At 59.4% G+C, this 55,272-nt stretch carries 62 protein-coding genes (2 of these 62 running past the window's edge); 49 read left to right on the forward strand and 13 right to left on the reverse strand.

Going from position 1 to position 55,272, the window contains the following annotated elements; translation table 11 throughout:
- The 30 genes from fliG to ACA063_RS07835 all read left to right on the forward strand — a co-directional run.
- A protein-coding gene (gene fliG / locus ACA063_RS07690) for a flagellar motor switch protein FliG (protein ID WP_008021334.1) crosses the window boundary here: on the forward strand, positions 1-54 show its 3' end. 966 nt of this gene lie to the left of the window's left edge; only the last 54 of its 1,020 coding nucleotides appear in the window; its start codon lies beyond the left edge, outside the window; its stop codon occupies positions 52-54.
- Positions 55-61: 7 nt separating this feature from the next.
- The gene (gene fliH / locus ACA063_RS07695; RefSeq protein ID WP_497665382.1) at positions 62-862 is read left to right on the forward strand and encodes a flagellar assembly protein FliH; all 801 of its coding nucleotides are present in this window, start codon (positions 62-64) and stop codon (positions 860-862) included.
- On the forward strand, positions 852-2,210 hold the full coding sequence (gene fliI / locus ACA063_RS07700) for a flagellar protein export ATPase FliI (protein ID WP_497665383.1): 1,359 nt from the start codon (positions 852-854) through the stop codon (positions 2,208-2,210). The genes fliH and fliI overlap by 11 nt, the downstream gene beginning before the upstream one ends.
- A 6-nt stretch (positions 2,211-2,216) precedes the next feature.
- Entirely contained in the window at positions 2,217-2,666 is a 450-nt protein-coding gene (gene fliJ / locus ACA063_RS07705; RefSeq protein ID WP_162435917.1) for a flagellar export protein FliJ, read from the forward strand.
- A gap of 70 nt (positions 2,667-2,736) precedes the next feature.
- Positions 2,737-3,042 carry an STAS domain-containing protein gene (locus ACA063_RS07710; protein WP_162435918.1) on the forward strand — a complete coding sequence of 102 codons (306 nt, stop codon included), beginning with the start codon at positions 2,737-2,739 and terminating at the stop codon, positions 3,040-3,042.
- A 5-nt stretch (positions 3,043-3,047) separates the two neighbouring features.
- The gene (locus tag ACA063_RS07715) at positions 3,048-4,754 is read left to right on the forward strand and encodes an ATP-binding SpoIIE family protein phosphatase (RefSeq protein WP_497666487.1); all 1,707 of its coding nucleotides are present in this window, start codon (positions 3,048-3,050) and stop codon (positions 4,752-4,754) included.
- A 31-nt stretch (positions 4,755-4,785) separates the two neighbouring features.
- Positions 4,786-5,154, forward strand: a complete 369-nt coding sequence (locus ACA063_RS07720; RefSeq protein ID WP_497665384.1) for an Hpt domain-containing protein — start codon at positions 4,786-4,788, stop codon at positions 5,152-5,154.
- 83 nt (positions 5,155-5,237) lie between these two features.
- On the forward strand, positions 5,238-6,548 hold the full coding sequence (locus tag ACA063_RS07725) for a flagellar hook-length control protein FliK (RefSeq protein WP_497665385.1): 1,311 nt from the start codon (positions 5,238-5,240) through the stop codon (positions 6,546-6,548).
- Positions 6,549-6,729: 181 nt separating this feature from the next.
- Positions 6,730-7,230 (forward strand): flagellar basal body-associated protein FliL, encoded by a 501-nt coding sequence (gene fliL / locus ACA063_RS07730; protein ID WP_162435922.1) that lies wholly within the window; start codon positions 6,730-6,732, stop codon positions 7,228-7,230.
- A gap of 9 nt (positions 7,231-7,239) precedes the next feature.
- Positions 7,240-8,208 carry a flagellar motor switch protein FliM gene (fliM, locus tag ACA063_RS07735; protein ID WP_162435923.1) on the forward strand — a complete coding sequence of 323 codons (969 nt, stop codon included), beginning with the start codon at positions 7,240-7,242 and terminating at the stop codon, positions 8,206-8,208.
- Between the two features lie 69 nt (positions 8,209-8,277).
- A complete protein-coding gene (gene fliN / locus ACA063_RS07740) occupies positions 8,278-8,733 on the forward strand; it encodes a flagellar motor switch protein FliN (protein ID WP_162435924.1) in 456 nt (151 codons plus the stop codon).
- Positions 8,734-9,177, forward strand: coding sequence for a flagellar biosynthetic protein FliO (fliO, locus tag ACA063_RS07745; RefSeq protein WP_497665386.1), 444 nt, complete (start codon positions 8,734-8,736; stop codon positions 9,175-9,177).
- Positions 9,177-9,935 (forward strand): flagellar type III secretion system pore protein FliP, encoded by a 759-nt coding sequence (gene fliP / locus ACA063_RS07750; protein WP_162435926.1) that lies wholly within the window; start codon positions 9,177-9,179, stop codon positions 9,933-9,935. Before fliO ends, fliP begins: the two co-directional genes overlap by 1 nt.
- Positions 9,932-10,201 carry a flagellar biosynthesis protein FliQ gene (gene fliQ / locus ACA063_RS07755; protein ID WP_007948918.1) on the forward strand — a complete coding sequence of 90 codons (270 nt, stop codon included), beginning with the start codon at positions 9,932-9,934 and terminating at the stop codon, positions 10,199-10,201. The genes fliP and fliQ overlap by 4 nt, the downstream gene beginning before the upstream one ends.
- Before the next feature lie 3 nt (positions 10,202-10,204).
- On the forward strand, positions 10,205-10,990 hold the full coding sequence (fliR, locus tag ACA063_RS07760; RefSeq protein WP_497665387.1) for a flagellar biosynthetic protein FliR: 786 nt from the start codon (positions 10,205-10,207) through the stop codon (positions 10,988-10,990).
- A gap of 3 nt (positions 10,991-10,993) precedes the next feature.
- Positions 10,994-12,133, forward strand: coding sequence for a flagellar biosynthesis protein FlhB (flhB, locus tag ACA063_RS07765; RefSeq protein ID WP_162435928.1), 1,140 nt, complete (start codon positions 10,994-10,996; stop codon positions 12,131-12,133).
- Between the two features lie 317 nt (positions 12,134-12,450).
- Positions 12,451-14,580, forward strand: a complete 2,130-nt coding sequence (gene flhA / locus ACA063_RS07770; RefSeq protein WP_497665388.1) for a flagellar biosynthesis protein FlhA — start codon at positions 12,451-12,453, stop codon at positions 14,578-14,580.
- Between the two features lie 11 nt (positions 14,581-14,591).
- Positions 14,592-15,917 (forward strand): flagellar biosynthesis GTPase FlhF, encoded by a 1,326-nt coding sequence (gene flhF, locus ACA063_RS07775; RefSeq protein WP_497665389.1) that lies wholly within the window; start codon positions 14,592-14,594, stop codon positions 15,915-15,917.
- Between the two features lie 116 nt (positions 15,918-16,033).
- Positions 16,034-16,864, forward strand: coding sequence for a flagellar synthesis regulator FleN (gene fleN, locus ACA063_RS07780; RefSeq protein WP_045058906.1), 831 nt, complete (start codon positions 16,034-16,036; stop codon positions 16,862-16,864).
- Positions 16,861-17,601: an RNA polymerase sigma factor FliA gene (fliA, locus tag ACA063_RS07785; RefSeq protein WP_007894214.1), complete on the forward strand. Its 741-nt coding sequence runs from the start codon at positions 16,861-16,863 to the stop codon at positions 17,599-17,601. The genes fleN and fliA overlap by 4 nt, the downstream gene beginning before the upstream one ends.
- A 165-nt stretch (positions 17,602-17,766) precedes the next feature.
- Positions 17,767-18,138 (forward strand): chemotaxis response regulator CheY, encoded by a 372-nt coding sequence (locus tag ACA063_RS07790; RefSeq protein WP_007975363.1) that lies wholly within the window; start codon positions 17,767-17,769, stop codon positions 18,136-18,138.
- A gap of 22 nt (positions 18,139-18,160) precedes the next feature.
- On the forward strand, positions 18,161-18,949 hold the full coding sequence (locus ACA063_RS07795; protein WP_162435931.1) for a protein phosphatase CheZ: 789 nt from the start codon (positions 18,161-18,163) through the stop codon (positions 18,947-18,949).
- Between the two features lie 21 nt (positions 18,950-18,970).
- Positions 18,971-21,205 carry a chemotaxis protein CheA gene (locus tag ACA063_RS07800; RefSeq protein WP_497665390.1) on the forward strand — a complete coding sequence of 745 codons (2,235 nt, stop codon included), beginning with the start codon at positions 18,971-18,973 and terminating at the stop codon, positions 21,203-21,205.
- A gap of 49 nt (positions 21,206-21,254) precedes the next feature.
- On the forward strand, positions 21,255-22,388 hold the full coding sequence (locus ACA063_RS07805; RefSeq protein WP_497665391.1) for a protein-glutamate methylesterase/protein-glutamine glutaminase: 1,134 nt from the start codon (positions 21,255-21,257) through the stop codon (positions 22,386-22,388).
- A complete protein-coding gene (locus ACA063_RS07810; protein ID WP_497665392.1) occupies positions 22,388-23,128 on the forward strand; it encodes a flagellar motor protein in 741 nt (246 codons plus the stop codon). Before ACA063_RS07805 ends, ACA063_RS07810 begins: the two co-directional genes overlap by 1 nt.
- Before the next feature lie 15 nt (positions 23,129-23,143).
- Entirely contained in the window at positions 23,144-24,037 is an 894-nt protein-coding gene (motD, locus tag ACA063_RS07815) for a flagellar motor protein MotD (RefSeq protein ID WP_497665393.1), read from the forward strand.
- A gap of 43 nt (positions 24,038-24,080) precedes the next feature.
- Entirely contained in the window at positions 24,081-24,869 is a 789-nt protein-coding gene (locus ACA063_RS07820; RefSeq protein WP_497665394.1) for a ParA family protein, read from the forward strand.
- 119 nt (positions 24,870-24,988) lie between these two features.
- A complete protein-coding gene (locus tag ACA063_RS07825) occupies positions 24,989-25,861 on the forward strand; it encodes a CheW domain-containing protein (RefSeq protein WP_497666488.1) in 873 nt (290 codons plus the stop codon).
- A 75-nt stretch (positions 25,862-25,936) separates the two neighbouring features.
- Positions 25,937-26,422 (forward strand): chemotaxis protein CheW, encoded by a 486-nt coding sequence (locus ACA063_RS07830; RefSeq protein WP_007946765.1) that lies wholly within the window; start codon positions 25,937-25,939, stop codon positions 26,420-26,422.
- Positions 26,423-26,815, forward strand: a complete 393-nt coding sequence (locus tag ACA063_RS07835; RefSeq protein ID WP_497665395.1) for a DUF2802 domain-containing protein — start codon at positions 26,423-26,425, stop codon at positions 26,813-26,815.
- Positions 26,816-26,929: 114 nt separating this feature from the next.
- Here ACA063_RS07835 and ACA063_RS07840 read toward each other — a convergent pair whose 3' ends face one another.
- On the reverse strand, positions 26,930-27,259 hold the full coding sequence (locus ACA063_RS07840) for an EscU/YscU/HrcU family type III secretion system export apparatus switch protein (protein WP_497665396.1): 330 nt from the start codon (positions 27,257-27,259) through the stop codon (positions 26,930-26,932).
- Entirely contained in the window at positions 27,256-28,830 is a 1,575-nt protein-coding gene (fliK, locus tag ACA063_RS07845; protein WP_497665397.1) for a flagellar hook-length control protein FliK, read from the reverse strand. Before fliK ends, ACA063_RS07840 begins: the two co-directional genes overlap by 4 nt.
- 198 nt (positions 28,831-29,028) lie before the next feature.
- Between fliK and ccmA the strand changes: the two genes are divergently transcribed.
- The 13 genes from ccmA to ACA063_RS07910 all read left to right on the forward strand — a co-directional run bounded on the left by ccmA (position 29,029) and on the right by ACA063_RS07910 (position 37,966).
- Positions 29,029-29,664 carry a cytochrome c biogenesis heme-transporting ATPase CcmA gene (gene ccmA, locus ACA063_RS07850; protein ID WP_497665398.1) on the forward strand — a complete coding sequence of 212 codons (636 nt, stop codon included), beginning with the start codon at positions 29,029-29,031 and terminating at the stop codon, positions 29,662-29,664.
- A complete protein-coding gene (gene ccmB, locus ACA063_RS07855) occupies positions 29,661-30,329 on the forward strand; it encodes a heme exporter protein CcmB (RefSeq protein ID WP_150582590.1) in 669 nt (222 codons plus the stop codon). Before ccmA ends, ccmB begins: the two co-directional genes overlap by 4 nt.
- Positions 30,330-30,407: 78 nt before the next feature.
- Positions 30,408-31,163, forward strand: coding sequence for a heme ABC transporter permease (locus tag ACA063_RS07860; RefSeq protein WP_497665399.1), 756 nt, complete (start codon positions 30,408-30,410; stop codon positions 31,161-31,163).
- Entirely contained in the window at positions 31,160-31,336 is a 177-nt protein-coding gene (gene ccmD, locus ACA063_RS07865; RefSeq protein WP_007980758.1) for a heme exporter protein CcmD, read from the forward strand. Before ACA063_RS07860 ends, ccmD begins: the two co-directional genes overlap by 4 nt.
- A complete protein-coding gene (gene ccmE / locus ACA063_RS07870; RefSeq protein ID WP_497665400.1) occupies positions 31,333-31,788 on the forward strand; it encodes a cytochrome c maturation protein CcmE in 456 nt (151 codons plus the stop codon). Before ccmD ends, ccmE begins: the two co-directional genes overlap by 4 nt.
- Before the next feature lie 3 nt (positions 31,789-31,791).
- Positions 31,792-33,780, forward strand: a complete 1,989-nt coding sequence (locus ACA063_RS07875; RefSeq protein ID WP_497665401.1) for a heme lyase CcmF/NrfE family subunit — start codon at positions 31,792-31,794, stop codon at positions 33,778-33,780.
- Positions 33,777-34,313, forward strand: a complete 537-nt coding sequence (locus ACA063_RS07880) for a DsbE family thiol:disulfide interchange protein (protein ID WP_162435944.1) — start codon at positions 33,777-33,779, stop codon at positions 34,311-34,313. The genes ACA063_RS07875 and ACA063_RS07880 overlap by 4 nt, the downstream gene beginning before the upstream one ends.
- Positions 34,310-34,780, forward strand: a complete 471-nt coding sequence (locus ACA063_RS07885; protein WP_497665402.1) for a cytochrome c-type biogenesis protein — start codon at positions 34,310-34,312, stop codon at positions 34,778-34,780. Before ACA063_RS07880 ends, ACA063_RS07885 begins: the two co-directional genes overlap by 4 nt.
- Complete coding sequence (gene ccmI / locus ACA063_RS07890) at positions 34,777-35,979, forward strand: c-type cytochrome biogenesis protein CcmI (protein ID WP_497665403.1); 1,203 nt, start codon at positions 34,777-34,779, stop codon at positions 35,977-35,979. Before ACA063_RS07885 ends, ccmI begins: the two co-directional genes overlap by 4 nt.
- Before the next feature lie 27 nt (positions 35,980-36,006).
- Positions 36,007-36,417 (forward strand): hypothetical protein, encoded by a 411-nt coding sequence (locus ACA063_RS07895; protein ID WP_497665404.1) that lies wholly within the window; start codon positions 36,007-36,009, stop codon positions 36,415-36,417.
- Positions 36,418-36,597: 180 nt separating this feature from the next.
- Positions 36,598-37,161 carry a phosphonate metabolism protein/1,5-bisphosphokinase (PRPP-forming) PhnN gene (gene phnN, locus ACA063_RS07900; RefSeq protein WP_497665405.1) on the forward strand — a complete coding sequence of 188 codons (564 nt, stop codon included), beginning with the start codon at positions 36,598-36,600 and terminating at the stop codon, positions 37,159-37,161.
- 188 nt (positions 37,162-37,349) lie between these two features.
- Positions 37,350-37,562, forward strand: a complete 213-nt coding sequence (locus tag ACA063_RS07905; RefSeq protein ID WP_497665406.1) for a type II toxin-antitoxin system HicA family toxin — start codon at positions 37,350-37,352, stop codon at positions 37,560-37,562.
- Positions 37,562-37,966, forward strand: a complete 405-nt coding sequence (locus ACA063_RS07910) for a type II toxin-antitoxin system HicB family antitoxin (protein ID WP_497665407.1) — start codon at positions 37,562-37,564, stop codon at positions 37,964-37,966. The genes ACA063_RS07905 and ACA063_RS07910 overlap by 1 nt, the downstream gene beginning before the upstream one ends.
- 86 nt (positions 37,967-38,052) lie before the next feature.
- Here the strand turns inward: ACA063_RS07910 and ACA063_RS07915 are convergent, their stop codons facing one another.
- Positions 38,053-39,258 (reverse strand): MFS transporter, encoded by a 1,206-nt coding sequence (locus tag ACA063_RS07915; RefSeq protein ID WP_497665408.1) that lies wholly within the window; start codon positions 39,256-39,258, stop codon positions 38,053-38,055.
- A gap of 214 nt (positions 39,259-39,472) precedes the next feature.
- Between ACA063_RS07915 and ACA063_RS07920 the strand changes: the two genes are divergently transcribed.
- From ACA063_RS07920 to ACA063_RS07930, 3 genes are all read left to right on the forward strand, one after another.
- A complete protein-coding gene (locus ACA063_RS07920) occupies positions 39,473-40,102 on the forward strand; it encodes a hypothetical protein (RefSeq protein WP_497665409.1) in 630 nt (209 codons plus the stop codon).
- Positions 40,103-40,655: 553 nt separating this feature from the next.
- Positions 40,656-41,015: a DUF6124 family protein gene (locus ACA063_RS07925; RefSeq protein ID WP_497665410.1), complete on the forward strand. Its 360-nt coding sequence runs from the start codon at positions 40,656-40,658 to the stop codon at positions 41,013-41,015.
- 160 nt (positions 41,016-41,175) lie between these two features.
- Positions 41,176-41,574 (forward strand): RidA family protein, encoded by a 399-nt coding sequence (locus ACA063_RS07930; RefSeq protein WP_497665411.1) that lies wholly within the window; start codon positions 41,176-41,178, stop codon positions 41,572-41,574.
- 270 nt (positions 41,575-41,844) lie between these two features.
- Here ACA063_RS07930 and ACA063_RS07935 read toward each other — a convergent pair whose 3' ends face one another.
- From ACA063_RS07935 to gcl, 8 genes are all read right to left on the reverse strand, one after another.
- The gene (locus tag ACA063_RS07935; RefSeq protein ID WP_497665412.1) at positions 41,845-42,843 is read right to left on the reverse strand and encodes a sulfate ABC transporter substrate-binding protein; all 999 of its coding nucleotides are present in this window, start codon (positions 42,841-42,843) and stop codon (positions 41,845-41,847) included.
- Between the two features lie 223 nt (positions 42,844-43,066).
- A complete protein-coding gene (locus ACA063_RS07940; protein ID WP_162435953.1) occupies positions 43,067-43,891 on the reverse strand; it encodes an ion transporter in 825 nt (274 codons plus the stop codon).
- Between the two features lie 21 nt (positions 43,892-43,912).
- Positions 43,913-44,827, reverse strand: a complete 915-nt coding sequence (locus ACA063_RS07945; protein ID WP_497665413.1) for an urea transporter — start codon at positions 44,825-44,827, stop codon at positions 43,913-43,915.
- Between the two features lie 144 nt (positions 44,828-44,971).
- Positions 44,972-46,387 (reverse strand): pyruvate kinase, encoded by a 1,416-nt coding sequence (gene pyk / locus ACA063_RS07950; protein WP_497665414.1) that lies wholly within the window; start codon positions 46,385-46,387, stop codon positions 44,972-44,974.
- Positions 46,377-47,657 carry a glycerate kinase type-2 family protein gene (locus ACA063_RS07955; RefSeq protein WP_497665415.1) on the reverse strand — a complete coding sequence of 427 codons (1,281 nt, stop codon included), beginning with the start codon at positions 47,655-47,657 and terminating at the stop codon, positions 46,377-46,379. The genes pyk and ACA063_RS07955 overlap by 11 nt, the downstream gene beginning before the upstream one ends.
- A 150-nt stretch (positions 47,658-47,807) precedes the next feature.
- A complete protein-coding gene (locus ACA063_RS07960) occupies positions 47,808-48,698 on the reverse strand; it encodes a 2-hydroxy-3-oxopropionate reductase (protein WP_162435957.1) in 891 nt (296 codons plus the stop codon).
- Positions 48,699-48,889: 191 nt separating this feature from the next.
- Positions 48,890-49,672, reverse strand: coding sequence for a hydroxypyruvate isomerase (hyi, locus tag ACA063_RS07965; protein WP_194690637.1), 783 nt, complete (start codon positions 49,670-49,672; stop codon positions 48,890-48,892).
- 144 nt (positions 49,673-49,816) lie between these two features.
- Positions 49,817-51,592, reverse strand: coding sequence for a glyoxylate carboligase (gene gcl / locus ACA063_RS07970; RefSeq protein ID WP_194690636.1), 1,776 nt, complete (start codon positions 51,590-51,592; stop codon positions 49,817-49,819).
- 267 nt (positions 51,593-51,859) lie between these two features.
- On the opposite strand from gcl, the gene ACA063_RS07975 reads away from it, so the two are divergent.
- Together ACA063_RS07975 and ACA063_RS07980 are read left to right on the forward strand one after the other, a co-directional pair.
- Positions 51,860-52,300, forward strand: coding sequence for a GlcG/HbpS family heme-binding protein (locus tag ACA063_RS07975; RefSeq protein WP_497665416.1), 441 nt, complete (start codon positions 51,860-51,862; stop codon positions 52,298-52,300).
- A gap of 198 nt (positions 52,301-52,498) precedes the next feature.
- Positions 52,499-52,957 carry an REP-associated tyrosine transposase gene (locus ACA063_RS07980; RefSeq protein WP_497665417.1) on the forward strand — a complete coding sequence of 153 codons (459 nt, stop codon included), beginning with the start codon at positions 52,499-52,501 and terminating at the stop codon, positions 52,955-52,957.
- Positions 52,958-53,067: 110 nt separating this feature from the next.
- Here ACA063_RS07980 and ACA063_RS07985 read toward each other — a convergent pair whose 3' ends face one another.
- Complete coding sequence (locus ACA063_RS07985) at positions 53,068-53,676, reverse strand: TetR/AcrR family transcriptional regulator (RefSeq protein WP_497665418.1); 609 nt, start codon at positions 53,674-53,676, stop codon at positions 53,068-53,070.
- Between the two features lie 134 nt (positions 53,677-53,810).
- Between ACA063_RS07985 and ACA063_RS07990 the strand changes: the two genes are divergently transcribed.
- The gene (locus ACA063_RS07990; protein ID WP_497665419.1) at positions 53,811-54,725 is read left to right on the forward strand and encodes a DUF808 domain-containing protein; all 915 of its coding nucleotides are present in this window, start codon (positions 53,811-53,813) and stop codon (positions 54,723-54,725) included.
- Between the two features lie 171 nt (positions 54,726-54,896).
- Here the strand turns inward: ACA063_RS07990 and ACA063_RS07995 are convergent, their stop codons facing one another.
- On the reverse strand, positions 54,897-55,272 hold the end of the coding sequence (locus tag ACA063_RS07995; protein ID WP_497665420.1) for an MlaA family lipoprotein. 413 nt of this gene lie beyond the right edge of the window; 376 of the gene's 789 nt are visible here — the last part of the coding sequence; its start codon lies off the right edge, out of view — the gene reads right to left on this strand; the stop codon is at positions 54,897-54,899.

Raw genomic sequence — 55,272 nt, forward strand, 5'->3', positions numbered from 1 at the left:
GCCGAAGCCGGAGAAATCGTTCTCGGCGGGAAGGGCGGCGAAGAGATGATCTAAGGTCACTATGTCGACCAAACATGATGAGTCCCAGACCGACCTGATCCGTGCCAAGGACGTCAGCGGTGTTGATATCTGGTCGTTACCCAGTTTCGACCCGTACGTCCCTGAACCCGAGCCGGAGCCTGAACCCGAGCCGCCGGAAATGGAGGAAGTGCCGCTGGATGAAGTCCAGCCGCTGACCCTCGAAGAGCTCGAGAGCATTCGCCAGGAGGCCTACAACGAAGGCTTCGCCACAGGCGAGCGGGAAGGCTTTCACAGCACGACGCTCAAGGTCCGTCAGGAAGCCGATGCAGCCCTGACGGCGAAAATCGGTGCGCTGGAAAAACTCATGGGCAATCTGTTCGAGCCCATCGCCGAACAGGACACTCAGATCGAGAAGTCCCTGGTCGATCTCGTTAAACACATCACCAAACAAGTAATTCAGCGCGAGCTGGCCATCGACTCGACGCAGCTGGAACACGTTATGCGGGAGGCGCTCAAGCTGTTGCCGCTGGGCGTGGGCAATGTGCGTCTGTACATCAATCCCCAGGATTTCGAACAGGTCAAAGCCCTGCGCGAGCGTCATGAAGAGACCTGGCGCATCGTCGAGGACGAGGCGTTGTTGCCTGGCGGTTGCCGGGTCGAGACAGAGCACAGTCGCATCGATGCCACCGTCGAAACCCGTCTCGCACGGGTCATGGACAAGCTGTTCGATCAGTTGCACGAGCAGGCCTTGCACCCCGCGGCGCCGGACCTGAAAGTGGAACTGTCGGGTGCCAGCCAGCCAGCGGTTGCATCGGCAGCGGACGAACCTGATGCGCCTTGATCGCACCAGCTTCGCCAAACGCCTGGGCAGTTATGCCGAGGTCACCGAACTGTCTGGCGGACCGATCCTTGAAGGCCGCTTGCTGCGCATGGTCGGCCTGACCCTTGAAGCCGAAGGCTTGCGCGCCGCCATGGGCAGCCGCTGCATGGTCATCAACGACGACAGTTATCAGCCGGTGCAGGTCGAAGCCGAAGTCATGGGCTTTTCCGGCAGCAAGGTCTTTCTGATGCCGGTGGGCAGCGTTGCCGGCATTGCCCCGGGTGCCCGAGTGGTGCCGTTGGCGGATGCCGGGCGTTTGCCGATGGGCATGAGCATGCTGGGTCGGGTGCTCGACGGCGCCGGTCGTGCGCTGGACGGCAAAGGCGGAATGAAGGCTGAAGACTGGGTGCCGATGGACGGCCCGACCATCAACCCGCTCAAACGTGAACCCATCAGCGAACCGCTGGACGTGGGCATTCGTTCCATCAACGGTTTGTTGACGGTTGGTCGCGGCCAGCGGCTCGGCCTTTTTGCCGGTACCGGCGTAGGCAAGAGTGTGCTGTTGGGCATGATGACCCGCTTCACCGAGGCCGACATTGTCGTCGTTGGCCTGATCGGTGAGCGGGGACGTGAAGTTAAAGAGTTCATCGAACACATCCTCGGTGAAGAAGGCCTCAAGCGCTCCGTCGTCGTTGCCTCCCCGGCGGACGACGCGCCGCTGATGCGCTTGCGGGCTGCCATGTACTGCACGCGTATCGCCGAATATTTTCGCGACAAGGGCAAGAACGTCCTGTTGCTGATGGACTCCCTGACCCGTTTCGCCCAGGCCCAGCGTGAAATCGCACTGGCCATCGGCGAGCCGCCCGCGACCAAGGGTTATCCGCCCTCGGTGTTCGCCAAACTGCCGAAACTGGTGGAGCGCGCCGGTAATGCCGAGAAGGGCGGTGGTTCGATTACGGCGTTCTACACCGTGCTGTCCGAAGGCGATGACCAGCAGGACCCGATTGCCGACTCCGCGCGGGGCGTGCTCGATGGTCACATCGTTTTGTCCAGGCGACTGGCCGAAGAAGGCCATTACCCGGCCATCGATATCGAAGCGTCCATCAGCCGGGTCATGCCCTCGGTGGTTTCGCCGGAGCACATGACGCGCGCCCAGTACTTCAAGCAGCTGTGGTCGCGCTATCAACAGAGCCGCGATTTGATCAGTGTCGGCGCCTACGTGGCCGGCGGCGACCGGGAGACCGATCTAGCGATTGCCTTGCAGCCGCAACTGGTCAAATACCTGCGCCAGGGCCTGAACGACAACATCAACCTCGGCGAAAGCGAAGCCTACCTCGGCTCGATCTTCGCCCCCGCGGCCGGCGGTTAACCGGTCATGGCCCAGAGCCGAGCGTCACGCCTGGCACCCGTGGTTGAGATGGCCGAAAAGGTCGAGAAAGCCGCGGTGCAGCGTTTGGGGCACTTTCAAGGACAGGTCCGTCTGGCAGAAAGCAAACTCGCCGACCTCGAAGCTTTTCGCCTCGACTACCAGGAACAATGGATCGTGCGCGGCAGCAGTGGCGTTTCAGGCCAGTGGCTGCTGGGCTATCAAGGCTTCCTGGCGCAACTGGGCACCGCCATCGACCAGCAGCGCCAGAGTCTGGCCTGGCACCAGAACAATCTGAACAAGGCACGGGATACCTGGCAGCAGGCCTACGCCCGGGTTGAAGGGTTGCGCAAGCTGGTGCTGCGCTACATGGATGAGGCGCGGCGCCTGGAAGACAAGCGCGAGCAAAAGCTGCTGGATGAACTGTCCCAGCGATTGCCGCGCGAGAGTCCGTATTAATCGGATCTTGCCCTGGTCCCCACCAGGTGCTAAACCTCTTAAACAATCGCCATGACAAGGAAGCCGTTCAATGTCAGTCGTTACCGAAGTCTCCCAGGATGGACAGAAACTGACGATATCGATCAAGGGACGATTCGATTTCGCCAAACATCAGGAATTTCGTGAATCCTACGAAAACCTCACTCCGAAGCCCGAATCCTTCGAAGTCAATTTGAAGGACGCTACCTACCTCGACAGTTCTGCCCTCGGCATGTTGCTGCTGTTGCGGGATCACGCAGGCGGCGAGAATGCCGAAATCACCCTGTCTAACGCCAATGCCGATGTGCGAAAAATTCTCGCCATCTCCAACTTCGAACAAATCTTCGACGTGGCGTGAGCGCCGTGCAATCGCCGTTCGAGTCGCTTACGGTATTGATCGCTGAAGACAGCGCGGCCGATCGCCTGCTGCTGTCGACGATTGTCCGTCGTCAGGGCCATGAAGTGTTGACTGCCGCCAACGGTGCCGAGGCGGTCGAAGTGTTTCGCCTGCAACGGCCGCAATTGGTGTTGATGGACGCGATGATGCCCGTGATGGACGGTTTCGAAGCTGCGCAGCAGATCAAGGCGCTGGCGGGCGAGACCCTGGTGCCAATCATCTTCCTCACGTCATTGACTGAAAGCGAAGGGCTGGCCCGATGCCTTGAGGCGGGGGGCGATGATTTCCTGGCAAAGCCTTACAACCAGGTGATTCTGGCCGCCAAGATCAAGGCAATGGACCGTTTGCGTAGATTGCAGGCCACCGTCCTCCAGCAGCGTGACCAGATCGCCAGGCACCATAACTATTTGCTCAACGAACAACGCGTTGCCAAGGCCGTGTTCGATAAAGTGGCCCATTCCGGCTGCCTGAATGCCCCCAATATCCGCTATCTGCAATCGCCCTATGCATTGTTCAACGGCGATTTGCTGCTGGCCGCGTTTACTCCGGCTGGCGACATGCATGTGCTGTTGGGGGATTTCACCGGCCATGGTTTGCCGGCCGCAGTGGGCGCCATGCCGCTGGCCGAAGTTTTTTACGGCATGACCGCCAAGGGTTATGGACTGTCGGAAACCCTGCGCGAGATGAACGCCAAGCTCAAGCGCATCCTGCCCGTCGATATGTTCTGCTGCGCGACGCTGTTGTGCCTGAGTTTCCAGCGACGCTCGGTGGAGGTCTGGAATGGCGGTATGCCCGATGGGTATCTGCACAACATCGCCAGCGATGAACGCACGCCGTTGACTGCCCGGCATCTGCCGCTGGGCGTATTGAGCCCGGAAACCTTTGATGATCGAACCGAAGTGTTCCCCATGGCGGTCGGGGATCGGGTGTTCCTGTTGTCTGACGGCGTGATTGATACCTGCGATGCCAACGAACAATTATTTGGTGTAGAGCGGTTGCATCAGGTGTTCGCTGCCAATCGGCAGCCGGAGGAGCTGTTCGAACAGATCGAGCAAGCACTGCGGGATTTTCGCGGCGAAGCCCGGGACGATGTCAGCATGGTCGAGGTGAGTCTGCTGGACGCCACACAAATGCGTCCGCCGACCCTGGTCTATTCCGACAGCGGGCAATCCTGTCCTCTGGACTGGTCGGTCAGTTTCGAGTTCCGGGCGGCCTCGCTTAAACGCTTCAATCCGTTGCCGTATCTGTTGCAGTTGTTGCTTGAGGTCCACGGCCTGCGTGCGCAAAGCGGTGCGCTCTATAGCGTATTGGCCGAACTGTATTCCAATGCCCTGGAGCATGGCGTGCTGGGGCTGGATTCCAGTCTCAAGCGCGATGCTTCGGGTTTCGCCCGTTATTACCAGGAGCGCAATGCGCGTCTCGATGCTTTGCACAGTGGTTACGTGCGAGTCCATTTGGAGGTTGTGCCGACGGGTGAGGGCGGGTGCCTGTCGATTCGCGTCGAAGACAGCGGGAAGGGTTTCGATATCGCGCGGGTGATGGAACGACCCGCCGAAAATGTCCGTTTGTCGGGGCGTGGCGTCAATCTGGTCCAGCAATTGGGGCGTAACGCCAGTTGGTCCGACAATGGTCGAAGTGCTCGCGTAGAGTTTTTCTGGGACGCTCTGGCATAATCCCGCCCATTCTTGATCAAGGAGTGAACAAGTGGATGACCCACATCTGAATCGCGACGTATTGGTCGCCTTGCAGGAAGTCATGGAGGACGAGTATCCAATGTTGCTGGATACGTTTCTCGCCGATTCCGAAGAGCGGTTGAATCTTTTGCGTCAGCAGAAAGATGCCGAGCAACTGATGGAAACTGCCCATAGTTTCAAAGGCAGTAGCAGCAACATGGGCGCCTTCCGGCTGGCTGATTTATGCCATGAACTGGAACATCGCGCCAAGGACCATACCCCTTCAGATCTCGCAAAACTCATCGGTGAAATCGACCGGGAGTTTGCTGTTGTGCGTCCTCTTTATGAGGCTGAGCGTCAACGTTCCCTCTGCGAAAAAGCCACCGTTCGGCGCTTGTAAAGGGTTGCACTCGAAACTGGCGCGACCCTTGCAGTATCTGCCACTACTTGTACCTACCTTCCCAGTGCGGCGGAGACAGCGTTATGCCCGTTAGTCAAAATTTGCTACTTCAGGCCGCCGCAAAGGCCAAGACCCAACCCGTCACCGCCAATCCTCTGGCGTCCCCTGCCGAGCCCGCCGACAAGGCCTCCAGCTTCTCTCAGGTGTATGCCTCACAAGGCCGCAACAAGTCCTCTGCCGTCGTCGACGGACTGAACCGGCAGTTGCGCGATAAAGTCCCTGACGGTCCCGGAAAAAAAGACTTCGGCAATGACAAGCCTGCCGCCGCAAAGCCTGCGGTTGCCGATAGCGGCAAATCCTTGCCTGCCGACAAACCCAAGCAGGCCGATGACAAGGTCGCCAGCGACGACACAACAGACGCCGGTCCTCCAGTCGCAACCGCAGTTGACCCGGTAGTCGATCCAGCCTCGGCGCAAGCCGCTCAGGCTCCGGCAGCGGAAACGGCGGCAAGCCCCGAGCCAGCGCAGGATGCAACTGTCGCCGCGGCGTTGGCGGCGAGTCTGGTACCTGCGGAGTCGGATTTCGATCCTGAAGCCGATCCCCTGGATGCACTGCCCGCCGTGCGCATGGCCATGGAACAGAGCGGGCATGTTTCCGCCTCCAGTCAGGCTCAGCCCAAAGCGTCTTCAGCGCAGGCGTTGGCTGACGGCGAGCAGACCTCGGCGCAAAACTTCGCGGCGGGTCTGGCCAATATGCTGGACGTGCAAGGCGACAAGGACAGCACCAGCCGTGAAGGTGAAAAGTCATTCAACGGCCTGATCGATGACGGTCTCAAAGACCTCAAGTCCGCGACCAGCGACACACGTGTGGACGATTTTGCCACCCGCCTGGCAGCGTTGACGCAGGCCGCTACACCGAAGACCGCCAATGCGCTGCCGGTGAATCAACCGATCGCGATGCATCAGAGCGGCTGGACAGAGGAAGTGGTCAACCGGGTCATGTACCTGTCCAGCGCCAACTTGAAGGCGGCTGATATTCAGTTGCAACCCGCCGAACTGGGGCGTCTCGACATTCGGGTGAACATGGTGCCGGATCAGCAGACCCAGGTAACGTTCATGAGCGCGCATCCCGGTGTTCGTGAAGCGCTGGACGGCCAGATGCACCGCTTGCGAGAGATGTTTGTGCAGCAGGGGATGGGGCAGGTTGACGTCAACGTTTCCGACCAGTCTCGCGGCCAGGGGCAGGATCAGCCGCAACAGAGTCAAAGTGGCCGCACATCCGCCAGCGGTGGTCGCCTCGATTCAATGGACGACGAACACTCGCCGGCAGTGGCGGAAGTCGCCGCGGCCACCACCAGCGTCATCGGCTCCAGCGCCGTCGACTACTACGCCTGATAAAAAAATCGCAGCCTTCGGCAGCTCCTGCGGGTATACACGATCCCAATGTAGGAGCTGCCGAAGGCTGCGATCTTTTGATCTTCAACTCCACCCGTTTCCCCATCCCCACTTCTGGCATAACACTTGCTCTTCCCTTGCCGTGCAACTGTGAAACCCCGAATAGTGACGGATTATTGGCATGGCGAAGAGCGACGCAGCAGTAAAAGACCCTGCAACCAAAGGCAAACTCAAGATGATCATCTTGATCGTGGTGGCGCTGCTGCTGGCGATCGGTTTGTCCGTGGGCGCGACCTGGTTCTTCATGCACAGCGCCGAGAGCAAGCCTGCTGCCGCTGCTGAAACCGCCGTTGTCGGAAAGCAGGCCGCCATCTTCGAGCCGCTGCTTCCCGCATTCGTGGCCAACTACAACCAGAACGGCCGCCAACGCTACATGCAGGTGAGCATCACCATGATGGGCCGCAATCAAGCGGATATCGACGCACTTAAAGTACACATGCCGGTCATCCGCAATAACCTGGTCATGCTGTTCTCCGGTCAGGACTTCGCCACGCTGGCGTCGCCGGTCGGTCAGGAAATGCTGCGGCAGAAGGCCACCGCCAGCGTCCAGGAAGTGGCGCAGAAAGAACTCGGCAAGGTCGCCATCGAACAGTTGCTTTTCACTAATTTCGTACTGCAGTAGGAACACGACATGGCCGTGCAGGACCTGCTGTCCCAGGATGAGATCGATGCGCTGTTGCATGGCGTCGACGATGGTCTGGTAGAGACCGATAACGCTGCCGAACCCGGCGCCGTCAAAAGCTATGACCTGACCAGTCAGGATCGCATCGTCCGCGGACGCATGCCGACCCTGGAGATGATCAACGAGCGTTTCGCCCGTTACACCCGCATCAGCATGTTCAACCTGTTGCGCCGCTCAGCTGACGTTGCCGTCGGCGGTGTGCAGGTCATGAAGTTCGGCGAATACGTGCACTCGCTGTACGTCCCGACCAGTCTCAATCTGGTCAAGATCAAACCGTTGCGCGGCACTGCGCTGTTCATCCTCGACGCCAAGCTGGTGTTCAAGCTGGTGGACAACTTCTTCGGCGGCGATGGCCGTCACGCGAAGATTGAAGGGCGTGAATTTACCCCGACTGAATTGCGCGTGGTGCGCATGGTGCTGGAGCAGGCCTTCATCGATTTGAAGGAAGCCTGGCAAGCCATCATGGAAGTGAATTTCGAGTACATCAACTCGGAAGTAAACCCGGCCATGGCCAACATCGTCGGGCCGAGTGAGGCCATCGTCGTGTCGACCTTCCACATCGAGCTCGATGGCGGTGGCGGCGACCTGCACATCACCATGCCGTATTCGATGATCGAGCCGGTGCGCGAAATGCTCGACGCGGGCTTCCAGTCGGATCTCGACGATCAGGACGAACGCTGGGTCAACGCCCTGCGTCAGGACGTGCTGGACGTCGACGTGCCGATCGGTGCCACCGTTGCCCGCCGCCAGCTGCGCCTGCGGGACATCCTGCACATGCAGCCGGGGGACATCATCCCGGTCGAGATGCCGGAAGAAATGATCATGCGCGCCAATGGCGTGCCTGCGTTCAAGGTCAAGATGGGCTCGCACAAAGGCAATCTCGCGTTGCAGGTGATCGAGCCGATCGAGCGCCGCTGACCGGCGCGTTGCACATTCGCTTTTAACTGACGGCTTCCATTTGAAATGGGTGCCCGCCGAGGACACATGATGGCTAACGATATGAACACCCAGGACGACCAGGCGCTGGCTGATGAATGGGCTGCTGCCCTTGAAGAAGCGGGTGACGGGCAGGACGACATTGACGCCTTGCTGGCCGCCGACGCCGCCACTTCGCCGTCCAGCCGTTTGCCAATGGAAGAGTTCGGCAGCGTGCCAAAAAACAACGGGCCGGTGACGCTGGATGGTCCAAACCTGGACGTGATCCTCGACATCCCGGTATCGATTTCCATGGAAGTGGGCAGCACCGACATCAATATTCGTAACTTGCTGCAGCTCAACCAGGGTTCGGTGATCGAACTGGATCGCCTGGCCGGCGAGCCGCTGGACGTGCTGGTGAACGGCACGCTCATCGCTCACGGTGAAGTGGTGGTGGTCAACGAGAAGTTCGGCATCCGCCTGACCGACGTGATCAGCCCAAGCGAACGTATCAAGAAGCTGCGCTAAGTGAACAAGGTTCTGAGTGTTCTGCTGGCCTTGCCATTTGGCGCGCTGGCCGCCGAGCCGGTGGCCACGGTTGCTGCTGCGGCGCCTGCGGTGAGCAGCGGTGTGGCAGGGCAATTGACGCAACTGGTGTTCGGCTTGCTGCTGGTGCTGGGGCTGATCTTCTTCCTCGCCTGGCTGTTGCGCCGCGTGCAGCAGGCAGGACCGGCCGGCAAAGGGCAGGTCATCGAGCTGATTGGCTCCCGCGCGCTGGGGCCTCGCGACCGTCTGATGCTGGTACAGGTCGGCAACGAGCAGATTTTGCTCGGCCTCAGCCCGGGCACTATCACCGCGTTGCACGTCCTCAAGGAGCCCGTGCAGGTGCCCAGCGCTACTGAAAAAGCGACCCCGGAGTTTGCCCAGCGTTTGTTGGAGCTGATGGGCAAGGATCAGAAGGATAAGAAGTAATGGGTGCGTTACGCATCGTCTTGACGCTGGCCCTGATGCTGGCTGCGCCGCTGGCGTTTGCCGCGGATCCATTGTCGATCCCGGCGATCACCCTGGGCACCAACGCCGATGGCGCTCAGGAATATTCGGTCAGCCTGCAGATCCTGCTGATCATGACCGCGCTGAGTTTTATCCCGGCGTTCGTCATGCTCATGACCAGTTTCACCCGGATCATCATTGTCTTCTCGATCCTGCGCCAGGCCCTTGGCCTGCAACAGACGCCATCGAACCAGATTCTGACGGGCATGGCGTTGTTCCTGACGATGTTCATCATGGCGCCGGTTTTCGACCGGGTTAACCAGGATGCGTTGCAACCCTATCTGGCGGAAAAACTGACCGCCCAGGATGCCGTGGCCAAGGCTCAGGTGCCGATCAAGGATTTCATGCTGGCCCAGACACGCAGCAGTGATCTGGAGCTGTTCATGCGCTTGTCCAAACGTACGGACATCGCTTCGCCGGATCAGGCCCCGCTGACCATTCTGGTGCCGGCCTTCGTGACCTCTGAGCTGAAGACCGCGTTCCAGATCGGCTTCATGATCTTTATTCCGTTCCTGATCATCGACCTGGTCGTCGCCAGTGTGCTGATGGCCATGGGGATGATGATGTTGTCGCCGCTGATCATTTCCCTGCCGTTCAAGATCATGCTGTTCGTGCTGGTGGATGGCTGGGCGCTGATCATCGGCACGCTGGCCAGCAGCTTCGGCGGTGTTTCGCCATGACGCCGGAAGTCGCGGTAGACATCTTCAGGGAAGCGCTGTGGCTGACCACCATGATGGTGGCTGTACTGGTGATCCCGAGTCTGCTGGTGGGTTTGCTGGTGGCGATGTTCCAGGCCGCGACCCAGATCAACGAACAGACCTTGAGCTTTCTGCCGCGCCTGCTGGTGATGCTGGTGACCCTGATCGTGGCGGGCCCGTGGCTGGTGCAGACCTTCATGGAATACATCCTGCAGTTGTACGGCAGTATTCCCCAGGTTATCGGCTAAGCCATGCAATCGCTGCTGCAGCTGACCGATACCCAGATCAGCACGTGGGTAGCCACGTTCATGTTGCCGCTGTTCCGCGTGGGCGCACTGCTGATGGTCATGCCTATCGTTGGCACGACACTGGTGCCAAAGCGTGTGCGCCTGTATTTCGCGTTAGCCATCACCGTCGTGATTGCCCCTGGCCTGCCGCCCATGCCTCCGGTCAACGCGCTGGACCTGAGCGGGTGGCTGTTGATCGCCGAGCAGATCATCATCGGCGCGATATTCGGGTTTGCGTTGCAGCTGTTTTTTCAGGCGTTCGTGGTAGCCGGGCAGATCGTTTCCATTCAGATGGGCATGGGATTCGCGTCAATGGTCGACCCCACCAACGGCGTCTCGGTCGCGGTGATCGGACAGTTTTTCACCATGCTGGTGACGTTGCTGTTCCTGTCCATGAACGGCCATTTGGTGGTCTTCGAAATCCTCACTGAAAGCTTCACCACGTTGCCGGTTGGCAGCGGGTTGATGGTCAATCATTTCTGGGAGCTGGCCGGCAAGCTCGGTTGGGTGCTGGGGGCCGCGCTGTTACTGGTGTTGCCGGCGATAACGGCGCTGCTGGTGGTCAATATCGCGTTTGGCGTAATGACCCGGGCGGCGCCGCAGCTCAACATTTTCTCCATCGGTTTTCCGCTCACGCTTGTACTCGGCTTGCTCATCGTCTGGGTCGGGTTGGCGGACATCATCAATCAGTACCAACCGCTGGCCTCTGAGGCCTTGCAATGGTTACGCGAACTGGCACGGGCACGCTGAGATATGTCAGAGAGCGAAAGCGGTCAGGACAAAACAGAAGACCCCACGGAGAAAAAGAAAAAGGACGCCCGTGAGAAGGGCGAGATCGCGCGCTCCAAAGAGCTCAACACTTTGGCGATCATGCTCGCCGGTTCCGGTGCGCTACTGATCTTCGGTGGGGCGCTGGCTCAGGACCTGATGGAACTGATGCGGATGAACTTTTCGTTGTCGCGGGAAGTGGTGCTCGACCAGGGCGCGATGGGCGCCTACCTCATGCATTCAGGACTGATTGCCCTGCTGGCGATTCAACCGGTGATGATTACCTTGCTGCTGGCGGCACTGATCGGTCCTATTTCCCTGGGTGGCTGGTTATTTTCCGCCGGCACCATGGCCCCCAAATTCAGCCGCATGAACCCCGGCGCAGGGCTCAAGCGGATGTTCTCATCCAAGGCCGTGATAGAGCTGCTAAAGGCCTTGGCGAAGTTTTTCATTATCCTGTTCGTGGCGCTGGCCGTGCTGTCAGCGGACATCGACGACCTGCTGCGCATCGCCCATGAACCGCTGGACATGGCCATCATTCACAGCCTGCAAGTCGTCGGCTGGAGTTCATTGTGGATGGCCTGCGGCCTGATCATCATCGCCGCCGTGGACGTGCCGTTTCAGCTCTGGGAAAGCGCCAAGAAACTGAAGATGACCAAACAGGAAATCCGCGACGAGCACAAGGATCAGGAAGGGCGACCGGAGGTCAAGCAACGGATTCGCCAACTGCAGCGGGACATGTCCCAGCGCCGAATGATGGCAGCGATCCCCGATGCTGACGTGGTCATCACCAACCCGACCCACTACGCCGTTGCGCTCAAGTACGACCCGGACAAGGGCGGGGCGCCGATGCTCGTGGCCAAAGGCAGTGATTTCCTGGCGTTGAAAATGCGTGAGATTGCGGTGGCCAATAATGTGCTGTTGCTGGAGTCGCCAGCGCTGGCGCGGTCGATTTATTACTCCACGGAGCTGGAACAGGAAATCCCGGGCGGGCTCTATCTGGCCGTTGCGCAAGTACTGGCCTACGTCTACCAGATCCGCCAGTACCGCGCGGGCAAAGGCAAACGGCCTGATCCGCTCAAGGATGATTTGCCGATTCCGCCGGATCTGCGCCGCGATTCCTGAGAGACGCGCCTGTAGCCGCTGCCGAACCTGCGTTCGAGGACGAAGTACTCGCCAGGGATTAAACGACTGCTACGCATCCGCAGGCAAAATCGATTGCTTCGGTACGCATTAAGTGTCGAGCCAGATACTTACTTTTACCACCTGTCTGGTGCTCTGGGTTCATGCGTTGGATTTGCTGAGGCCCGGCCATGCAACAAAGATCCTCCGAGAACCCCCTCTGTTTAAACCCCCCGCAAAAGTTGGAAGGCTTCTTGCAGTAGCCGCTCTGCGCCTGCTTCTGGCGTCAAAAGTTTGCTTTAAGGGACGGGGAAAAACCGGTGGATCGCTCTCAGTTACTCAACACTGCTCGCACAAACGTTGCCGATCTAAGTCGGGGCAATCTGGGCGTGCCGTTGTTGTTGCTGGTCATGCTGGCGATGATGATGTTGCCGATCCCGCCGTTCCTGCTGGACGTGTTTTTCACGTTCAACATTGCGCTGTCGATCGTCGTTCTGCTGGTGTGCGTGTACGCCTTGCGGCCACTGGATTTCGCGGTGTTCCCTACCATCCTGTTGGTGGCAACGTTGTTGCGGCTGGCATTGAACGTCGCTTCGACGCGGGTGGTGATGCTGCACGGTCAGGACGGTCATGCCTCCGCGGGCAAGGTGATCCAGGCGTTCGGTGAGGTGGTGATCGGCGGCAACTACGTGGTGGGTATCGTGGTTTTCGCCATCTTGATGATCATCAACTTCGTCGTGGTGACCAAAGGTGCCGGGCGGATTTCCGAGGTGAGTGCGCGCTTCACCCTCGACGCGATGCCCGGCAAGCAAATGGCCATCGACGCCGATTTGAACGCCGGGCTGATCGATCAGAACCAGGCGAAAATGCGCCGTACGGAAGTGGCCCAGGAGGCTGAGTTCTACGGTTCCATGGACGGTGCCAGCAAATTCGTCCGTGGTGACGCCATCGCCGGCCTGCTGATTCTGTTCATCAACCTGATCGGCGGCATGGCGGTCGGTATTTTCCAGCACGGCATGAGCTTTGGCGATGCCGGCAAGGTTTATGCGCTGCTGACCATCGGTGACGGTTTGGTGGCGCAATTGCCATCACTGCTGCTGTCCACTGCCGCGGCCATCATGGTGACCCGTGCTTCCGGTTCGGAAGACATGGGCAAGCAGATCAATCGCCAGATGTTCGCCTCGCCCAAGGCGTTGGCGGTGGCAGCGGGTTTGATGGCCGTGATGGGGCTGGTGCCCGGCATGCCACACTTTTCCTTCCTGAGCATGGCCGCAGTGGCGGCTGGCGGGGCATACCTGTTCTGGAAAAAGCAGAACAGCGTCAAGGTTCAGGCCCTGCAAGAGGTGGCGCGTCAGCAGGAGCTGCTGCCATCACCGGCCCGGGCACAGGAAACCAAGGAACTTGGCTGGGATGACGTGACCCCGATCGACATGATAGGCCTGGAAGTCGGCTACCGCCTGATTCCGTTGGTGGACCGTAACCAGGGTGGTCAGTTGCTGGCGCGGATCAAGGGCGTGCGTAAAAAGTTGTCTCAGGATCTGGGCTTTCTGATGCCGACTGTGCATATACGTGACAACCTCGACCTCGCACCGAGTGCTTATCGCCTGACCCTCATGGGGGTGATTCTGGCCGAGGCCGAGATTTACCCGGATCGGGAACTCGCCATTAACCCCGGCCAGGTCTATGGGACGCTCAACGGCATCACCGCCAAAGATCCGGCTTTTGGACTGGAGGCCGTCTGGATTGAAGTCAGTCAGCGTGCCCAGGCGCAATCTCTTGGTTACACTGTGGTCGATGCCAGTACAGTAGTGGCAACCCACTTGAACCAGATCCTGTACAAGCACTCCAGTGAGCTGATCGGGCACGAGGAAGTGCAGCAACTCATGCAATTGCTGGCCAAAAGCTCGCCGAAACTGGCGGAAGAGCTGGTGCCGGGCGTGGTGTCGCTGTCGCAGTTGCTAAAGGTCTTGCAAGCGTTGCTGGCCGAGCAAGTGCCGGTACGGGACATTCGCAGCATTGCCGAGGCCATCGCCAACAACGCCGCCAAGAGTCAAGATACCGCCGCTCTGGTCGCCGCTGTGCGCGTCGGCGTATCCCGCGCAATCGTCCAAAGCATTGTAGGCACTGACTCCGAGCTGCCAGTTATCACGCTGGAGCCAAGGTTGGAACAGATATTGCTCAATAGTCTTCAGAAGGCAGGGCAAGGCTCGGAAGAGGGAGTTCTGCTGGAGCCAAGCATGGCTGAGAAATTGCAACGCTCGTTGATCGATGCGGCGCAGCGTCAGGAAATGCAAGGTCAACCGGTGATTCTGCTGGTAGCCGGTCCGGTTCGCGCGATGCTCTCGCGATTTGGCCGACTGGCAGTCCCGGGTTTGCACGTGTTGGCGTATCAGGAAATTCCTGACAACAAGCAAGTGACCATCGTTGCGACAGTAGGGCCCAACGGCTGAGGTAGTGGTTTATGCAAGTTAAGCGTTTTTTCGCCGCCGATATGCGTCAGGCCATGAAACTGGTTCGCGATGAGCTGGGCGCCGATGCGGCCATCATTGGCAACCGCCGCATCGCGGGTGGCGTGGAGCTGACTGCCGCCCTGGATTACAAACTGTCGGCGCTGGCGCCGCGTGTTCCGAACATGGAACTTGAAGACGAGTTGCGCAAGACCCAATCGCGGATCGTCACCGCTCAGGCCGAACTGAGCCTGCGCAGCGAGGGCGAGAGCGACAAGAGCACCAATCGCCAGTTGTTCGCCGGCCTGCCGCTGACTGCTGCCGAACCGCTGATCGAACCGACTTATACAGAACCTCCACGACCTGCGCCGGCACCTGCTGCGACTGGCGGCGTCGACCCTCGCGCATTCGACTCGATGCGATTCGAGCTCAACAGCCTGCGTGAACTGATGGAAGTACAGCTTGGGTCCTTAGCTTGGAACCAGTTGCAGGGCAGCCGTCCGGCCCAGGCCAACCTGTGGCGTCGTCTGCAACGCATCGGCCTCTCCGGCCCGTTATCCCGTGATCTGCTGGCAATGATCACTGGCATTGACGAGCCACGTCAGGCCTGGCGCATGTTGCTGGCGCACCTGGCGCGCATGATTGCCACACCGGAAATCGAGCCGCTGGAAGAGGGCGGTATCATTGCCATGGTCGGCCCTGCCGGCATGGGCAAAACCACGACCCTGGCCAAGCTCGCCGCGCGTTACGTGCTCAAGTACGGCGCGCAGAACATCGCGCTGGTGAGCATGGACAGCTACCGAATCGGTGCGCAGGAACAGCTCAAGACCCTTGGCCGCATCCTCAATGTCCCGGTCACTCACGTCGACCCGGGGCAATCGCTGGTGCAGGCGCTGGATCCCCTGCTGCGCAAACGCGTGGTGCTGATCGATACCGCAGGCCTTCAGGCCAGCGATCCGGCACTGCGCATGCAACTGGAAAGCCTGGCCGGGCGTGGCATCAAATCGAAAAATTATCTGGTTCTGGCAACGACCAGCCAGAAACAGGTTCTAACCGCCGCTTATCACAGTTACAAGCGCTGCGGGCTCGCCGGCTGCATCCTGACTAAACTGGATGAAACGGCAAGTCTGGGCGAGGTGTTGAGCCTGGCCATCAGTCATGAACTGCCGGTGGCCTATCTGACCGATGGCCCGCGGATTCCGGATGATTTGCATCTGCCGCGTCGTCATCAGCTGGTCAGTCGCGCGGTCAGCGTGCAAATGCAGGAAGAACCCAGCGAAGAAGCCATGGCTGACATGTTCGCTGATATTTACCACAGCCCGACCAAGCAGGTTAGCTGAGGTATTAATGAATAGTTTTTGTACCTACATCGATGGTCTGCCATGCATTGTTCCATTTGTGAACGCGCAGCCAGTAATGTGGCCTCCGTCTATGCAAGACAAGGTAAAGAAATAACATGGGCAGCATGCATCCCGTACAGGTTATCGCGGTGACCGGCGGCAAAGGTGGCGTCGGGAAAACTAACGTGTCAGTGAACTTGTCCCTGGCTCTAGCAGAGCTCGGCCGGCGCGTCATGCTTCTGGACGCCGACCTCGGACTGGCTAACGTCGACGTTCTACTCGGACTGACACCCAAACGTACCCTGGCCGACGTGATCGAAGGCCGCTGCGAGCTACGCGACGTCCTGTTGCAAGGCCCGGGCGGCATTCGTATCGTTCCGGCCGCGTCCGGCACACAGAGCATGGTTCATCTGACCCCGGCGCAACACGCCGGCCTGATCCAGGCCTTCAGCGATATCGGCGATAACCTCGACGTGCTCGTGATCGACACGGCGGCGGGCATCGGCGACTCGGTCGTCAGTTTCGTCCGCGCCGCTCAGGAAGTCCTGCTGGTGGTCTGCGATGAGCCGACCTCGATCACTGACGCCTACGCCCTGATCAAACTGCTCAACCGTGATTACGGCATGAACCGTTTCCGTGTTCTGGCCAACATGGCCCAGAGCCCGCAAGAAGGTCGCAACCTGTTCGCCAAGTTGACCAAGGTCACGGATCGTTTCCTCGACGTCGCCTTACAATACGTCGGTGCGGTGCCGTACGACGAAAGCGTACGCAAGGCTGTGCAGAAGCAGCGCGCCGTGTATGAAGCATTCCCGCGCTCCAAGTGTTCGCTGGCCTTCAAGGCGATCGCGCAAAAGGTCGACACCTGGCCATTGCCTGCCAACCCGCGTGGGCATCTGGAGTTCTTCGTGGAGCGCCTCGTGCAACAAACTGCAGGACCCGTGCTATGACCGCCAGTGGCTATAACCTCTATAAAAAATCGGCCCGTGATGCGCAGTACGAGCTGATCGAGCGTTACGCGCCACTGGTAAAACGCATTGCCTACCACTTGTTGGCGCGTCTGCCGGCCAGTGTGCAGGTCGAAGATCTGATCCAGGCCGGGATGATCGGCTTGCTTGAAGTGTCGACCAAATATGACGCCAGCAAGGGCGCTAGTTTCGAGACGTACGCGGGCATACGCATCCGCGGCGCGATGCTCGATGAAGTACGCAAGGGGGACTGGGCGCCACGTTCGGTCCACCGAAATACCCGGATGGTCAGCGACGCCATTCGCTCGATTGAAGCTAAAACCGGTCGCGACGCTAAAGATCACGAAGTTGCGGCCGAACTCCAATTGAGTCTTGACGATTATTACGGGATTTTGAACGACACCTTGGGCAGTCGGTTATTCAGTTTCGACGATCTGTTACAAGACGGCGAACACGAAGGACTGCACGAGGATGGCGCCAGTGCTCATCTCGAGCCGTCGCGCGATCTGGAAGATGAACGCTTCCAGGCAGCGCTGGCGGACGCGATTGCCAATTTGCCGGAGCGTGAGCGACTGGTGTTGGCGCTGTACTACGACGAAGAGCTCAATCTCAAGGAAATCGGTGAGGTCCTGGGGGTTAGCGAATCGCGGGTCAGCCAGTTACACAGCCAGTGCGCGGCCCGTTTGCGGGGGCGTTTGGGGGAGTGGCGAGCGCGCTGAAGGCAGTGTGGGGACACTGCGAGCGAGGCTGGTGGGTTCTGTACGCACCGGTCTCGATCTGCTGTGCTCCAGACAGTCATCGAATGCTTTGCCGGATTGAATGAAATGGCGTGTCCAGGTGCTGGACGCGTTTAAGACTGCTTGGAGGTCGAATTGGACAAGAACATGAAAATCCTCATCGTTGATGACTTCTCAACGATGCGGCGGATCATAAAAAACCTGTTGCGTGACCTTGGGTTCACCAACACGGTCGAGGCTGACGATGGCACCACTGCCATTCCGGTCCTCAACAGCGGCAGCATCGACTTTCTGGTAACGGACTGGAACATGCCGGGCATGACCGGTATCGATCTGCTGCGCCACGTGCGCGCCGATGAAAGGCTCAAGCATCTTCCGGTGCTGATGGTTACCGCTGAAGCCAAGCGCGAGCAGATCATCGAAGCAGCCCAGGCCGGTGTAAACGGCTATGTGGTCAAGCCCTTCACGGCCCAGGCGTTAAAAGAAAAAATCGAAAAGATTTTCGAACGCATTGGTTGAGCAACTGCGCCACGGGGGAGCTATGGAGCAAAATGAAATTTCACAGGGCGATTTCGAATCGACCCTGAAAAAACATGCGGTCGAATTGGTCGAAAGCCTTGAAAAAGGCAAGTTCGGCGACGCAGTACAACTGATCCATGAGCTCAACCAGACCCGTGATCGTGGCCTGTACCAGGAAGTGGGCAAGCTCACTCGCGAGTTGCATAGCGCGATCGTCAATTTCCAGATTGACCCGAACATGCCACAGGCCGAGGAAGTCTCGCAGATCACGGACGCTACTGAACGTCTGGGGTATGTGGTCAAGCTGACCGAAGCGGCGGCCAACCGCACCATGGACCTCGTTGAAAACGCCACGCCGCTGGTCACCAGCCTGGGCAATGAAGCCGAGGCGCTGAGCGCGGATTGGGGACGGTTCATGCGCCGTGAAGTCGGTGCCGAGGAGTTCCGCGAACTCGCCCGGCGCGTAGACGGTTTTCTCACGCGCAGCAGCGAAGACAACCGCGTCGTAACGAGCAACCTCAACGATATTCTGCTCGCTCAGGATTACCAGGACCTCACCGGTCAGGTCATCAAGCGCGTGACTCAATTGGTCACCGAAGTTGAAAGCAACCTGCTCAAGCTCGTGCTGATGGCCAGTCAGGTGGACCGCTTTGCGGGCATCGAACATGACCGTCAAGCGATGCTGGCTGAAAAAGATCCACAAAAACATCTCTCTCAGGGTGAAGGTCCGCAGATTCATGCCGATAAAAGAGAAGACGTTGTGTCCGGTCAGGACGATGTGGACGATTTGCTATCCAGCCTTGGATTTTAGACCTGTAGGAGCACCCCATTAATGAGCTTCGGCGCCGATGAAGAGATCCTTCAGGATTTCCTGGTTGAGGCCGGCGAGATTCTAGAGCTACTGTCCGAACAGCTGGTCGAGCTTGAAAGTCGACCGGATGATGCGGACTTGCTCAATGCAATTTTTCGCGGTTTTCACACTGTAAAAGGGGGCGCCGGCTTCCTCCAGCTCAACGAGTTGGTGGAGTGCTGTCACATCGCCGAGAACGTCTTCGACATCCTGCGCAAGGGTGAGCGTCGCGTCGACTCGGAATTGATGGACGTGGTTCTCGAAGCACTGGATGCGGTGAACGGTATGTTCACCGAAGTCCGCGAGCGCAGCCCGATCACGGCTGCGACGCCTGAACTGCTGGCGGCACTGGCCCGCCTGGCTGAACCGCAGTCGTCCGACGAAGCGGTGCCGGTTGTCGACGTGGCACCGGTTGCTGAAAGCGATTCAGGTGACATTACCGACAACGAATTCGAGCAACTGCTGGACTCCCTGAATGCCGTCAAGGCGCAGGCCGAGGCCGCGCCTGTTGCTCCGGCACCGATCAGCAACGCTGGCGCAACCAGCGATGAAATCACCGATGCCGAGTTCGAGTCATTGCTCGATCAGTTGCACGGTAAAGGCCAGTTCGCCGTTGATGCCGTGGTTCCGCCTGCAGCTCCCGCAGCTCCCGCGGCTCCTAAGGCGGCAGGCGATAGCTCCGACATTACCGACGAAGAATTTGAAGCACTGCTGGACCAGCTCCACGGCAAGGGCAACTTTGCGGTTGAAGCGCTGGAGTCGGCGATTGCTTCGGCGCCTGTGCCGGCCGCTCCGTCTGCAGCCGCAGTAGGCAGTGATCTGATCTCCGATCACGAGTTCGAAGCGCTGCTCGATGAATTGCATGGCAAAGGCAAGTTCACTGAAGTCGGTACCGCTACCGGCGCCAGTGCATCGGTTGCCACGCCGGTCGCCAAGGCAGCAGCCCCCAAGCCGGTTGCCAAAGCTCCCGAGCCAAAAGCCGAAGTGGCGAAGCCCGCTCCTGCTCGTGCTCAAGCTGCTCCGCCGGCGGATAAGCCCGCCAGCGAAGCCGAGACCACCGTGCGGGTCGATACCGCGCGTCTCGATGAAATCATGAACATGGTCGGCGAACTGGTACTGGTGCGTAACCGCCTGGTCCGACTCGGCGCCAACAGTGCCGATGAGGCCATGTCCAAGGCGGTGTCGAACCTCGATGTGGTCACCGCTGACCTGCAAACCGCGGTCATGAAGACCCGGATGCAACCGATCAAGAAAGTCTTCGGGCGCTTCCCGCGCCTGGTTCGCGACCTGGCTCGCCAGCTCAAGAAAGAGATCAACCTTGAGCTGGTCGGCGAAGAAACCGACCTCGACAAGAACCTCGTCGAGGCCCTGGCCGATCCGCTGGTCCACTTGGTGCGCAACGCCGTCGACCACGGTATCGAATCTCCGGAAGAACGCGAAGCATCGGGCAAGTCCCGGGGCGGCAAAGTGATCCTGGCGGCGGAGCAGGAAGGCGACCATATCCTGCTGTCGATCTCCGATGACGGCAAAGGCATGGACCCTAATGTCCTGCGTTCCATCGCGGTAAAGCGCGGTGTGATGGACAAGGATGCGGCCGATCGCCTGAGCGACACCGAGTGCTACAACCTGATTTTCGCGCCGGGATTCTCGACCAAAACCGAGATCTCCGACGTGTCGGGTCGTGGCGTGGGAATGGACGTGGTGAAAACCAAGATTTCCCAGCTCAACGGTTCGATCAACATCTACTCGGCCAAGGGCCAGGGTTCGAAGATCGTCATCAAGGTCCCGTTGACTCTGGCGATCATGCCGACGCTGATGGTCATGTTGGGCAATCAGGCGTTCGCGTTCCCTCTGGTGAACGTCAACGAGATCTTCCACCTCGACCTGTCGCGCACCAACGTGGTCGACGGTCAGGAAGTGGTGATCGTGCGCGACAAGGCACTGCCACTGTTCTACCTCAAGCGCTGGCTGGTCGCTTCCGCCGCTCATGAAGAGCAGCGCGAGGGCCACGTGGTGATCCTTTCGGTGGGTACACAGCGGATCGGCTTCGTCGTCGATCAACTGGTAGGCCAGGAAGAGGTGGTCATCAAGCCATTGGGCAAAATGCTCCAGGGAACCCCGGGCATGTCGGGCGCCACCATCACTGGTGACGGTCGCATTGCGCTGATTCTCGATGTCCCGAGCATGCTCAAGCGTTACGCCACACGGCGTATTTGATTCTGGTGGAGCGGGGCGACTGAGCCTCGCTCCGTCTAACGGAGTGTTTATGGCAGTCAAAGTCCTGGTGGTGGATGATTCGGGTTTTTTCCGCCGCCGCGTCTCGGAAATTCTTTCAGCGGATCCGAACATCCAGGTCGTCGGTACGGCGACCAACGGAAAAGAGGCGATCGACCAGGCGCTGGCCCTCAAGCCAGACGTGATCACCATGGACTACGAGATGCCAATGATGGACGGCATCACGGCAGTGCGGCACATCATGCAGCGCTGCCCGACGCCGGTGTTGATGTTCTCCTCGCTGACGCACGAAGGCGCCCGGGTCACCCTGGATGCACTCGACGCCGGCGCGGTGGATTTCCTGCCGAAAAACTTCGAGGACATCTCGCGCAATCCGGACAAGGTCAAGCAGCTGCTGTGCGAGAAGATCCATACCATCTCGCGCAGTAATCGCCGTGCCGCCACCTACAGCGCGCCTGCCCCCGTCGTCGCTACCGTTGCGCCACCTGCGCCTTCGAGCGTTGGTAGTTACGGCAGCAGTGCGCCTGCACGTTCGGCACCGATTCCAATTCGTACTCCCGCACCTGCATCGTCTGCGCCGTCGTCGCCGGCACCCAAACGCAAAGCCTACAAACTGGTTGCCATCGGCACGTCCACTGGCGGGCCGGTGGCCTTGCAGCGCGTCTTGACCCAATTGCCGGCCAGCTTCCCGGCACCCATCGTGTTGATTCAGCACATGCCCGCCGCGTTCACCAAGGCGTTCGCCGAGCGTCTGGACAAGCTTTGCCGCATCACCGTCAAGGAAGCAGAGGATGGCGACATCCTGCGTCCGGGACTGGCGTTGTTGGCACCCGGCGGCAAGCAGATGATGATCGATGGCCGTGGTGCGGTGAAAATCCTCCCGGGTGACGAGCGTCTGAACTACAAGCCCTGCGTGGACATCACCTTCGGTTCTGCGGCCAAGTCCTACGGTGACAAAGTTCTGGCGGTGGTACTGACCGGCATGGGCGCCGATGGCCGTGAAGGGGCACGCTTGCTTAAACAGGGTGGTAGCTCGATCTGGGCTCAGGATGAAGCCAGTTGCGTGATCTATGGCATGCCGATGGCCATCGTCAAAGCTGAACTCGCCGACGCGGTGTATGGCCTGGACGAGATTGGCAAGCACCTGGTCGAGGCCTGCATCTGATGGACGTTTTAAGCCTCATCGGGATCATCATGGCGTTCGTTGCCATTATTGGCGGCAACTACCTTGAAGGCGGCCACCTCGGCGCGCTGGCTAACGGCCCGGCGGCGTTGATCGTCATCGGCGGCACCGTCGGTGCGGCGCTGTTACAGTCGCCGATGAGTGCCTTCAAGCGTGCCATGCAGATTCTGGTCTGGATTCTTTTTCCGCCTCGCGTGGACCTGGCCGGCGGCGTTGATCGCGTCGTCAACTGGAGCCTGACCGCTCGCAAGGAAGGCTTGCTCGGACTGGAAGGGGTGGCCGACGCCGAACCTGACAACTATTCGCGCAAGGGCCTGCAACTGCTGGTGGACGGTGCCGAACCGGAAGCCATTCGCAGCATCCTGGAAGTGGATTTCTACACCCAGGAAAGCCGTGATATAGAGGCCGCCAAGGTCTTCGAAAGCATGGGCGGCTACGCGCCGACCATCGGTATTATCGGCGCCGTCATGGGCCTGATCCACGTCATGGGCAACCTGGCCGATCCGTCGCAATTGGGCAACGGCATTGCCGTCGCCTTCGTCGCCACCATCTACGGCGTGGCCAGTGCCAACCTGGTGTTGCTGCCGATCGCTGCGAAACTCAAGGCCATCGCCTTACGACAGTCGCGTTATCGCGAAATGTTGCTGGAAGGCATTCTGTCGATCGCCGAAGGTGAAAACCCTCGCTCTATCGAGTTGAAGCTTCAGGGCTTCATGGATTGATGGGAGACATGGACGATGGCTCGTCGCCGACAACCTGAAGAACACGTTAACCATGAACGCTGGCTCGTTTCCTACGCCGACTTCATTACGTTGCTGTTCGCGTTCTTCGTGGTCATGTACTCGATCTCTTCAATTAACGAAGGCAAGTACAAGGTGATTTCCGAGGCGTTGATCGGCGTCTTCAACGATGCCGACCGGTCCCTGAAACCCATCCCTATCGGCGATGAACGGCCCAGGACCGTGACCCCGGCCAAGCCGCTGGTCAAGGATAGCGAGCAGGTCGACGCCGGTATCGCCCAGGCGTCCAACGATCCGCTCAAAAGCATTGCCGACGACATCAGTGCAGCGTTCGGCGACCTGATCAGTTCCAATCAGATGACTGTGCGCGGCAACGAGTTGTGGATCGAGATCGAACTCAATTCCAGCCTGTTGTTCGGCAGCGGCGACGCCATGCCCAGCGACGTGGCCTTCAGCATCATCGACAAGGTCGGGGTAATTCTGAAGCCGTTCGACAACCCGATTCATGTTGAAGGCTTTACCGACGATCAACCGATCCGCACCGCACAATATCCAACCAATTGGGAGCTGTCTTCCGCTCGGTCGGCGAGCATCGTGCGCATGCTGGCGATGCAGGGTGTGAACCCGGGTCGCCTGGCCTCGGTGGGTTACGGCGAATTCCAGCCGGTGGCCAACAACGCTACGGCTGAGGGGCGTGCGCGCAACCGCCGCGTGGTCCTGGTGGTTTCACGAAATCTCGATGTACGTCGCAGCCTCACCAGCACCGGAACCGCGAATGCGCAACCGGATGCCGCATTGAAGCGGGCTGGCACACAAACTGCACCTGCACCGGTCAAGCCGCCGGGACGAGAGAGCGCCGTCAATTCTCCGTCACCCGCATTAATACGCTGAGCTATTTCTCGGTCGGCATTTTCGGCCGGGAGGAACAATCTGAATGAGAGTCTGGGCAGTCGCCAATCAAAAGGGTGGTGTTGGTAAAACCACTTCCTCCATTGCTTTAGCCGGGTTGCTGGCCGAGGCGGGCAAGCGCGTGGTCGTGGTCGATCTCGATCCCCACGGCTCTATGACCAGCTATTTCGGCTATGACCCCGACAGCCTGGAACACAGCTGCTACGACCTGTTCCTGCACAAGGGCAGTGTTCCGACCGGGTTGCCCGGCCAACTGCTGTTACCGACCAGCCATGAGAGCATTTCGCTATTGCCCTCAAGCACCGCACTGGCAACCCTTGAGCGCCAGTCGCCGGGGCAGAGTGGTTTGGGCCTGGTGATCGCCAAGAGTCTGGCGCAGCTGTGGCAGGACTTTGATTACGCCGTGATCGACAGCCCGCCGCTGCTGGGTGTGCTGATGGTCAATGCCCTCGCTGCCAGCCAGCAATTGGTGATTCCGGTGCAGACCGAGCATCTGGCCGTCAAAGGCCTTGAACGCATGGTCAACACCCTGGCGATGATCAACCGTTCACGTAAACAACCGCTGCCTTTCAGTATCGTGCCGACCTTGTTCGACCGTCGCACCCAGGCGTCCCTTGGCACCCTGCGAGTGCTGCGCGACATGTACCCGGAAGAAATCTGGCAAGGCTATATCCCGGTCGATACACGTTTGCGCGACGCGAGCCGTGCCGGTCTGACGCCTTCACAATTCGACGGCAAGAGCCGCGGTGTTCTTGCATACCGCTCGTTGCTCAAACACTTGCTGGCGCAGCAACTTGTACCGGCGGTGGCCTGAATGAATGCAATCCCTGTAGGAGCTTCCGCAGGCTGCGATCTTTTGATCTGCGGTGGCTTCGAAAAGATCAGGATCAAAAGATCGCAGCCTGCGGCAGCTCCTACAGGGGGGGTGTGTCAGTGAATCGGCCGGTCAAGCTCACTTCGCGCCCGCAGATGGCATTGCAGTCCTATCTGGACAGCTTGCTGCAGGATGCGACCGAAGAGTTGCCTCCGGAGGTCGAAGCGCTCGCCGACGTCATCGAGGTTGTCGAAGCTGTCGAGGTAGAAGCTGCGCTGGACAAGTTCCAGGCCGCGGTGCTCGAAGAGCAGGCCCGGGATGCGTACCCATCGCCTGCAGTTCTCGCCCCTGCGGTGCAAGCGGCCGTAGTGGTCATCGACGCACCGGCCCCGGTTGTGGCACCGGTATCGACCATAGCTCCGCTGCTGCAAACCCTTGTGCCACCGGTTGTAGATGTCCACCTGCCACCCGGCACTACGCCACCGCCTGTGGCATCCGGCGGTCGCCCATCCTGGGCTGCCGAGCCATTCGAATGCCTGTTGTTCGATGTGGCCGGGCTAACACTGGCCGTGCCGCTGGTGTGCCTGGGTTCGATTTACTCGCTGGAAGGTCACGAGCTGACACCGCTGTTCGGTCAGCCAGAGTGGTTCCTCGGCATATTGCCAAGCCAGGCCGGCAACCTGAAAGTTCTCGACACCGCACGTTGGGTGATGCCCGACCGCTATCGCGACGATTTCCGCCAGGGCTTGCAGTACGTGATCTCGGTTCAGGGGTACGAATGGGGGTTGGCCGTGCATCAGGTCAGCCGCTCCTTGCGCCTGGACCCGAATGAAATCAAATGGCGCAGTAACCGGGGCCAGCGCCCTTGGCTGGCCGGAACAGTGATTGAACACATGTGTGCGTTGCTCGATGTCTCCGAACTGGCCGAACTGATCGCCAGCGGTGGAGCAAAGCACATGGGCGGCAAAAAGCCCGCTCACAAGCCGACATAACAAACAGGTGACGGTCCATCAAGGGCCGCTGCACGGAACACACACCGCCAGGGCGGTTTTTCGAGGGGTCAGGGTATGAATGACAAGGCAACAGCTGCAAAGGGTTCCGAGGATCCGATCCTGCAATGGGTAACCTTCAAGCTGGACAATGAAACCTACGGCATCAACGTGATGCGCGTTCAGGAAGTCCTGCGCTACACCGAAATCGCCCCGGTCCCGGGTGCCCCAAGCTACGTGCTCGGCATCATCAACCTGCGCGGTAACGTGGTCACCGTGATCGACACCCGTCAGCGCTTCGGCCTGATGAACGCCGAGATCAGCGACAATACCCGTATCGTTATTATTGAAGCCGACAAGCAAGTTGTCGGGATCATGGTCGATAGCGTGGCCGAAGTGGTGTACCTGCGTCAGTCGGAAATCGAAACCGCGCCGAACGTCGGTAATGAAGAGTCCGCCAAATTCATTCAAGGCGTGTGCAACAAGAACAACGAACTGCTGATCCTGGTCGAGCTCGACAAGATGATGAGCGAAGAAGAATGGTCGGACCTGGAGAACATCTGATTGATTCTTGAGGTAGCGGTCATTGTCCTGTTCCTTTTATGGGCAGGCACGCTGGCAATGTTCCTGGCCTACATTCGCGCGCAAAAGCTGGTCGCCGCGCAACAGGTCCAGGGCGATGCGCTACGCGATCAGCGCATCAAGGACCTGACCCGGCGTGTTGAGAATTACCAGGACGGTAACGTGCGCATGGGGCAGGAACTGCAGGAATTGCGCGCGGTGGTCGGGCCCTTGCCGGACAAGCTGGCTCAACTCGAACAGCGCGACCCCTCGAGCCTCTCATTCGCCCAGGCGGCTCGCCTGGTGGGAATGGGGGCCAGCGTCGATGAACTGACTCAGTCGTGCGGCTTGACCCAGGCTGAGGCGGAGTTGATGAGCAAGTTGCACAAGAACTGAAAGATCAAAAGATCGCAGCCTCGTTTCACTCGACAGCCCCTACAAGGCGTACGCCATCTTCAATGTAGGAGCTGTCGAGTGAAACGAGGCTGCGATCTTTTTTGCAACACCCAATCAATAATCATCCCCGCGATCGGTGATGTCTTTCTCTACCGCAGGCGCATCCGGATCGTGTCCCGCCGGAAACTTACCCTTCAGCGTCCACGCGAACGCAATGATCTCGGCAATCGTGCGGTACAACTCCTCCGGAATACTTTCCCCCAACTCCATCCGCGCCAGCAGCTTCACCAGCTCGGCGTTCTCATAGATGGGCACCTCATAATCACGGGCAAGCTTCAAAATGGCCTCGGCCAGCGCATCGTCACCTTTCGCCGTGAGGGTAGGGGCGTGGGTGCCGTCGTATTTGAGCGCAATGGCCTGGCGCGGGGCGTTTGAGGTTTTCATGCGTTTTCGTCGACCCAGCGCTGCTCGAGACGGGTTTGGGGGCCTTGGGGTGGTGTGCCGAGGTGGCAATCGATGTCGCCGACGTTAAGCCCCGAATCAAGCAGGCGCTTACGCAGTGCGACCAGATTGCTTTCGATCAGGCTGGCGGTGTAAGGCCGCTCGGCCCAAAGCTGGCTGGACAGACTGCCACTGATCAGCTGTGCCTGGACCTGTAATGGCCCGAGTGGCTCCATATCGAACGCCAGCTCGACACGCCAGAGTTGTTGCTTGGGCTGGCGCTCCTCGGGACGTTCTTTCGGTTGCTCTTTCTCTGGTGCGTCTTCGCGCTGGAATTTGACTTGCAGCGGCACGATGTCCTGCAGGTTGCGCATCGGAATCTCCAGCTGCCAGGTACTCATCAGCCGTCCATCGGCGGTGACACCGGTCTGCTCCAGACTCGACAATTGATGGCTTTGCAAACGCGAGACCGCAGCCGCCGCCAGACGCAGCAGGTGTTCGAGATCGTCCTCGCCATCGCCGCTTTTCAGAAGGCGTTCGGGCACAGGGAAACTGGTGGGCGACGGCTTGGCACTGACCTGGCCGAGCATGCCGAGGGCGTTACGCACAAAGCTCGGCATCGCCTGGGCAAGGGTATTCGCGGCGATAATCGCGTTGAGGTTGGTGTTGGACGCCAGGCCCGGAGTGAGTTGGGCAATAAGCCTGAGCAGATCGCCTTTCATGTCGGGCGCGAGTGTCGGGTTTTGCCCGGTCAGCAGTTTCGACTCGAGGAACACGCCGCTGTTGGCCAATGCCAGGGCCAGACCTTTTGCGCTACTCAATTGATGAATGTCCGGGAGACCGGCCAGTAATTTGTCCACGGCCGCTCGCAGGTCACTGGAGGTTTGCCCCGAGTCCGGCAGGTTCTGCAGCAGTTTGAGCAGGCCATCGAGCGAGCCTTGCCGGCTCGTTTGGCTGGCCAGTTGTTGCGTGACCGCCAACTGCTCCGAGCGATTGCTCAGGGGGACGAATTTCAGGGTCTGGCTGTCCTGCACCAAAGCGCTCAGTAACGTCCCGATGCGCAAGGGTGTCGGGCTATCGATGCTCAGGGTGCTGCCACTCAGCGCGGTGTTGAGCAGGCTCACCATCGAACGGAACACTGTTGGCTGGCCAGGGACCTGCGGCATCACCTGAGAGGTCAGGACTTTACCTTGCAACAAGGTGCCCGCCGGCAGTTGCGCCGTATCGAGGCGCGTGAGGCTGGCAGCGCTTGAGGCAATGGCCTGTTGCAGCGTAATGGCCAGATTGCCGGCCGAGGGCTGGGTAATCGCCAGGTTGCTCCCCTGGGGCAACGGCTGTGCGCTGGTGGCTTGCAGGGTGGTCTGGCGACCGTTGGCCAGGGTGATCTTCAGCAGCAGTTGAAACGCCTGATCCGCCTGCTTGAGCGACAGCACCTCGGCATTGGCGGATTGACCGGCCGAGATCAAACCCTCCATGGGGGTCAACAGCTTCAGCAGTTCACCGCTGGACCCTTGGGGACGCGAAGTCGCCGGTGAGTTCTGCGGGAGCGGGAGGATGTTCATTTCGCCTGTCATACGCGGTCACAACCTGAGGAAATTGCACTCTTTAGAGTAGGAGATGGCATGTATAATGCCGCCCCGTCGTCTTCGGGGCGCTGAAAACATTGCAAATGTTTGACGCAGCTCTCTATGACGGGCCGCCAATGCATCTATCCTGCATTCTCTTTAGCGGCCGCAATACCGCCGACTTGAACCGTAAAGGCCCGTAATCTCTTGACCAGTCCTGTCCTGCAAACCGTTGCCCTTGCCTGTGAGCGAGACCTTCGGCTGCTCTTCGAAAATCTCGAATTGAGACTGGCTAGTGGCGAAATGTTGCAGATAAGTGGCCCCAACGGCAGTGGCAAGACCAGTCTTCTGCGGCTGCTCTCGGGCTTGATGCAACCGACTGCCGGTCAAGTGCTGCTTAACGGCCAGCCGCTCAATGAGCAACGCAACGAACTGGCGCGCAACCTTTTGTGGATCGGCCATGCCGCCGGAATCAAGGACCTGCTGACGCCGGAAGAGAACCTGAGCTGGCTCTGCGCGCTGCATCAGCCGGCTGCCCATGACGCCATCTGGCAAGCACTGGACGCGGTCGGGCTGCGCGGTTTCGAGGACGTTCCGTGCCATTCGCTTTCCGCTGGCCAGCAACGCCGAGTGGCGCTGGCCCGGTTGTACCTGGACAGCCCGCCGCTGTGGATTCTGGACGAGCCTTTCACCGCGCTTGATAAACAGGGCGTGGCCCAACTCGAAGAACACCTGGCTGCCCACTGTGAGCGCGGCGGGATGGTGGTATTGACGACTCACCACACACTGAGCCGAATGCCGGCCGGTTATCGCGACATTGATCTGGGGAACTGGGCCGTATGAGTGTTTTCGGCCTGTTGGTGGCCCGCGAAGCCCGTTTGCTGTTTCGCCGTCCTGCGGAGTTGGCCAATCCGTTGGTTTTCTTTGCAATCGTCGTTGCGCTGTTCCCTTTGGCGGTCGGACCCGAGTCTCAATTGTTGCAAACCTTGTCTCCGGGGCTGGTCTGGGTAGCCGCCCTTTTATCGGTTTTGCTCTCGCTGGACGGGCTTTTCCGCAGTGATTTCGAAGACGGTTCGCTTGAACAGTGGGTCCTTTCGTCGCACCCCCTGCCTCTTCTGGTTTTGGCCAAGGTGCTGGCACACTGGGCGTTCTCTGGCCTGGCACTGGTATTGCTCGCGCCATTGCTGGCGTTGATGCTCGGTTTGCCTGCCGCCTGTCTGCCCGTATTGCTGCTTTCTTTATTGCTGGGTACACCGGTACTGAGCCTGCTCGGTGCGGTGGGCGCAGCGTTGACCGTGGGACTCAAGCGGGGCGGCCTGTTGCTGGCGCTGCTGATTCTTCCGCTGTATATCCCGGTATTGATTCTTGGCAGTGGCGCATTGCAGGCGGCATTGCAGGGTATGCCGGCGACCGGTTATCTCTTGTGGCTTGGTAGCCTGACCGCCCTGGCGATAACACTGACACCCTTTGCAATAGCTGCTGGCCTGAAGATCAGCGTCGGCGAATAATGAGGTCTGGTCAGAAATTGATCAGTAAAGACCCTTGGCTGCTCGTGATGGCGAGCAGCAACCGTGATGGAAACAGTAATGAACTGGACCTGGTTTCATAAGCTCGGCTCACCCAAATGGTTCTACGGCATCAGTGGCAAAATGCTGCCGTGGCTGAGTGTCGCGGCATTGCTGCTGATCGGCGTCGGCGTCGTGTGGGGCCTCGCCTTCGCGCCGCCTGACTACCAGCAAGGCAACAGCTTTCGCATCATCTACATCCATGTTCCGGCCGCCATGCTGGCCCAGTCCGTCTACGTGATGTTGGCTGTGTGCGGTATCGTCGGGCTGGTCTGGAAGATGAAACTGGCCGACGTTGCCCTGCAATGCGCCGCCCCCATCGGTGCCTGGATGACGGCCGTGGCGCTGGTTACCGGCGCGATCTGGGGTAAACCGACCTGGGGTTCGTGGTGGGTCTGGGATGCACGACTTACGTCGATGCTTATTCTGCTGTTTCTGTACTTCGGTCTCATTGCGCTGGGCAATGCCATCAGCAATCGTGACAGTGCCGCCAAGGCGTGTGCGGTGTTGGCGATTGTCGGCGTGATCAACATTCCGATCATCAAGTACTCGGTGGAGTGGTGGAACACCCTGCACCAGGGCGCGACCTTTACGCTCACCGAAAAACCGGCAATGCCTGCTGAAATGTGGCTGCCGCTGCTGCTGACGGTGCTGGGTTTCTACTGTTTCTTTGGCGCGGTGCTATTGCTGCGCATGCGCCTTGAAGTGCTCAAGCGCGAATCCCGCGCCAGCTGGGTAAAGGCCGAAGTGCAGAACAGCCTGGAGGCCGTTCGATGAGTTTTGCTTCATTCGGCGACTTCATCGCCATGGGCCATCATGGCCTGTATGTCTGGTCGGCCTACGGCATCTGCCTGGCGGTACTGGCCCTTAACGTGGCGGCGCCGATCCTGGCCCGCAAGCGGTATCTGCAACAAGAGGCGCGTCGTCTGCGCCGGGAGAACGGCAAGTGAATCCGCTGCGCAAAAAGCGTCTTATCATCATTCTCGCGATTCTGGTCGGTGTCGGCGCTGCCGTCGGCCTGGCCCTGAGCGCCCTGCAGCAGAACATCAACCTGTTTTACACCCCTACCCAGATCGCCAGCGGTGAAGCCCCGCTGGACACGCGCATTCGCGCGGGCGGCATGGTCGAGAAAGGTTCGCTGCAACGGTCCGGCGATTCGCTGGACGTTAAATTCAACGTCACCGACTTCAACAAAACCGTGACCATCAGCTACCGCGGCATCCTTCCTGATCTGTTCCGCGAAGGGCAGGGCATCGTGGCCCTGGGCAAGCTCAACGCGGATGGCGTAGTGGTGGCTGATGAAGTGCTGGCCAAGCACGACGAGAAGTACATGCCGCCGGAAGTTACCAAAGCCCTGAAAGACAGTGGCATGTCGGCACCTACTCCTGCGAAAGAGGGTTAATAGATGACTTCTGCGATCTTTATCCCTGAACTGGGTCAATTGGCGATGATCCTGGCGCTGTGTTTCGCGCTGGTTCAGTCCATCGTCCCGTTGCTCGGCGCCTGGCGCGGTGACCGTCTGTGGATGAGCCTGGCCCAGCCGGCCGCCTGGGGCCAGTTCACATTTCTGGCGTTTGCGTTCGGTTGTCTGACCTACGCATTCATGACTGACGACTTCTCTGTGGATTACGTCGCCAGCAACTCCAACAGCGCTTTGCCGTGGTACTACAAGTTCAGTGCTGTCTGGGGCGCGCACGAAGGTTCGTTGCTGCTCTGGGCGTTGATCCTCGGCGGCTGGACCTTCGCGGTGTCGGTGTTTTCGCGGCAATTGCCGCAAGTGATGCTGGCCCGGGTGTTGGCAGTGATGGGCATGATCAGCACCGGTTTCCTGCTTTTCCTGATCCTCACCTCCAACCCGTTCGCCCGTATCCTGCCGCAGATTCCAACAGACGGTCGCGACCTTAACCCCTTGCTGCAAGATATCGGCCTGATCGTCCACCCGCCGATGCTCTACATGGGCTACGTCGGATTTTCCGTGGCCTTTGCATTTGCCATTGCCGCGTTGCTGGGTGGCCGTCTCGATGCGGCCTGGGCGCGCTGGTCCCGTCCGTGGACAATCGTCGCCTGGGCCTTCCTCGGCATCGGCATCACGCTGGGTTCCTGGTGGGCCTACTACGAACTCGGCTGGGGCGGCTGGTGGTTCTGGGACCCGGTAGAAAACGCCTCCTTCATGCCTTGGCTGGTGGGCACCGCGCTGATTCACTCGTTGGCGGTCACGGAAAAACGTGGTGTGTTCAAAAGCTGGACGGTGTTGCTGGCCATCGCGGCCTTCTCGCTGAGTCTGCTAGGTACGTTCCTCGTGCGTTCAGGCGTGTTGACGTCGGTGCATGCCTTCGCGTCCGACCCTGAGCGTGGCGTGTTCATCCTGATCTTCCTGTTGTTTGTGGTGGGTGGCTCGCTGACGCTGTTCGCCCTGCGTGCGCCGGTGGTGAAGAGCCAGGTCGGCTTCAACCTGTGGTCCCGGGAAACGTTGCTGTTGGGCAACAACCTGGTGCTGGTGGTCGCGGCTTCGATGATCCTGCTCGGTACCCTGTACCCGTTGATTCTCGACGCGATGACCGGTGCCAAGTTGTCGGTGGGTCCGCCGTACTTCAATGCGCTGTTCATCCCGTTGATGGCGTTGCTGATGGTAGTGATGGCCGTCGGCATGCTGGTGCGCTGGAAGGACACCCCGGTCAAATGGCTGGTAGGCATGCTGACCCCGGTGTTGCTCGGTAGCGCCGCGTTGGCCGTGGTGGCCGGTATCGCTTATGGCGATTTCAACTGGGCGGTGATCGCGACGTTCATGCTCGCGGCCTGGGTGTTGCTGGCTGGCGTACGGGACATCTTCGACAAAACACGTCACAAAGGCCTGATCAAGGGCTTGCCGACACTGACCCGCAGCTATTGGGGCATGCAGATTGCGCACCTGGGTATCGCCGTGTGCGCCCTGGGTGTCGTGCTGTCGAGCCAGAACAGCGCCGAGCGCGACCTGCGCCTGGCACCGGGCGAGTCCATGGACCTGGCCGGGTATCAGTTCGTGTTCGAAGGCGCCAAGCACTTCGAAGGTCCGAACTTCACCTCCGACAAAGGCACGGTGCGGGTTATCCGCAACGGCACGGAAATCAGCGTGCTGCACCCGGAAAAACGCCTCTACACCGTCCAGAATTCGGTGATGACCGAAGCAGGGATCGACGCCGGGTTCACCCGTGACCTCTACGTCGCCCTTGGCGAACCGCTGGGCGATGGTGCCTGGGCTGTGCGGGTTCACGTCAAACCGTTCGTGCGCTGGATCTGGTTCGGCGGACTGCTGACTGGTTTTGGTGGATTGCTGGCGGCAATGGATCGCCGTTACCGGGTCAAGGTGAAAAGCCGCGTGCGTGAAGCACTGGGCATGACAGGAGCCACGGCATGAGACGTTGGTTGATGCTGTTGCCACTGGCGATTTTTCTGGTGGTGGCTGTTTTCCTTTACCGAGGCCTGTACCTGGATCCGGCCGAGTTACCTTCGGCGATGATCAACAAGCCGTTTCCGGAGTTTTCCCTACCAGCGGTGCAGGGAGATAAAACCCTGACCAAGGCTGACATTCTGGGCAAACCGGCGTTGGTCAACGTGTGGGGCACCTGGTGCATCTCCTGCCGGGTCGAGCATCCGGTGCTGAACAAGCTCGCCGAGCAGGGCGTGGTGATCTACGGCATCAATTACAAGGACGTCAACGCTGACGCCTTGAAGTGGCTGGCAGAGTTCCACAATCCGTATCAGCTGGACATCCGTGACGATGAAGGCACGTTGGGCCTGAACCTCGGTGTGTACGGTGCCCCGGAAACCTTCTTCATCGACGCCAAGGGCATCATCCGCGACAAGTTCGTCGGTGTGATCGATGAGCAGGTCTGGCGCGAAAAACTGGCCGCCAAGTATCAGGCGCTGGTCGATGAGGCCAAGCCATGAAGCGCTGGATTGCCGCTGCCGTTCTAGGGTTGTGCATGGCGGGCGTGGCTCACGCCGCCATCGACACCTACGAGTTCGCCAAAGAAGGCGATCGTGAACGCTTTCGTGAGCTGACCAAGGAACTGCGTTGCCCCAAGTGCCAGAATCAGGACATCGCTGATTCAAACGCACCGATCGCCGCCGACCTGCGCAAAGAGATTTTCCGCATGCTTGGCGAGGGCAAGGACAATCAGCAGATCATCGACTTCATGGTCGATCGCTATGGTGATTTCGTCCGCTACAAACCCGCCTTGAATGCCAAGACCGCGCTGCTCTGGTTCGGTCCTGCCGGCTTGCTGCTGGGCGGTTTTGTGATCATCTTCGTGATTGTCCGTCGTCGCCGCGTCCAGCGCACTGATGCCCCGGACTCGCTATCTGCCGAGGAGCGCGAGCGCCTCGACCACCTGTTGGATAAAAACCAAGAATGATTGATTTCTGGCTTGCTGCAGGTCTGCTGCTTCTGGTTGCCCTGAGTTTTCTGTTGATCCCTGTGTTGCGTGGCCGTCGTGCCCAGCTGAAAGAGGATCGTACGGCCCTGAACGTCGCGTTGTATCAAGAGCGCGTGGCTGAGTTGCAGACTCAGCAGGAAGAAGGCGTGCTCAACGCCGCGCAGATGGACACCGGTCGTGCCGAAGCGGCCCGTGAATTGCTGGCCGACACCGAGGGCGTTGCCGCACCACGCGTATCGCGGCTGGGCAAACCATTGCCATTGCTGGCGGCGATTCTGGTGCCGGTGCTGGGCTTGGGTTTGTACCTGCATTTTGGTGCCAGCGACAAAGTCGAGCTGACCCGCGAGTTCTCGCAAGCGCCAAAATCGATGGAAGAAATGACCCTTCGTCTGGAGCGGGCCGTCGCGGCTCAACCGGATTCGGCAGAAGGCATGTACTTCCTGGGCCGTACCTACATGGCTCAGGATCGTCCCGGCGACGCTGCGAAGATGTTCGAGCGCACCGTGAACCTGGCCGGCCGGCAGCCCGAGTTGCTTGGCCAATGGGCTCAGGCCCAGTATTTCGCCGACGGTAAAAAGTGGTCTGACAAGGTTCAGGCGCTGACCGACGAAGCGTTGAAAGCCGATCCCAAGGAAGTCACCAGCCTCGGTCTGCTGGGTATTGCTGCCTTCGAAAGCGAGCGATATCAGGACGCCATCGACTACTGGAACCGCCTGCTCGCGCAGTTGCCTGCGCAGGACAATTCCCGCAGTGCGCTGGAAGGCGGAATCGCCCGGGCTACCGAGAAACTTGAAGCCAGTGGCGGCAAAGTCGCCCAGGCACCTGTGGCCAAAGCGCCAGCGCTGCTGAAAGTCACCGTTGACCTCGCGCCGGCGCTCAAGGCGAAGGTCCAACCGGGGGACAGCGTGTTCATTTTCGCCCGCGCTACTTCGGGTCCGCCGGCACCCTTGGCTGCCAAGCGTCTGACCGTTGCCGACTTGCCGGTGACTGTCGAGTTGGGTGATGCAGACGCAATGATGCCGCAGTTGAAACTGTCGAACTTCCCTGAAGTCCAACTGGTTGCGCGCATTTCCCGCGCCGGCCAACCGACTGCCGGTGAATGGGTCGGTCGCAGCCAGCCTCTGGCCAGCAGCAGCACCGCGCCGCAAAAACTGACCATCGACAGTCCGGACAAATAACAGTCCGGGACAACAAAGGAAGCGCCTATGATCGCCATCGCTCGTATCACCCTCATCACCATGGTCATGGGGTTAAGCGCATGTGCGGTCCAGCGGCCGGAGCCAACGCAAACGCCGCTGCCACCGATCCCGCCCTCGCAGCCCCGCCCGACGCCCTCGACGTCGCCAGCGCCGAGCAAGCCGAGCATTCCGGCCAAGCCCGCCAAACCGTTGCCGCGAACGTCCGCAAGCTTCGCGCCGCCACCGGGGGGCAACAGTCATTGGGATGCCAAGCTAGGCGTCTATGTGCTGGATGATCAGACCAACACGTTCTATCGCCAGCGCACTTACTATCGGTGGAACAACGGCTGGAGCCGCTCGATCAGCCCGAATGGGCCATGGGAAGACACGGACATCCATGGCGTGCCGGGTGGTTTGGGACGGCAATTCGGACAGTAATACAAATGCAAAAGCGGTGCGCATAGTTCGTGGCGAGGGGATTTATCCCCGTTGGGTTGCGAAGCAACCCCAAAAAGCTGCTACCGAGGTGTATCGAGTACACCGCGTTCGTTGGTTTTACGACTGCTTCGCAGCCGAACGGGGATAAATCCCCTCGCCACAAACGAAGAGGGTGTTTTGATGGCGGGCAGGATGATCTATCTCATCGGACCTTCAGGTTCGGGCAAGGACAGCCTGCTGGATGCCGCACGAGCGCCTTTGGCCGAGCGAAGCTGTCGCATTGTGCGGCGCGTCATCACCCGCTCGGCGGAAGCCGTGGGGGAGGCGGCGCTAGGCGTCAGCGTGGAAGAGTTCATGGCGCTTGAGGCGCGGGGTGGATTTGCCCTCAGCTGGCGCGCCAATGGCCTGGCGTACGGCATTCCACGGGACATCGACGATTGGCTGGCGGCGGGCCACGACGTGCTGGTCAATGGCTCCCGCGGTCATTTACCGGCGACGCGCCTGCGTTATCCGAACCTGCTGGTGCTGTTACTAACCGTGGACCAAGCCGTGCTGCGTCAGCGCTTGCTGGCACGGGGACGTGAATCGGTCGACGAGATTGACGCACGATTGGCACGCAATGCGCGTTTCAGTGAACAACTGCTCGTAGAGCACGATCCGGCGTTGTGCGTGATCGACAATTCCGGAGTGCTGGAGCATACGGTCGAACGCTTGCTGAGCTGCATTGATCGATTGCACCGGTAAATCATCGTCTTGCTAAATCCTGAAGGTTTCACCCTCTCATTCAGCCCCTGCGCGATCCTTGAGTGTCATGCGGGATTGCTATCCAATCACACGCGGTAAAACAACCGAGCGTCGTCATCCGGATTTTTGTGCTTGAGTAAAGATAACTCTAGGGTTACTTTTATTTGGGCGTGGCAAGGAGGCGAGCGGTGCAGAGCAGGTTATTGATAAAGGAGTTGGAGGCGGCGGGTTGGGTGCTTGATCGTCTTACTGGCAGCCATCATGTTTTCACTCACCGTTACAACCCGAACACGATTCCCGTCCCCCACCCGAAAAAGGATTTGCCGGTCGGGACGGTCAAAAGCATCAGGAAGCGCGCCGACCTTCAGTACCCGGCCGTCAGCAACGCAGGAGTTCCATAATGCAATATCCAATCTGTATTGAGTGGGGCGACGAGAACACTGCCATCGGCATCCAGATCCCCGATATTCCCGGCGCCGTCACCGCCGGGGATAGTTTTGAAGATGCCTACAACGCGGCTGTCGAGATTGCCCACATCATGCTGCAGGAGATTGCAGGAGGCGGGGAGGCGATTCCCATGCCAACTTCAGCAGCTGCGCACCGTGGCAATCCAGACTATGCCGACATGGGGTGGGGAATGCTGGAGCTGGATATCTCGCCGTACATGGGCAAGACCGAGAAAGTCAACGTGACGTTACCCGGTTATGTCATCCAGCGGATCGACCGGTATGTGCGAGAGCACAATATCAAAAGCCGCTCTTCCTTTCTGGCAGATGCCGCGATGGAGAAGCTGGTTCGCTACTGAAGGGTGTCAGGTATTTATCATTCGCGGGCAGCCGGGATGCTGCAGGAGCGATCGGTGCACAGATCGGTTTGCCCGCGATGTTTCTTTTACGCCGCCGCCAGTGATTCCTTGCGGGGAACACTCAAGAACCGCAACAGCGCCAACAGCGGAAATGCGCTGCCGACAATCACGATCCACAACCAGCCGCCATGCTCGTACACCGCACTGGCCACCGAAGAGCCGAACGCGCCGCCAATAAAGATGCTGGTCATGTACAGCGCATTCAGGCGACTGCGGCTCTTGGCGTCGAGCGCATAGACCGCACGTTGGCCAAGCACCATGTTCATCTGCACACAGAAGTCGAGCACCACGCCCGTCACCGCCAGGCCGATGACGCTGTAGACCGGGTGGATGAAGGCTGGAAGAAAGCTCAGGCTGGCGAACACCAGCGCCAGCAGAGAGGCGATACGGGTATGACCCGCGTCGGCCAGCCTTCCGGCGATCGGGGCCGCGATGGCGCCGATGGCCCCGACCAGGGCAAAAATCGCAATCTGGGTTTGCGACAAACCGTGATTGCGCGCCAGTTCCAGCGGCACGGCGGTCCAGAACAGGCTGAAGGTTGCGAACATGCAGCCCTGGTAGAAAGCACGTTGACGCAGCACCGGTTGTGTACGCAGCAGAGTCCAGAGCGAGCCCAGCAGCTGACCATAAGTAGCGCTGTGATCAGGCTCACGCTTGGGGATGGTCAGGGCCAGCACAAGGCTGATCGCCGCCATCAACACCGCCGCAATCACGAACATCGCCCGCCAGCCGAAGTGATCAGCCACCACGCTGGACACTGGTCGCGCCAGCAAAATTCCTAGCAACAAACCGCCCATGATCCCGCCGACCACCCGTCCGCGGGTTTCTTCCGGCGCCAGGTGCGCCGCCAGTGGAATCAGGATCTGTACCGACACCGAACTGAACCCCACCAGCAGTGAAATCAACAGGAACACGTTCGGCTGATCCGTAAACGCTGCGCCCAGCAAACTGGCAATCGCCACCAGTGTGGTGATGATCATCAGGCGGCGGTTTTCCAGCAGATCGCCCAGCGGGACGAGGAAGAACAGACCTAACGCGTAACCAATCTGGGTCAGCGAAACAATCAGGCTGGCCATGGTGCTGGTCAGGCCGATGTCCGGTGCGATCAGGCCGATGATCGGCTGGGCGTAGTAGATGTTGGCCACAATCGCGCCGCAGCAAAAGGCGAAAAGCAGCACCATGCCTCGGGTCATTGTCGCCGTGCCGGTGGGCACTGAGGTTGCTGGGTTCATAACGTGTCTCGCTGAACAATAGGGGACTGCATGCAGGCTAGGCTGCAGGCTGAAACGGCGAAAGAGTGGTTGGACTAATAGTGATCATTCCCTTGCGGAATGAGTGCTGCCCAGTTGCGGATTGATTTCGAGGCTTGATGATACATTCACTTACATCCTGTTCGATAGCGTGCTTATCTTCTCTCTTCCCGATTCAATAACCGGAGGCGCTGCCATGAACGCAATGTTCCGTCACCTGATCCGCGGTGTGTCAGCTTTTGCGATGATTGCCCTGTTCACCGCGGGTCTTGCCCAGGCTGAGGATGCACCGGGAATGCGTATTGGCGTGCGCGGCGAGATCACGGGCGTCAGTCCCGACGTGTTGAAAGTCCACGTGAACAGTGGCGAAAACGTGGTGATCAACCTGAGCAAGGACACCAAGGTGCGTGCCGTCACGTTGGCCAATATCGAAGACATCAAACCCGGCAGTTACATCGGCTCGGCGGCCGTGCCGCAGGAAGACGGCACCCTCAAGGCGCTGGAAGTCCACGTCTTCCCGCCGGAACTGGCGGGCAGCGGCGACGGTCATCGGTCGTTCGATCTGGTCAAGGGCAGCAGCATGACCAACGGCAGTGTGGGTGATTTGGTGGTCAGCAATGGCCGGGTGTTGACCGTTAACTACAAGGGCGGCCAACAGAAGATTCTGGTGCCCGAGGACGTGCCGATCGTAAACCTGGTACCCGGGGATCGAAGCCTGCTGAAAGTGGGGGTGAAGATCGTGACCTTCGTCACCCAAAGCGCTGATGGCACGCTAACGGCTCAATCGATCTCGGCCGGCAAGGACGGCGTCACACCGCCGATGTAGGCCACCCCTGCAGGGTAGAAACTTTGCATTTCACTCTGTAGGAAATCTGTAGGAGCTGTCGAGTGAAACGAGGCTGCGATCTTTTGATGTTGTTTTTAGAGCAAGATCAAAAGATCGCAGCCTCGTTTCACTCGACAGCTCCTACAGGTCCCCGCGTTCATTTCTACATTTCCACGCCTGCCCGCGAAGGCGGTCTGACAAACACCGCATCATTTGCGTGTAGGCAGGAGGCTACGTCACCTTGCGTCGTTGCCTACAACTACTTCAGAATCCGCCGGCTTGTGCGCCTTGGACGCCTTCCGTAGTTTGCTTTCCGTCACTGCTCATCAGTGATCGGGTTTCGCAGCTCGGGTCAATCAAGGCGCTCAGCGCCACCGTTTCGTTCAGTTGGCGCTTTTTCTTCGCCTACTGCATTGCGTTATGGCGGCTGTGCGCGGGAGATCTTCGGGTCTGCCGGGTTCCTTGATTCCCGGTCTGCGAACCTGCGTACAGCTGCCACCTCCCTTCGTTTCGCAGCGAACCGTGGCGGCTCCACTAATCAAGGAGCATCACCATGTTCAAACCAACCCCCAACCCCCCGGAATCAGACCGCGAAAGCACTGCCCCCGACGCTTCAGGCAATTGCGCGACTCCCCATGAAACCCTTGAGGATTACCTCAAGTCCTCCGCCCGCAAAAACGCCGATACCCCCTATAAACCCAACACGATGTTCATGATCGCGCCCGATATCGACACCGAAACCTTGCTCGCCCACGCCTGCGAATCCCTGGCCTCGGCGAATGTCATGGCCAGTGATCTGGCGGGGTTTCTACAGGGGCCCTACCGCAATGCACTGCTGGGGATTGCGCAGGTCATCATGCTGGCCGAACTGGCAGTGAATCGAGCGCTGGATAACATCGATCCTCGGGAATAATCCGCTAAACCGCGTGGAGAGGGGCTAAATCCTCTCACCACAAAAATCGCGGGACGCAGGTCTAACATTTCCAGATATTGCGGTCGGTGGGTTCGGGGTAGATCTCGCGATGGGGTTGGTTTAGGTTCCCCCGATTCGCTAAACGAACAGGGAGTTTTCCATGCCGATATCAACGATCAACCCGTCGACCGTCTTCAATTCGCTTCAATATGGTTTCAGTCAGGCTGTAGAGTCGGGCAGTGGTCGTCGCGTGCTGTTGTCGGGTCAGGTGGGTGTCGATGAGCAGGAGCGTATCGTGGCGGGAGGCCTTTACGAGCAAACGGTGAAAGCCTTTGAGAATATCGAAAGCATCCTGGCTGAGATCGGTGGAGACCTGTCTCATGTGGTCATGATGCGGATCTACATCGCCGAATCTGCGCGAAATGAACAGGATCAGATCACCCGCGTATTGCTGGAGCGGTTTGCGGCCAATCCACCTGCATCTTCGTGGATCATCGTCAGTGGGCTTTCATTGCCAGAATGGCTGATCGAGATTGAGGTTGAGGCGGTTGTTCCTTGATGGCGCCGTGAACTGAGTCCTGAAACAGGTTTACCCTAACGCCTGGCGCACCAGCGAATTGGAGCAGAACCTCAACCCCTTGTAGGAGCTGTCGAGTGAAACGAGGCTGCGATCTTTTGATCTTTTCTTTAAAACAAGATCAAAAGATCGCAGCCTCGTTTCACTCGACAGCTCCTACACAGCTCCTGCAGGTGCCGGGTTATTGAGGACGAGACAAACCCACAAAAAAGGCGACCTTCTCTGGTCGCCTTTTCGTTACCGCATCAGCGATTACTGACCGCTGTAGATCTGATCAAAAACCCCACCGTCATTGAAGTGAGTTTTCTGCACGGTGCGCCAGTCACCGAAGGTCTTCTCTACCGAAAGGAAGTCCACTTTCGGGAAGCGATCGGTGTACTTGGCCAGCACGGCCGGGTCACGCGGGCGCAGGTAGTTGGCCGCGGCAATTTCCTGGCCTTGCGGCGACCACAGGTATTTCAGGTATTCCTCGGCGGCGGCGCGGGTGCCTTTCTTGTCGACGACTTTGTCGACCACCGACACGGGCGGCTCGGCTTCGGCAGAGACGCTTGGGTAGATGACTTCAAACTGATCGCGACCGAACTCGCGGGCAATCATTTCCGCTTCGTTTTCGAAGGTCACCAGCACGTCGCCGATCTGGTTGGTCATGAAGGTAGTGGTGGCTGCACGGCCGCCGGTGTCCAGCACAGGCGCTTGCTTGAAGAGCTTGCCGACGAAGTCTTTGGCTTTGCTCTCGTCGCCGCCGTTTTTCAGCACGTAGCCCCAGGCCGAGAGGTAGGTGTAGCGCCCGTTACCCGAGGTTTTCGGGTTTGGCACGATGACTTGCACGCCATCCTTGAGCAGGTCCGGCCAGTCTTTCAGGGCTTTCGGGTTGCCCTTGCGGACGATGAACACGGTGGCCGAGGTGAACGGTGCGCTGTTGTTCGGCAGGCGGGTGACCCAGTTGTCCGGGACCAGTTTGCCGTTGTCGGCGAGGGCATTGATGTCGGTGGCCATGTTCATGGTGATGACGTCAGCCGGCAGGCCGTCGATGACCGAGCGTGCCTGTTTGCTGGAGCCGCCGAATGACATCTGCAGGGTGATGTTTTCGTTGTGCTCGGCCTGCCAGTGTTTCTGGAAAGCAGTGTTGTAGTCCTTGTAGAAATCGCGCATCACGTCGTAGGAAACGTTAAGCAGGGTCGGTGCGGCCTGAGCCATGCTGGTCAGTGCCAGGCCAGCGGCCAGAAGTGAGGCGCCAAAGATTTTTTTCACTGCGCATTCCTTGTTCTATAAATATTTTTTTTGTAGGAGCTGCCGCAGGCTGCGATCTTTTGATTTTGATCCAATTGGATCGCTGAGAAACAAGATCAAAAGATCGCAGCCTTCGGCAGCTCCTACAGGTTATTTATGAGTCATTAACATAGGTGTTGCCACCGTTTTGCCAGCGACTATAACGGCAGCCGCATAGTCCTTTAAAGATTAAAAAGCTCTTTGCTTATTCCATTTTCTTGAACAGTTGATTGCCGCACCGCGAGCAGAACGCCGCGCCCGCCTCGTGGCTGTTTTTCTTGCACACCGGGCAGTCGTGTTGCAGCTGTTCACCGCGCATGGCGTTGGCCAGTTCGGCGGTGAAAATCCCCGTCGGCACGGCGATGATCGAGTAACCGGTGATCATCACCAGTGACGAAATCACTTGGCCCAAGGGCGTCTTCGGCACGATATCGCCAAAGCCCACGGTGGTCAGCGTCACGATGGCCCAATAGATGCCTTTTGGGATACTGGTGAAGCCGTGCTCCGGGCCTTCGATTACGTACATCAGTGTGCCGAACACGGTCACCAGCGTGCACACGCTGACCAGGAACACCACGATCTTCTGCTTGCTGCCGCGCAGCGCCGACATCAGGTAGTTGGCTTGCTTGAGGTAGGGGCTGAGCTTGAGAACGCGGAAAATCCGCAGCATCCGAATGATCCGGATGATCAGCAGGTACTGCGCGTCGGCGTAGTACAGCGCGAGGATGCCGGGCACGATTGCCAGCAAATCCACCAACCCGTAAAAGCTGAAGGCATAGCGCAACGGTTTGGGTGAGCAATACAACCGCAAGCCATACTCAATGGCGAAAATTATTGTGAAGCCCCACTCGATATACGCCAGCACGTTGGCGTAGTTCTGGTGGATCGAGTCGATGCTGTCGAGCATCACAATCACAATGCTGGCAAGGATGATCAACAGCAAAATGCCGTCGAAGCGCCGTCCCGCCTTGGTGTCGCTCTGGAAAACCATGACGTAAAGCTCTTCACGCCAGTTTCTGCTGCTGTCCATGGATACCGCCTGAACCAATGATCAGCGAAGCCTAGGTTGATTCTCCTCCAGAGTGCAAGGCGTACGGGCAACAGAGGTCTTGCTGCGTATTTGGACAACTGAGCGGATCAGCCAGCATGCGAGGATGAACGGCGCGGTCAGCGTGGGCAGACCGAGGGTGGCAAATACCGGCGTGAGCAACAGCGCCGTGGCGATACCGGCCAGTGGCAACCAGGGCTTTTCGCGCTGCGAGCTGAAGGCGAGGGCGGCGAGCACGGCGTTGTAGCCACCGAGGCCGATCAAAGCGGTGTAGAAGTCGTGATGCAGCAGGCTCCAGCCCATGCCCGCGACAGACGCCAGCAACGCCCAGCAGAACGCGCGGCGATCAGCGATCAGCAAACCTGTCGCAATCATCGCCCCGGCCAGTGGATGACCGAGGAACATCACCTGGCCGAGGCCTTTGAACGGAGCGGCGAGCATGTTCTGCGTGTTGACTTCGATCAGGTGCGCGGTGGTCGAGGGCGTGGCGAAACACAGCAGCAACCAGCCCAGGCCCACGAAGGGCGCCGTATAGGCCGGCACGTATTGGCTGAAGCGCACGCGTTTGAGCCATTGCTGAGTCAGCATTGCACTCAATCCACCCGCTGCGATGATCAGCGGGGGTAACAGCGCTGACCAGGGGAAATACAGGCTCAGTAGTAAACCGAGCAGGACACCGTTGTAGCTGAACAGCCCGGCCTGGCGATCGGCCTTGGCGTAACCGCGACGTTGCGCGGTGAGCAATCCGGCGACGCCACCCAGCAGCGCACCGCCGAGCAGGGTTGGCGCGGTAAAGAGAATGGCCAACAGGCACAGCAGACCGCACAGCGGATGACGCTGGAGGAAGATCTGACTGAATCCGTTGAGCAGGGCAGTCGCCCAGTCGGGGCAGTGGGTGTTGAAGTGGTTGGCAGGCATTTTTATTGTGTGTCAGGGGAATGTGGCGCCTGAATCGCCAGCAGGCTGGCTCCCACACTGAATCTGCGTTCAGTCTTGATTATGTGATCGACACAAAACCAATGTGGGAGCCAGCCTGCTGGCGATGAGGCCAATATAGGCGTTCTAGATCAACGTCTCGATACGCAACGAGTTAGTCGACCCAGGTTGCCCAAAGGGCACACCCGCGGTGATCAACAGCGTATCGCCACGCTGAGCCATGCCCTGCGCTTGCGCGATCTCCAGTGCCGTCGAGCACACTTCATCCACCTGGCGCAGCCGGTCATTGACTACCGAGTGCACGCCCCACGCCACGGTCAAGCGGCGCGCGGCCTGCAGGTTCGGTGTGAGGTTGAGAATCGGCACCGTCGGACGCTCGCGCGCCGCACGCAAACTGGACGTCCCTGACTCGCTGTAATTCACCAGCACCGCCACCGGCAACACGTTGCTGATACGACGAATCGCACAGCTGATCGCATCGGAAGCGGTGGCCTCGGCTTTCGGCCGACTCACGTCCAATTGAGTCTGGTAGTCCGGGCCGTTTTCCACCTGGCGGATGATCTTGCTCATCATCTGCACGGCTTCCAGCGGGTACTCGCCGGACGCAGTTTCCGCCGACAGCATCACCGCGTCAGCCCCTTCAGCCACGGCGTTGGCAACATCGGTCACCTCGGCGCGGGTCGGGGCAGGGGAGAAGCGCATCGATTCGAGCATCTGCGTCGCCACGACCACCGGTTTGCCGAGCTGACGGCAGATGGTGATGATGTTCTTCTGAATCTGCGGCACGCTTTCGGCAGGCACTTCAACGCCAAGATCGCCGCGCGCCACCATGATCGCGTCGCTCAGCTCAGCGATTTCGCGCAATTGAGTGACCGCCGATGGCTTCTCGATCTTGGCCATCAGAAACGCTTTGTCGCCGATCAATGTGCGGGCTTCGCGAATGTCTTCCGGACGTTGCACAAACGACAGCGCCACCCAGTCCACGCCCAGTTCCAGGCCGAAGCTCAAGTCGCGACGATCTTTGGCGGTCAGCGGGCTCAGTTCCAGCACCGCCTGCGGCACATTCACGCCTTTGCGGTCCGACAGCTCACCGCCGTTCAGCACGGTGGTATCGATGGCGTCGGCGTATTTGGTGACCACCCGCAGGCGCAGCTTGCCGTCATCGAGCAGCAGGTCCATGCCCGGCTCCAGCGCGGCGATGATTTCCGGGTGGGGCAGGTTAACGCGGCGCTGATCACCCGGTGTCGGGTCCAGGTCCAAGCGCAATGCCTGGCCACGCACCAGTTGCACTTTGCCCTCGGCGAACTTGCCGACCCGCAGTTTCGGGCCTTGCAGGTCCATCAGAATGCCCAGCGGGTAGTTCAGCTGGCGTTCGACTTCACGAATCCACTGATAACGCTGCGCATGATCCGCGTGATCGCCGTGGCTGAAATTCAGACGGAAAATGTTGACCCCGGCCTCGACCAGCTCACGGATGTCGTCGATGCCATCGGTGGCCGGGCCGAGGGTGGCGAGAATTTTGACCTTTTTGTCAGGCGTCATTTTTAGGGCTCTCGAGAATCAGGATGGCGCGGAAGTCATTGACGTTGGTGCGGGTCGGCTCGGTAACGATCAGGGCGTCGAGTGCCTCGAAGTAGCCGTAGCCATTGTTGTTGTCCAGCTCATCGCTGGCGCTCAGACCCAGCGCGGCGGCGCGGGCGTAGCTGTCGGGGGTCATGATGGCGCCGGCATTGTCTTCGGAACCGTCGATGCCGTCGGTATCACCGGCCAGGGCGTAGACGCCGGGCAAGCCTTTGAGGCTGTCGGTCAGGCTCAGCAGGAACTCGGCGTTGCGTCCGCCACGGCCATTGCCGCGCACGGTCACGGTGGTTTCACCACCGGAAAGGATCACGCACGGTGCTGGCAGCGGTTGACCATGCAGCACCACTTGGCGCGCGATGCCGGCGTGAACCTTGGCCACTTCCCGGGACTCGCCTTCCAGGTCGCCGAGGATCAGCGGGCTGAAACCGGCCTGACGTGCTTTCACCGCTGCCGCTTCAAGCGACTGCTGGGGCCGGGCGATCAGCTGGAAATGACTGCGTGCCAGGCTTGGATCGCCCGGTTTGACGGTTTCCGATTCCGGGCTGTTCAGCCAGTCGCGTACGGATGCCGGGACGTCGATGCCATAGCGCTTGAGGATTGCCAGCGCTTCGGCGGAGGTGCTTGGGTCGGCCACGGTCGGGCCGGAGGCGATGACCGTGGCGAGGTCGCCCGGCACATCGGAAATCGCATAGGTATAAACAGTGGCAGGCCAGCAGGCCTTGCCAAGACGGCCACCTTTGATCGCCGAGAGGTGCTTGCGCACGCAATTCATCTCGCCGATGGTGGCGCCGGATTTGAGCAGGGCTTTGTTGATCGACTGTTTGTCGGCGAGGGTAATCCCGGCCGCTGGCAGGGCCAGCAATGCAGAACCACCGCCTGACAGCAGGAAGATCACGCGGTCGTCTTCGGTCAGGTTGCTGACCAGTTCCAGTACGCGCTTGGCGACGGCCAGACCGGCAGCGTCAGGCACCGGGTGGGCAGCTTCGACCACTTCGATTTTTTCGCACGGGGCGCCGTGGCCGTAGCGGGTAACGACCAGGCCGCTGACTTCACCCTGCCAGCAACGCTCGACGACTTGGGCCATGGCGGCGGCAGCTTTGCCGGCGCCAATGACGATCACCCGCCCGCTGCGATCAGTGGGCAAGTGAGCTTCGAGGACTTGTTGAGGATGGGCCGCGTCGATGGCGGTAGCGAACAGGTCGCGAAGAAATTGTTGCGGATCGATCGACATGGCGAGCTCCCGGAATTCTTGTTTTTGGAGGTGGAGCAGCTCTGATCCTTGTGGGAGCCAGCCTGCTGGCGATTCAGGCGCTGAGGTCTACCAGACACACCGCGTTGATTTCATCGCTAGCAGGCTAGCTCCTACAGGTTCAGGCAGGGCTTATTTATCGCGAATCGAGAAATTCGCCATGTGTTCCAGACCTTTGATCAGCGCCGAGTGATCCCAGTTGCTGCCGCCGATGGCCGCGCAGGTGCTGAACACTTGCTGGGTGTTAGCGGTGTTCGGCAGGTTGATGCCCAACTCGCGAGCACCGGCCAGGGCCAGGTTCAGGTCTTTCTGGTGCAGGCTGATGCGGAAGCCCGGATCAAAGGTGCCTTTGATCATGCGCTCGCCGTGCACTTCGAGGATTTTCGACGAGGCGAAACCGCCCATCAGCGCTTCACGCACCTTGGCTGGATCGGCACCGTTTTTCGACGCGAACAACAGGGCTTCGGCGACGGCCTGGATGTTCAGTGCAACGATGATCTGGTTAGCCACTTTCGCGGTTTGACCGTCGCCATTGCCACCGACCAGGGTGATGTTCTTGCCCATGGCCTGGAACAGCGGCAGTACGCGTTCAAAGGCATCGGCATCGCCGCCGACCATGATGCTCAGGGTCGCGGCTTTGGCGCCGACTTCACCGCCGGACACCGGCGCGTCGAGGTACTGGGCGCCTTTTTCGTTGATTTTCGCAGCGAAGGCTTTGGTGGCGGTGGGCGAGATCGAGCTCATGTCGATCACGACTTTGCCTTTGCCAACACCGGCGGCGATGCCGTCAGCGCGGAACAGCACGTCGTCGACCTGCGGGGTGTCCGGCACCATGACAATGATGAATTCAGCTTCCTGAGCGACTTCTTTCGGGTTCGCCAGGGCGACGGCGCCAGCGGCGATCAGGTCGGCGGGCGCAGCGTCGTGGTGTTGCGACAGGAACAGGCTGTGACCGGCTTTCTGCAGGTTCAACGCCATTGGGTGGCCCATGATGCCAGTGCCGATAAATCCGATTTTAGCCATGAGAAATTCCTCTTATTGTCTTGCTCCCGACCCTGAGTCGGTGAGCTTTGTGGCGAGGGGATTTATCCCCGTTGGGCAGCGAAGCGGCCCTTCTTTTTCGGCGATTCAGTCAGACCGCATTTATAGGTTTCACGACTGCTGCGCAGCCGAACGGGGATGAATCCCCTCACCACAAGGGCCCGACATCAATCTCAGATCGCGTTGTGGGTTTTGAGCCAGCCCAGGCCGGCTTCAGTGGTGGTCAGCGGTTTGTATTCACAGCCGACCCATCCCTGATAACCGATGCGGTCCAGGTGTTCGAACAGGAAGCGGTAATTGATTTCACCGGTGCCAGGTTCGTTGCGTCCCGGGTTATCGGCCAACTGGATATGGTTGATCTCGCCCAGGTGCGCAGCCATGGTGCGGGCCAGGTCGCCCTCCATGATTTGCATGTGATAGATGTCATATTGCAGGAACAGATTGGCACTGCCGACCTGTTCGCGAATCGACAGGGCTTGCGCCGTGTTGTTCAGGTAGAACCCCGGGATGTCGCGGGTGTTGATCGCCTCCATCACCAGTTTGATGCCCGCCGCCTGCAGCTTGTCGGCTGCGTACTTGAGGTTGGTGACAAAGGTTTTTTCGACCGTGGCGTCGTCGACACCTTGTGGACGAATACCGGCCAGGCAGTTGATCTGGGTGTTGCCCAACACTTGCGCGTAGGCGATGGCCAGGTCGACACCGGCGCGGAATTCTTCCACCCGATCCGGCAGGCACGCGATGCCGCGTTCGCCCTTGGCCCAGTCACCGGCCGGCAAGTTGAACAGCACTTGGGTCAGGCCATTGGCGTCGAGAGTGGCTTTGATTTCAGCCGAGCTGAAATCGTAAGGAAACAGGTACTCGACACCACTGAAACCAGCCTTGGCGGCAGCTTCGAAACGGGCAAGGAAATCCTGTTCGGTGAACAGCATGGACAGGTTGGCTGCGAAACGCGGCATGGTGGTCTCCTGTAAGTTCAGTTCCCTGTAGCAGCTGTCGAGGTACGAGGCTGCGTTGGGCTGCGAAGCGGCCCCCGACGGCGGTCCTGCGGACACGCAACGCAGCCTCGTGCCTCGGCAGCTGCTACAGGTACAAGGTCGTTCTTAATCCAACAACGAAATCGCAGTCGGTGCGTCGTTGCCGACCAGCGCCAGGTCTTCGAATTCGTTGACGGCGTTGATCTCGGTGCCCATGGAAATGTTGGTCACGCGCTCCAGAATAATCTCGACGATGACGGGCACCTTGAACTCTTCGATCAGTTCCTGAGCCTTGCGCAGGGCAGGCTGGATCTGATCAGGTTCGAACACACGCAGTGCCTTGCAGCCCAGACCTTCGGCCACTGCGACGTGGTCGACACCGTAACCGTTGAGTTCCGGAGCGTTCAGGTTATCGAAGGACAGCTGCACGCAGTAGTCCATATCGAAACCGCGCTGCGCCTGACGAATCAGCCCCAGGTACGAGTTGTTTACCACAACATGAATGTACGGCAGCTTGAACTGCGCGCCCACGGCCAATTCTTCGATCATGAACTGGAAATCATAGTCGCCCGACAGCGCCACGACCTTGCGGGTCGGATCTGCCTTGACCACGCCCAGCGCGGCCGGGATGGTCCAGCCCAGCGGGCCGGCCTGGCCGCAGTTGATCCAGTGGCGAGGCTTATAGACGTGCAGGAACTGTGCGCCGGCAATCTGCGACAGACCAATGGTGCTGACGTAGCAGGTGTCTTTGCCGAACACCTGGTTCATCTCTTCGTAAACGCGTTGCGGCTTGACCGGTACGTTATCGAAGTGAGTCTTGCGGTGCAGGCTGGCTTTACGCTGTTGGCAATCTTGCAGCCAGGCGCTGCGGTTTTTCAGTTTGCCGGCAGCTTGCCACTCGCGAGCAACTTCGATGAACACGGTCAGCGCGGCAGCGGCGTCGGAAACGATGCCCAGGTCCGGGGTGAACACGCGGCCGATCTGGGTGGGTTCGATGTCGACGTGAATGAATTTGCGGCCTTCGGTGTAAACGTCAATCGAACCGGTGTGGCGGTTGGCCCAACGGTTGCCGACGCCCAGCACCAGATCGGACTTGAGCATTGTCGCGTTGCCGTAACGATGCGAGGTCTGCAGGCCCACCATACCCACCATCAACGGGTGATCGTCCGGGATAGTGCCCCAGCCCATCAGGGTCGGGATAACCGGGATACCGGTCAGTTCAGCGAACTCGACCAACAGGTCGGCCGCATCGGCATTGATGATGCCACCACCGGCAACCAGCAATGGACGCTCAGCTTGATCGAGCATGGCCAGGGCCTTCTCGATTTGCACGCGATTCGCGGTCGGCTTGGCCAGCGGCAGTGGCTCGTAGGCGTCGATGTCGAATTCGATTTCAGCCATCTGCACGTCGAACGGCAGGTCGATCAGCACGGGGCCTGGACGGCCGGAGCGCATTTCGTAGAAGGCTTTCTGGAACGCGTAGGGCACCTGGCCCGGCTCCATGACGGTGGTCGACCACTTGGTGACAGGTTTGACGATTGCGGTGATGTCGACGGCCTGGAAGTCTTCCTTATGCATACGGGCGCGAGGTGCTTGCCCGGTAATGCAGAGGATCGGGATCGAGTCGGCCGAGGCGCTGTAGAGCCCGGTGACCATGTCCGTACCGGCAGGGCCGGAAGTGCCGATGCACACGCCGATGTTGCCAGCCTTGGTGCGGGTGTAGCCCTCAGCCATGTGCGAGGCGCCTTCAACGTGGCGAGCGAGGACGTGATCGATGCCACCGACCTTCTGCAGGGCGGAGTACAGCGGGTTGATCGCGGCGCCGGGGATGCCAAAAGCGGTATCAACCCCTTCACGGCGCATCACCAGAACGGCGGCTTCGATTGCTCTCATTTTGCTCATGGTTTTGTGCCTCTTACGTTTTGTAATTGTATACAAGTGGCTTTGCGCAGAGTGTATTCACGGCGGACGGCGCAGGTCAATCCATTTTCTCAAGCGAGTGTTTCATTCGTCGGAAGCCCGTTCTGCTGTGGCTTTTCGTCGCATGTCGCGCTTTTCGATAATTATTGTATACAAAAAAATAATTCATTGTGTTCTATTTGTTGCATCGGACTGCGGCACTTCGGCGCAGTCCACTGGCTTTCCCTATAACAAAATGAGGACGGCACCATGAGCGCTTTAACCTTGAAAGTTGCAATCAACCTGACCAGTCAGGCCATCTCCGCTGCGCGTGCAATCAACGCAGCGCCTTTAACCATCGCCGTGCTGGACGCCGGCGGCCACCTTATCTCCCTGCAGCGCGAAGACGGCGCCAGCCTGCTACGCCCGCAAATAGCCATCGGCAAAGCGTGGGGCGCCATCGCCCTGGGCAAAGGCTCTCGCCTGCTGGCACTGGACGCCCAGCAACGACCGGCCTTCATCGCGGCATTGAATAGCCTTGGGCAGGGCAGCGTCGTGCCGGCACCGGGTGGTGTGCTCGTGCGGGATCAGGACGGAAATGTGCTGGGGGCGGTGGGGATCAGCGGGGATTTGTCGGACGTTGATGAACAGTGCGCGATCAATGCGATTGAGGCATTGGGGTTGCGGGCGGATGCGGGGGTGAGTGCTTGATTTTGTAGTGACTGATCTATCGCCATCGCCAGCAGGCTGGCTCCCACAGGAAAATATCTGAGTGACAGAGATCAATTGTGGGAGCCAGCCTGCTGGCGATGGCGGACTATCAGACACATCCAGCTAAATGTCTGCCCCGCCCTTGGGTTATGTCAGGTCTAGCCTTCCTCATGAATTAATCATGCTAGGGGCAAAGGAATGCCGGATTTACCCGCTTCAAACCGCTTACGCATTGGCCGATTTGCCGAGCCAAACCGCATCTATCTTTTGACCGCCAACACGCTCGCCAGAAAACCTGTTTTCAAGGATTTCATCTTGGGCAGATTGGTCGTCGCGCAGTTTCGCGCGGCACAAGACCAAGGCTGCGTTAACTCATTAGCCTGGGTCGTTATGCCCGATCACTTTCATTGGCTGGTCGAGTTACAGCAGGGGTCGTTGGGCGACCTGATGCAAAAGACTAAATCACTGAGCACCCAGGCAGTGAACCGGTTCACTGGCCGCAAGATCGCTCTCTGGCAAAAAGGCTTTCACGACCGGGCTCTGCGGCGAGAGGAGGATTTGGTAAAAGTGGCTCGGTATGTCGTGGCCAACCCGTTGCGGGCTGGACTGGTGGAGAAGCTTGGCGACTATCCGCTGTGGGATGCCATTTGGGTTTGAGCTGAAACCGAGTTGTCTTCATCGCTAGCAGGCTAGCTCCCACAGGGGATCTATAGCGCTCACAAATCCCCTGTGGGAGCTAGCCTGCTAGCGAAAAAGTCACCGCAATCTTAATGGTCCGGCTCACACCCCTTCAACACCAACCGGATAATCGTCTGTGCTGCCGCTTCATAATCTTCTTCATCCAGCTTGGCCTTGCCGGTAATGGCAGTGATCTGCCAGTCGAAGTCGGCGTACGTCTGGGTTGCTGCCCAGATGCTGAACATCAGGTGATTGGGGTCGATGGTTGCGATCTGGCCGCGGTCGATCCAGGTCTGGATGCAGTCAATGTTGTGCTTGGCCTGGCTGTTGAGCTGTTCGACCAGATCCGCACTTAAGTGTGGGGCACCGTGCATGATTTCGCTGGCGAACACCTTGGAGGCAAAAGGCAGGTCGCGGGAGATGCGGATTTTCGAGCGGATGTAGCCGCTCAGCACTTCACTGGGCACACCGTCGGCGTTGAATGGCGTCGAGGCCTGCAGAATCGGCTCGATGATGCTTTCCAGGACCTCGCGGTAGAGGTTTTCCTTGGATTTGAAGTAGTAGTAGACGTTGGGCTTGGGCAATCCCGCCTTGGCGGCGATGTCACTGGTTTTGGTCGCAGCGAAGCCCTTGTCGGCAAATTCTTCACTGGCGGCACGCAGGATCAGTTCTTTGTTGCGCTCGCGGATAGTGCTCATAAACCCGGTGGTTCCTTGCCTGTGCTGGCGGTTGCGCATGGTAGCACCGGCTTCGCGCGGCGCTCAAGAATGCCCCGCCGCGTCGTGGGCAGGCTATGCTGCGCAGCATTCACTCTTCGAAGGAAAACTCATTCATGGCAGGAAGCAGTTTGCTGTTGCTGATCGACGACATCGCCGCAGTACTCGACGATGTGGCGTTGATGACCAAAATGGCTGCCAAAAAGACCGCTGGCGTACTCGGTGACGACCTGGCGCTCAATGCCCAGCAAGTGTCCGGCGTGCGGGCCGAGCGGGAAATTCCGGTGGTCTGGGCTGTCGCCAAGGGGTCGTTTCTCAACAAATTGATCCTGGTGCCATCGGCGCTGGCCATCAGTGCATTCATTCCCTGGCTGGTCACACCGTTGTTGATGGTCGGTGGCGCTTACCTGTGTTTTGAAGGTTTCGAGAAACTCGCGCACAAATTCCTGCACAGCAAGGCCGAGGATCAGGCCGAGCATGCACAGCTGGTTGAAGCCGTAGCCGATCCGGCGACCGATCTTGTGGCGTTCGAAAAGGACAAGATCAAGGGTGCCATTCGCACCGACTTCATTCTGTCCGCGGAAATCATCGCCATTACCCTGGGCACCGTGGCGGGCGCTTCGCTGACCCAGCAGGTCATCGTGCTATCGGGCATTGCCATTGTGATGACGGTGGGTGTCTATGGGCTGGTGGCAGGCATCGTCAAACTTGACGATCTCGGCCTGTGGCTGACCCAGAAGCCCGGTCAGATGGCCAAAAGCATTGGCAACGGCATTCTGCGCGCGGCGCCTTACATGATGAAAAGCCTGTCGGTGATTGGTACGGCGGCGATGTTTTTGGTCGGCGGCGGGATTCTGACTCATGGCGTGCCGGTGATTCATCACTGGATCGAAAGCGTCAGCGCAAGTGCTGGCGGGGCTGGTTTTATCGTGCCGATGTTGCTGAATGCCGTGGCGGGGATTGTGGCGGGTGCGGTGGTATTGGCCGGCGTGATGGCTGTGAGTAAGATCTGGAAGGCGCTGAAGAGTTAAACCTGTAGGAGTGAGCCTGCTCGCGAGGCGGTGTGTCAGTCAACATTAACGTTGAATGTCATATCGCTATCGCGAGCAGGCTCACTCCTACAGGGAATATGTGGTGTTGTTAACTGCATGAAAAAGGCCATTCGATTCGCATCGAATGGCCTTTTTTTGTTGCCGCCGGTTTTATTCGGCGATCTGCAACTTGCGCGACTCGGTGTACACGTAGCGCACTTTCTCGTACTCGAATGGCGAGTTCAGCTGACCGTAGCGGAAGCTGGTCTGGTAGCGGCGGTCAACGCCGCGCAGCACCCAGACTTCAGGATGGTTCGAGCTGACTTCCGAGACGTTCAGGAAGTTGATCGCCGACTCGGCAGTGAAGTCCACGGCCAGGCCACCGGTGTCACGGATGTTGGAAGGACCGAGGATCGGCAGCACGAAGTACGCGCCGCCCGGCACGCCGTAGAAGCCCAGCGTCTGGCCGAAGTCTTCACTCTGGCGCGGCAGGCCCATGGCGGTGGCAGGGTCCCAAAGGCCTGCGATGCCGATGGTGGTGTTGAGT

This window comes from Pseudomonas sp. LBUM1643, from assembly GCF_059716215.1.

Excerpts from the sequence above, each read along its gene's own strand:
- ACA063_RS07925 (WP_497665410.1), top strand. The coding sequence starts at position 40,656 with ATGTTCAAACCAACCCCCAACCCCCCGGAATCAGACCGCGAAAGCACT.
- ACA063_RS07980 (WP_497665417.1), top strand. The coding sequence starts at position 52,499 with ATGCCGGATTTACCCGCTTCAAACCGCTTACGCATTGGCCGATTTGCC.
- pyk (WP_497665414.1), bottom strand. The coding sequence starts at position 46,387 with ATGACGCCTGACAAAAAGGTCAAAATTCTCGCCACCCTCGGCCCGGCC.
- ACA063_RS07955 (WP_497665415.1), bottom strand. The coding sequence starts at position 47,657 with ATGTCGATCGATCCGCAACAATTTCTTCGCGACCTGTTCGCTACCGCC.
- fliK (WP_497665397.1), bottom strand. The coding sequence starts at position 28,830 with ATGACAGGCGAAATGAACATCCTCCCGCTCCCGCAGAACTCACCGGCG.
- ACA063_RS07975 (WP_497665416.1), top strand. The coding sequence starts at position 51,860 with ATGAGCGCTTTAACCTTGAAAGTTGCAATCAACCTGACCAGTCAGGCC.
- motD (WP_497665393.1), top strand. The coding sequence starts at position 23,144 with ATGGCTCGTCGCCGACAACCTGAAGAACACGTTAACCATGAACGCTGG.
- ACA063_RS07880 (WP_162435944.1), top strand. The coding sequence starts at position 33,777 with ATGAGACGTTGGTTGATGCTGTTGCCACTGGCGATTTTTCTGGTGGTG.
- ACA063_RS07940 (WP_162435953.1), bottom strand. The coding sequence starts at position 43,891 with ATGGACAGCAGCAGAAACTGGCGTGAAGAGCTTTACGTCATGGTTTTC.
- ACA063_RS07800 (WP_497665390.1), top strand. The coding sequence starts at position 18,971 with ATGAGCTTCGGCGCCGATGAAGAGATCCTTCAGGATTTCCTGGTTGAG.
- ACA063_RS07795 (WP_162435931.1), top strand. The coding sequence starts at position 18,161 with ATGGAGCAAAATGAAATTTCACAGGGCGATTTCGAATCGACCCTGAAA.
- gcl (WP_194690636.1), bottom strand. The coding sequence starts at position 51,592 with ATGAGCAAAATGAGAGCAATCGAAGCCGCCGTTCTGGTGATGCGCCGT.
- fleN (WP_045058906.1), top strand. The coding sequence starts at position 16,034 with ATGGGCAGCATGCATCCCGTACAGGTTATCGCGGTGACCGGCGGCAAA.
- hyi (WP_194690637.1), bottom strand. The coding sequence starts at position 49,672 with ATGCCGCGTTTCGCAGCCAACCTGTCCATGCTGTTCACCGAACAGGAT.
- ACA063_RS07990 (WP_497665419.1), top strand. The coding sequence starts at position 53,811 with ATGGCAGGAAGCAGTTTGCTGTTGCTGATCGACGACATCGCCGCAGTA.
- ACA063_RS07985 (WP_497665418.1), bottom strand. The coding sequence starts at position 53,676 with ATGAGCACTATCCGCGAGCGCAACAAAGAACTGATCCTGCGTGCCGCC.
- ACA063_RS07710 (WP_162435918.1), top strand. The coding sequence starts at position 2,737 with ATGTCAGTCGTTACCGAAGTCTCCCAGGATGGACAGAAACTGACGATA.
- ACA063_RS07805 (WP_497665391.1), top strand. The coding sequence starts at position 21,255 with ATGGCAGTCAAAGTCCTGGTGGTGGATGATTCGGGTTTTTTCCGCCGC.
- ACA063_RS07810 (WP_497665392.1), top strand. The coding sequence starts at position 22,388 with ATGGACGTTTTAAGCCTCATCGGGATCATCATGGCGTTCGTTGCCATT.
- ACA063_RS07915 (WP_497665408.1), bottom strand. The coding sequence starts at position 39,258 with ATGAACCCAGCAACCTCAGTGCCCACCGGCACGGCGACAATGACCCGA.
- fliL (WP_162435922.1), top strand. The coding sequence starts at position 6,730 with ATGGCGAAGAGCGACGCAGCAGTAAAAGACCCTGCAACCAAAGGCAAA.
- ACA063_RS07830 (WP_007946765.1), top strand. The coding sequence starts at position 25,937 with ATGAATGACAAGGCAACAGCTGCAAAGGGTTCCGAGGATCCGATCCTG.
- ACA063_RS07885 (WP_497665402.1), top strand. The coding sequence starts at position 34,310 with ATGAAGCGCTGGATTGCCGCTGCCGTTCTAGGGTTGTGCATGGCGGGC.
- ACA063_RS07910 (WP_497665407.1), top strand. The coding sequence starts at position 37,562 with ATGCAATATCCAATCTGTATTGAGTGGGGCGACGAGAACACTGCCATC.
- fliR (WP_497665387.1), top strand. The coding sequence starts at position 10,205 with ATGCAATCGCTGCTGCAGCTGACCGATACCCAGATCAGCACGTGGGTA.
- ACA063_RS07960 (WP_162435957.1), bottom strand. The coding sequence starts at position 48,698 with ATGGCTAAAATCGGATTTATCGGCACTGGCATCATGGGCCACCCAATG.
- fliQ (WP_007948918.1), top strand. The coding sequence starts at position 9,932 with ATGACGCCGGAAGTCGCGGTAGACATCTTCAGGGAAGCGCTGTGGCTG.
- ACA063_RS07840 (WP_497665396.1), bottom strand. The coding sequence starts at position 27,259 with ATGAAAACCTCAAACGCCCCGCGCCAGGCCATTGCGCTCAAATACGAC.
- ACA063_RS07820 (WP_497665394.1), top strand. The coding sequence starts at position 24,081 with ATGAGAGTCTGGGCAGTCGCCAATCAAAAGGGTGGTGTTGGTAAAACC.
- ACA063_RS07930 (WP_497665411.1), top strand. The coding sequence starts at position 41,176 with ATGCCGATATCAACGATCAACCCGTCGACCGTCTTCAATTCGCTTCAA.
- fliH (WP_497665382.1), top strand. The coding sequence starts at position 62 with ATGTCGACCAAACATGATGAGTCCCAGACCGACCTGATCCGTGCCAAG.
- flhF (WP_497665389.1), top strand. The coding sequence starts at position 14,592 with ATGCAAGTTAAGCGTTTTTTCGCCGCCGATATGCGTCAGGCCATGAAA.
- ccmB (WP_150582590.1), top strand. The coding sequence starts at position 29,661 with ATGAGTGTTTTCGGCCTGTTGGTGGCCCGCGAAGCCCGTTTGCTGTTT.
- ACA063_RS07875 (WP_497665401.1), top strand. The coding sequence starts at position 31,792 with ATGACTTCTGCGATCTTTATCCCTGAACTGGGTCAATTGGCGATGATC.
- ACA063_RS07945 (WP_497665413.1), bottom strand. The coding sequence starts at position 44,827 with ATGCCTGCCAACCACTTCAACACCCACTGCCCCGACTGGGCGACTGCC.
- ACA063_RS07860 (WP_497665399.1), top strand. The coding sequence starts at position 30,408 with ATGAACTGGACCTGGTTTCATAAGCTCGGCTCACCCAAATGGTTCTAC.
- fliN (WP_162435924.1), top strand. The coding sequence starts at position 8,278 with ATGGCTAACGATATGAACACCCAGGACGACCAGGCGCTGGCTGATGAA.
- ACA063_RS07920 (WP_497665409.1), top strand. The coding sequence starts at position 39,473 with ATGAACGCAATGTTCCGTCACCTGATCCGCGGTGTGTCAGCTTTTGCG.
- fliA (WP_007894214.1), top strand. The coding sequence starts at position 16,861 with ATGACCGCCAGTGGCTATAACCTCTATAAAAAATCGGCCCGTGATGCG.
- ACA063_RS07725 (WP_497665385.1), top strand. The coding sequence starts at position 5,238 with ATGCCCGTTAGTCAAAATTTGCTACTTCAGGCCGCCGCAAAGGCCAAG.
- flhB (WP_162435928.1), top strand. The coding sequence starts at position 10,994 with ATGTCAGAGAGCGAAAGCGGTCAGGACAAAACAGAAGACCCCACGGAG.
- ACA063_RS07895 (WP_497665404.1), top strand. The coding sequence starts at position 36,007 with ATGATCGCCATCGCTCGTATCACCCTCATCACCATGGTCATGGGGTTA.
- ACA063_RS07790 (WP_007975363.1), top strand. The coding sequence starts at position 17,767 with ATGAAAATCCTCATCGTTGATGACTTCTCAACGATGCGGCGGATCATA.
- fliI (WP_497665383.1), top strand. The coding sequence starts at position 852 with ATGCGCCTTGATCGCACCAGCTTCGCCAAACGCCTGGGCAGTTATGCC.
- ccmI (WP_497665403.1), top strand. The coding sequence starts at position 34,777 with ATGATTGATTTCTGGCTTGCTGCAGGTCTGCTGCTTCTGGTTGCCCTG.
- phnN (WP_497665405.1), top strand. The coding sequence starts at position 36,598 with ATGGCGGGCAGGATGATCTATCTCATCGGACCTTCAGGTTCGGGCAAG.
- fliJ (WP_162435917.1), top strand. The coding sequence starts at position 2,217 with ATGGCCCAGAGCCGAGCGTCACGCCTGGCACCCGTGGTTGAGATGGCC.
- fliP (WP_162435926.1), top strand. The coding sequence starts at position 9,177 with ATGGGTGCGTTACGCATCGTCTTGACGCTGGCCCTGATGCTGGCTGCG.
- fliM (WP_162435923.1), top strand. The coding sequence starts at position 7,240 with ATGGCCGTGCAGGACCTGCTGTCCCAGGATGAGATCGATGCGCTGTTG.
- ccmD (WP_007980758.1), top strand. The coding sequence starts at position 31,160 with ATGAGTTTTGCTTCATTCGGCGACTTCATCGCCATGGGCCATCATGGC.